Annotated in this window: 62 protein-coding genes (1 of these 62 running past the window's edge); 19 read left to right on the plus strand and 43 right to left on the minus strand. The window is 35.6% G+C overall.

From position 1 onward, the window contains the following. Positions 1 to 394: 394 nt before the first annotated feature. The 8 genes from PXD56_RS00005 to PXD56_RS00040 form a co-directional block, all read right to left on the minus strand. Positions 395 to 967, minus strand: a complete 573-nt coding sequence (locus PXD56_RS00005; protein ID WP_276491309.1) for a uracil-DNA glycosylase family protein — start codon at positions 965 to 967, stop codon at positions 395 to 397. A gap of 52 nt (positions 968 to 1,019) precedes the next feature. After that, positions 1,020 to 1,364: a HopJ type III effector protein gene (locus PXD56_RS00010; RefSeq protein ID WP_276491310.1), complete on the minus strand. Its 345-nt coding sequence runs from the start codon at positions 1,362 to 1,364 to the stop codon at positions 1,020 to 1,022. A 32-nt stretch (positions 1,365 to 1,396) separates the two neighbouring features. Next, positions 1,397 to 2,368 carry a transporter gene (locus tag PXD56_RS00015; RefSeq protein ID WP_276491311.1) on the minus strand — a complete coding sequence of 324 codons (972 nt, stop codon included), beginning with the start codon at positions 2,366 to 2,368 and terminating at the stop codon, positions 1,397 to 1,399. Between the two features lie 3 nt (positions 2,369 to 2,371). After that, positions 2,372 to 3,412 (minus strand): cytochrome-c peroxidase, encoded by a 1,041-nt coding sequence (locus PXD56_RS00020; RefSeq protein WP_276491312.1) that lies wholly within the window; start codon positions 3,410 to 3,412, stop codon positions 2,372 to 2,374. Between the two features lie 50 nt (positions 3,413 to 3,462). Beyond that, positions 3,463 to 4,266: an MbnP family protein gene (locus PXD56_RS00025; RefSeq protein ID WP_276491313.1), complete on the minus strand. Its 804-nt coding sequence runs from the start codon at positions 4,264 to 4,266 to the stop codon at positions 3,463 to 3,465. Between the two features lie 231 nt (positions 4,267 to 4,497). Then, a complete protein-coding gene (locus PXD56_RS00030) occupies positions 4,498 to 4,869 on the minus strand; it encodes a hypothetical protein (RefSeq protein WP_276491314.1) in 372 nt (123 codons plus the stop codon). 93 nt (positions 4,870 to 4,962) lie between these two features. Continuing rightward, complete coding sequence (gene rsmI, locus PXD56_RS00035) at positions 4,963 to 5,634, minus strand: 16S rRNA (cytidine(1402)-2'-O)-methyltransferase (RefSeq protein WP_276491315.1); 672 nt, start codon at positions 5,632 to 5,634, stop codon at positions 4,963 to 4,965. Between the two features lie 118 nt (positions 5,635 to 5,752). Next, positions 5,753 to 6,445, minus strand: a complete 693-nt coding sequence (locus tag PXD56_RS00040; protein ID WP_276491316.1) for a hypothetical protein — start codon at positions 6,443 to 6,445, stop codon at positions 5,753 to 5,755. 104 nt (positions 6,446 to 6,549) lie between these two features. Here PXD56_RS00040 and PXD56_RS00045 point away from each other — a divergent pair, with 104 nt between their 5' ends. From PXD56_RS00045 to arfB, 7 genes are all read left to right on the plus strand, one after another. After that, a complete protein-coding gene (locus PXD56_RS00045; RefSeq protein ID WP_276491317.1) occupies positions 6,550 to 7,194 on the plus strand; it encodes a thymidine kinase in 645 nt (214 codons plus the stop codon). Further along, a complete protein-coding gene (alr, locus tag PXD56_RS00050; RefSeq protein ID WP_276491318.1) occupies positions 7,187 to 8,293 on the plus strand; it encodes an alanine racemase in 1,107 nt (368 codons plus the stop codon). The genes PXD56_RS00045 and alr overlap by 8 nt, the downstream gene beginning before the upstream one ends. Before the next feature lie 85 nt (positions 8,294 to 8,378). Continuing rightward, the gene (mscL, locus tag PXD56_RS00055; protein WP_276491319.1) at positions 8,379 to 8,780 is read left to right on the plus strand and encodes a large conductance mechanosensitive channel protein MscL; all 402 of its coding nucleotides are present in this window, start codon (positions 8,379 to 8,381) and stop codon (positions 8,778 to 8,780) included. Between the two features lie 240 nt (positions 8,781 to 9,020). Further along, on the plus strand, positions 9,021 to 10,010 hold the full coding sequence (locus PXD56_RS00060; protein WP_276491320.1) for an aspartate-semialdehyde dehydrogenase: 990 nt from the start codon (positions 9,021 to 9,023) through the stop codon (positions 10,008 to 10,010). Positions 10,011 to 10,096: 86 nt separating this feature from the next. After that, positions 10,097 to 12,253, plus strand: a complete 2,157-nt coding sequence (locus tag PXD56_RS00065) for a prolyl oligopeptidase family serine peptidase (protein ID WP_276491321.1) — start codon at positions 10,097 to 10,099, stop codon at positions 12,251 to 12,253. Positions 12,254 to 12,338: 85 nt separating this feature from the next. Next, on the plus strand, positions 12,339 to 13,328 hold the full coding sequence (locus tag PXD56_RS00070; RefSeq protein WP_276491322.1) for an ABC transporter ATP-binding protein: 990 nt from the start codon (positions 12,339 to 12,341) through the stop codon (positions 13,326 to 13,328). Between the two features lie 86 nt (positions 13,329 to 13,414). Next, positions 13,415 to 13,816, plus strand: coding sequence for an alternative ribosome rescue aminoacyl-tRNA hydrolase ArfB (gene arfB / locus PXD56_RS00075; protein ID WP_276491323.1), 402 nt, complete (start codon positions 13,415 to 13,417; stop codon positions 13,814 to 13,816). Between the two features lie 13 nt (positions 13,817 to 13,829). On the opposite strand, the gene PXD56_RS00080 is transcribed toward arfB, so the two are convergent. The 10 genes from PXD56_RS00080 to pdxA form a co-directional block, all read right to left on the minus strand. Further along, a complete protein-coding gene (locus tag PXD56_RS00080; RefSeq protein ID WP_276491324.1) occupies positions 13,830 to 15,158 on the minus strand; it encodes a GntP family permease in 1,329 nt (442 codons plus the stop codon). A gap of 83 nt (positions 15,159 to 15,241) precedes the next feature. Continuing rightward, on the minus strand, positions 15,242 to 15,712 hold the full coding sequence (locus tag PXD56_RS00085; protein ID WP_338088427.1) for a 3-oxoacyl-ACP synthase: 471 nt from the start codon (positions 15,710 to 15,712) through the stop codon (positions 15,242 to 15,244). Next, positions 15,699 to 16,310, minus strand: a complete 612-nt coding sequence (locus PXD56_RS00090; RefSeq protein ID WP_276491325.1) for a hypothetical protein — start codon at positions 16,308 to 16,310, stop codon at positions 15,699 to 15,701. Before PXD56_RS00090 ends, PXD56_RS00085 begins: the two co-directional genes overlap by 14 nt. A 171-nt stretch (positions 16,311 to 16,481) precedes the next feature. After that, positions 16,482 to 17,597, minus strand: coding sequence for an NAD(P)/FAD-dependent oxidoreductase (locus PXD56_RS00095; protein WP_276491326.1), 1,116 nt, complete (start codon positions 17,595 to 17,597; stop codon positions 16,482 to 16,484). Between the two features lie 88 nt (positions 17,598 to 17,685). Beyond that, positions 17,686 to 19,038 (minus strand): acetyl-CoA carboxylase biotin carboxylase subunit, encoded by a 1,353-nt coding sequence (gene accC / locus PXD56_RS00100; RefSeq protein ID WP_276491327.1) that lies wholly within the window; start codon positions 19,036 to 19,038, stop codon positions 17,686 to 17,688. A gap of 83 nt (positions 19,039 to 19,121) precedes the next feature. Next, entirely contained in the window at positions 19,122 to 19,613 is a 492-nt protein-coding gene (gene accB, locus PXD56_RS00105) for an acetyl-CoA carboxylase biotin carboxyl carrier protein (protein WP_276491328.1), read from the minus strand. A 33-nt stretch (positions 19,614 to 19,646) separates the two neighbouring features. Beyond that, complete coding sequence (locus PXD56_RS00110) at positions 19,647 to 20,639, minus strand: beta-ketoacyl-ACP synthase III (protein ID WP_276491329.1); 993 nt, start codon at positions 20,637 to 20,639, stop codon at positions 19,647 to 19,649. Between the two features lie 233 nt (positions 20,640 to 20,872). Then, entirely contained in the window at positions 20,873 to 21,070 is a 198-nt protein-coding gene (gene rpmF, locus PXD56_RS00115; protein ID WP_027065618.1) for a 50S ribosomal protein L32, read from the minus strand. Between the two features lie 7 nt (positions 21,071 to 21,077). Next, positions 21,078 to 21,608 (minus strand): YceD family protein, encoded by a 531-nt coding sequence (locus PXD56_RS00120; protein ID WP_276491330.1) that lies wholly within the window; start codon positions 21,606 to 21,608, stop codon positions 21,078 to 21,080. 122 nt (positions 21,609 to 21,730) lie between these two features. Then, positions 21,731 to 22,783, minus strand: coding sequence for a 4-hydroxythreonine-4-phosphate dehydrogenase PdxA (gene pdxA, locus PXD56_RS00125; protein WP_276491331.1), 1,053 nt, complete (start codon positions 22,781 to 22,783; stop codon positions 21,731 to 21,733). 137 nt (positions 22,784 to 22,920) lie between these two features. On the opposite strand from pdxA, the gene PXD56_RS00130 reads away from it, so the two are divergent. Continuing rightward, positions 22,921 to 23,505 (plus strand): riboflavin synthase, encoded by a 585-nt coding sequence (locus tag PXD56_RS00130; protein ID WP_276491332.1) that lies wholly within the window; start codon positions 22,921 to 22,923, stop codon positions 23,503 to 23,505. A 4-nt stretch (positions 23,506 to 23,509) separates the two neighbouring features. Here PXD56_RS00130 and PXD56_RS00135 read toward each other — a convergent pair whose 3' ends face one another. Then, complete coding sequence (locus tag PXD56_RS00135; protein WP_276491333.1) at positions 23,510 to 24,598, minus strand: acyltransferase family protein; 1,089 nt, start codon at positions 24,596 to 24,598, stop codon at positions 23,510 to 23,512. 9 nt (positions 24,599 to 24,607) lie between these two features. Further along, positions 24,608 to 26,416 (minus strand): sodium:solute symporter family protein, encoded by a 1,809-nt coding sequence (locus PXD56_RS00140; protein WP_276491334.1) that lies wholly within the window; start codon positions 26,414 to 26,416, stop codon positions 24,608 to 24,610. A gap of 75 nt (positions 26,417 to 26,491) precedes the next feature. On the opposite strand from PXD56_RS00140, the gene PXD56_RS00145 reads away from it, so the two are divergent. The 4 genes from PXD56_RS00145 (at position 26,492) to PXD56_RS00160 (ending at position 30,456) form a co-directional block, all read left to right on the plus strand. After that, positions 26,492 to 27,247, plus strand: coding sequence for a sulfite exporter TauE/SafE family protein (locus PXD56_RS00145; RefSeq protein ID WP_276491335.1), 756 nt, complete (start codon positions 26,492 to 26,494; stop codon positions 27,245 to 27,247). Between the two features lie 67 nt (positions 27,248 to 27,314). Beyond that, on the plus strand, positions 27,315 to 28,064 hold the full coding sequence (locus PXD56_RS00150; RefSeq protein WP_276491336.1) for a hypothetical protein: 750 nt from the start codon (positions 27,315 to 27,317) through the stop codon (positions 28,062 to 28,064). A gap of 128 nt (positions 28,065 to 28,192) precedes the next feature. Then, on the plus strand, positions 28,193 to 28,780 hold the full coding sequence (locus tag PXD56_RS00155) for an SUKH-4 family immunity protein (RefSeq protein WP_276491337.1): 588 nt from the start codon (positions 28,193 to 28,195) through the stop codon (positions 28,778 to 28,780). A gap of 152 nt (positions 28,781 to 28,932) precedes the next feature. Then, the gene (locus PXD56_RS00160; protein WP_276491338.1) at positions 28,933 to 30,456 is read left to right on the plus strand and encodes a GH3 family acyl-acid amido synthetase; all 1,524 of its coding nucleotides are present in this window, start codon (positions 28,933 to 28,935) and stop codon (positions 30,454 to 30,456) included. A 4-nt stretch (positions 30,457 to 30,460) separates the two neighbouring features. Here PXD56_RS00160 and PXD56_RS00165 read toward each other — a convergent pair whose 3' ends face one another. Next, complete coding sequence (locus tag PXD56_RS00165; RefSeq protein ID WP_420828433.1) at positions 30,461 to 31,090, minus strand: hypothetical protein; 630 nt, start codon at positions 31,088 to 31,090, stop codon at positions 30,461 to 30,463. Next, positions 31,090 to 32,517, minus strand: coding sequence for a cardiolipin synthase (gene cls, locus PXD56_RS00170; RefSeq protein ID WP_276491339.1), 1,428 nt, complete (start codon positions 32,515 to 32,517; stop codon positions 31,090 to 31,092). Before cls ends, PXD56_RS00165 begins: the two co-directional genes overlap by 1 nt. 130 nt (positions 32,518 to 32,647) lie before the next feature. On the opposite strand from cls, the gene PXD56_RS00175 reads away from it, so the two are divergent. Both PXD56_RS00175 and PXD56_RS00180 read left to right on the plus strand, forming a co-directional pair. Further along, complete coding sequence (locus PXD56_RS00175; protein ID WP_276491340.1) at positions 32,648 to 33,058, plus strand: arsenate reductase family protein; 411 nt, start codon at positions 32,648 to 32,650, stop codon at positions 33,056 to 33,058. Positions 33,059 to 33,134: 76 nt separating this feature from the next. Further along, a complete protein-coding gene (locus tag PXD56_RS00180; protein ID WP_276491341.1) occupies positions 33,135 to 34,688 on the plus strand; it encodes an AsmA family protein in 1,554 nt (517 codons plus the stop codon). A 70-nt stretch (positions 34,689 to 34,758) separates the two neighbouring features. Here PXD56_RS00180 and PXD56_RS00185 read toward each other — a convergent pair whose 3' ends face one another. The 4 genes from PXD56_RS00185 to PXD56_RS00200 form a co-directional block, all read right to left on the minus strand. After that, positions 34,759 to 34,941: a hypothetical protein gene (locus tag PXD56_RS00185; protein WP_276491342.1), complete on the minus strand. Its 183-nt coding sequence runs from the start codon at positions 34,939 to 34,941 to the stop codon at positions 34,759 to 34,761. A gap of 238 nt (positions 34,942 to 35,179) precedes the next feature. After that, entirely contained in the window at positions 35,180 to 35,914 is a 735-nt protein-coding gene (locus PXD56_RS00190; protein ID WP_338088428.1) for an SOS response-associated peptidase, read from the minus strand. Between the two features lie 120 nt (positions 35,915 to 36,034). Continuing rightward, complete coding sequence (locus tag PXD56_RS00195) at positions 36,035 to 36,484, minus strand: ferritin-like domain-containing protein (protein ID WP_276491344.1); 450 nt, start codon at positions 36,482 to 36,484, stop codon at positions 36,035 to 36,037. Positions 36,485 to 36,537: 53 nt separating this feature from the next. Beyond that, on the minus strand, positions 36,538 to 36,780 hold the full coding sequence (locus PXD56_RS00200) for a hypothetical protein (protein WP_276491345.1): 243 nt from the start codon (positions 36,778 to 36,780) through the stop codon (positions 36,538 to 36,540). A 267-nt stretch (positions 36,781 to 37,047) separates the two neighbouring features. Here PXD56_RS00200 and PXD56_RS00205 point away from each other — a divergent pair, with 267 nt between their 5' ends. Beyond that, positions 37,048 to 37,260 (plus strand): hypervirulence associated TUDOR domain-containing protein, encoded by a 213-nt coding sequence (locus tag PXD56_RS00205; RefSeq protein ID WP_276491346.1) that lies wholly within the window; start codon positions 37,048 to 37,050, stop codon positions 37,258 to 37,260. Positions 37,261 to 37,285: 25 nt separating this feature from the next. Here the strand turns inward: PXD56_RS00205 and PXD56_RS00210 are convergent, their stop codons facing one another. After that, complete coding sequence (locus PXD56_RS00210; RefSeq protein WP_276491347.1) at positions 37,286 to 38,362, minus strand: DNA topoisomerase IB; 1,077 nt, start codon at positions 38,360 to 38,362, stop codon at positions 37,286 to 37,288. 254 nt (positions 38,363 to 38,616) lie between these two features. Here PXD56_RS00210 and PXD56_RS00215 point away from each other — a divergent pair, with 254 nt between their 5' ends. Then, complete coding sequence (locus PXD56_RS00215; RefSeq protein WP_276491348.1) at positions 38,617 to 39,219, plus strand: DUF2652 domain-containing protein; 603 nt, start codon at positions 38,617 to 38,619, stop codon at positions 39,217 to 39,219. Positions 39,220 to 39,294: 75 nt separating this feature from the next. Here PXD56_RS00215 and PXD56_RS00220 read toward each other — a convergent pair whose 3' ends face one another. The 3 genes from PXD56_RS00220 to PXD56_RS00230 are packed head-to-tail and all read right to left on the minus strand — an operon-like array spanning position 39,295 to position 40,176. Next, on the minus strand, positions 39,295 to 39,489 hold the full coding sequence (locus PXD56_RS00220; RefSeq protein WP_276491349.1) for a hypothetical protein: 195 nt from the start codon (positions 39,487 to 39,489) through the stop codon (positions 39,295 to 39,297). A gap of 6 nt (positions 39,490 to 39,495) precedes the next feature. Further along, the gene (locus tag PXD56_RS00225; protein ID WP_276491350.1) at positions 39,496 to 39,843 is read right to left on the minus strand and encodes a hypothetical protein; all 348 of its coding nucleotides are present in this window, start codon (positions 39,841 to 39,843) and stop codon (positions 39,496 to 39,498) included. Continuing rightward, on the minus strand, positions 39,844 to 40,176 hold the full coding sequence (locus PXD56_RS00230) for a YtxH domain-containing protein (RefSeq protein ID WP_276491351.1): 333 nt from the start codon (positions 40,174 to 40,176) through the stop codon (positions 39,844 to 39,846). Positions 40,177 to 40,372: 196 nt separating this feature from the next. On the opposite strand from PXD56_RS00230, the gene PXD56_RS00235 reads away from it, so the two are divergent. From PXD56_RS00235 to PXD56_RS00245, 3 genes are all read left to right on the plus strand, one after another. Then, positions 40,373 to 41,734, plus strand: a complete 1,362-nt coding sequence (locus PXD56_RS00235) for an NAD-dependent succinate-semialdehyde dehydrogenase (protein WP_276491352.1) — start codon at positions 40,373 to 40,375, stop codon at positions 41,732 to 41,734. Positions 41,735 to 41,737: 3 nt separating this feature from the next. Then, complete coding sequence (locus PXD56_RS00240) at positions 41,738 to 41,899, plus strand: hypothetical protein (RefSeq protein ID WP_276491353.1); 162 nt, start codon at positions 41,738 to 41,740, stop codon at positions 41,897 to 41,899. A 126-nt stretch (positions 41,900 to 42,025) separates the two neighbouring features. Beyond that, positions 42,026 to 43,237 (plus strand): Pycsar system effector family protein, encoded by a 1,212-nt coding sequence (locus PXD56_RS00245; RefSeq protein ID WP_276491354.1) that lies wholly within the window; start codon positions 42,026 to 42,028, stop codon positions 43,235 to 43,237. A gap of 19 nt (positions 43,238 to 43,256) precedes the next feature. Here PXD56_RS00245 and PXD56_RS00250 read toward each other — a convergent pair whose 3' ends face one another. From PXD56_RS00250 to PXD56_RS00310, 13 genes are all read right to left on the minus strand, one after another. Next, positions 43,257 to 43,382, minus strand: coding sequence for a hypothetical protein (locus tag PXD56_RS00250; RefSeq protein ID WP_276491355.1), 126 nt, complete (start codon positions 43,380 to 43,382; stop codon positions 43,257 to 43,259). Between the two features lie 139 nt (positions 43,383 to 43,521). After that, complete coding sequence (locus PXD56_RS00255) at positions 43,522 to 44,958, minus strand: rubredoxin (RefSeq protein ID WP_276491356.1); 1,437 nt, start codon at positions 44,956 to 44,958, stop codon at positions 43,522 to 43,524. An 11-nt stretch (positions 44,959 to 44,969) separates the two neighbouring features. Further along, positions 44,970 to 48,500: a nitrate reductase gene (locus PXD56_RS00260; RefSeq protein WP_276491357.1), complete on the minus strand. Its 3,531-nt coding sequence runs from the start codon at positions 48,498 to 48,500 to the stop codon at positions 44,970 to 44,972. Positions 48,501 to 48,722: 222 nt separating this feature from the next. Beyond that, the gene (locus PXD56_RS00265) at positions 48,723 to 49,187 is read right to left on the minus strand and encodes a hypothetical protein (RefSeq protein WP_276491358.1); all 465 of its coding nucleotides are present in this window, start codon (positions 49,185 to 49,187) and stop codon (positions 48,723 to 48,725) included. A 128-nt stretch (positions 49,188 to 49,315) separates the two neighbouring features. Continuing rightward, on the minus strand, positions 49,316 to 49,768 hold the full coding sequence (locus PXD56_RS00270) for a hypothetical protein (RefSeq protein ID WP_276491359.1): 453 nt from the start codon (positions 49,766 to 49,768) through the stop codon (positions 49,316 to 49,318). A 34-nt stretch (positions 49,769 to 49,802) separates the two neighbouring features. Further along, positions 49,803 to 50,498: a response regulator transcription factor gene (locus tag PXD56_RS00275; protein ID WP_276491360.1), complete on the minus strand. Its 696-nt coding sequence runs from the start codon at positions 50,496 to 50,498 to the stop codon at positions 49,803 to 49,805. Positions 50,499 to 50,588: 90 nt separating this feature from the next. Further along, positions 50,589 to 51,869 carry an alginate export family protein gene (locus PXD56_RS00280; protein WP_276491361.1) on the minus strand — a complete coding sequence of 427 codons (1,281 nt, stop codon included), beginning with the start codon at positions 51,867 to 51,869 and terminating at the stop codon, positions 50,589 to 50,591. 35 nt (positions 51,870 to 51,904) lie between these two features. Next, entirely contained in the window at positions 51,905 to 52,729 is an 825-nt protein-coding gene (locus tag PXD56_RS00285; RefSeq protein WP_276491362.1) for an ABC transporter ATP-binding protein, read from the minus strand. Positions 52,730 to 52,740: 11 nt separating this feature from the next. Further along, positions 52,741 to 53,580, minus strand: coding sequence for an ABC transporter ATP-binding protein (locus PXD56_RS00290; RefSeq protein WP_276491363.1), 840 nt, complete (start codon positions 53,578 to 53,580; stop codon positions 52,741 to 52,743). Between the two features lie 19 nt (positions 53,581 to 53,599). Next, entirely contained in the window at positions 53,600 to 54,700 is a 1,101-nt protein-coding gene (locus tag PXD56_RS00295; RefSeq protein WP_276491364.1) for an ABC transporter permease, read from the minus strand. A 33-nt stretch (positions 54,701 to 54,733) separates the two neighbouring features. Next, a complete protein-coding gene (locus PXD56_RS00300) occupies positions 54,734 to 56,122 on the minus strand; it encodes a CmpA/NrtA family ABC transporter substrate-binding protein (protein ID WP_276491365.1) in 1,389 nt (462 codons plus the stop codon). A gap of 268 nt (positions 56,123 to 56,390) precedes the next feature. Further along, entirely contained in the window at positions 56,391 to 57,107 is a 717-nt protein-coding gene (locus tag PXD56_RS00305; RefSeq protein WP_276491366.1) for a cytochrome c3 family protein, read from the minus strand. A 3-nt stretch (positions 57,108 to 57,110) separates the two neighbouring features. Then, positions 57,111 to 57,671 carry the 3' portion of a 2Fe-2S iron-sulfur cluster-binding protein gene (locus PXD56_RS00310; protein ID WP_276491367.1) on the minus strand. Its footprint extends 468 nt past the window's final position, so only the last 561 of its 1,029 coding nucleotides appear in the window; its start codon lies beyond the right edge, outside the window — the gene reads right to left on this strand; its stop codon occupies positions 57,111 to 57,113.

The following is a 57,671-nucleotide window of genomic DNA, read 5'->3' on the forward strand; positions in this document are numbered from 1 at the left end:
TTAGCAATTAGCAATTAGCAATTAGCAATTAGCAATTAGCAATTAGCAATTAGCAATTAGCAATTAGCAATTAGCAAAAATTAAATTTTTTGACATTTAAAACCTAGTTGCTAGGGTAAACAATTTTATACGCACAACTGCTGTCAGTTCGAGTGGTTTTTAATTCAATTTTTTCATTGAATTAAAAAATGTATCGAGAACCATTTGGGACGCGAAAGCTTCTCGATACAAATTTTATCGTGCCTCTAAAATTCACTCGAAGTGACAATAAAAACACTTATTACAAAATCCCTTTCTTATTATTTCGAGTCAAGATGTATCCTAATAATTAACATCAAACAAAACCCATCTCTAAAAAAGAATAGATTGCTTAGTGCCTCGCAATGACGAATAATTATTTCAAAATATCAGCAACCAATTCCTGCAACTCCCCAACAACATCTTCTTCGAACCACGGGTTTTTACTTCGCCAAAAACGATTTACGGGCGATGGGTGTGGTAAAAGAAAAAACTTTGGCAAGTATTCTTTGTAATGCAATACATTTTCGGTCAGGTTCTTTTTGGCTTGCTTGCCTAAATATTGGTCTTGAGAATATTTACCAATTAGTAGAATGAGTTTTACATTTTTAAATTGCTCCCATACTTGAGAATGCCACAAGGGAGCACATTCCTTTCTAGGTGGTAGATCTCCCGTTCTACCCTTACCAGGATAACAAAATCCCATAGGCAATACCGCAAAATTATCTGGATTATAAAATACTTCTTCATCTACCCCCAACCATTCACGAAGTTTTCTACCACTTGGGTCGTCCCATGCCTTATTCTCTACATGGGCTTTTCTACCTGGTGCCTGACTTACCAATATAATTTTAGAATTAACTGTACCTGCAATAATAGGTCTGGGTTCTAAAGGCAGATGCGCCTTACAAACCGTACATCCCCTTATTTCAGTTAATAATTCTTGCATGATTCATAGTTAACCTATCCCGATACGAATAGAAATCAAATGGTAAATAGTTCTAAAGCAACTTTAATGCTTCACCTTCAAATGACAAGCCTTCAAAACCAGTTTCTATAAAGTTTCTAATATTCTGATGAGAAGTGCCTTTTAGGTCCAGTAACACCTCATCAAAATAATATTGACCGAAACATGTTAAAGTTTCCTCTTTTGTAAGCCCTTCTTTAATAGCAAAAGAAAATAATTTACACGAACCGGAATTCTGCCCAACTTCATTGCTTACGCTACCATTTGTATATGCCGTAGGCGTAAAACTGTACTTAGAATCTATTACCCCCATGGTGTCTGAAAAGGAAACATCTTTTGGTGCGGTCGTTAATTTTTTCTTGAATTCTGCTAATGTCATCACTTACTATTGGTCTTAAATTGGGTTATTTCTTAAATATTGATATTCAAATATAACGAAACCCTATTCTTAACCTCAACTTTACCCGCATTCAAATTTTGAGAAATTGGTAACATACTTGAAACACCCAAGGCGTATCTATTGTAATTTGCCTCTATACCAATACGCGCAAAATACACTTCGCCTCCGGTATCTGGAACGGCTAAATTAAACTCTTTATTTTCTTCAAAATATTCTGCACCAAGACCTACTTGAGGTGTTAAAGAAACTGAGTTTGACAGGTAATACGTTTTGTAAGTATTCAATGCCGCATTCCATTGATTACCGAACAGATAATTTTTACTGTTCTCCGTTTTTATAGTGTAATTCAAAATTGCAGAGAGCCCCCAATTTCTATAGGTAATTCCATAATTGGTTGCCAAAATATAGTCCCAACTACCGGTTCCCAACTGAAAACTAGGGTTGACACTACCTTCTATATTGGCAGCATCAAAGCTACCTGTTGGTAATTTTATTCCGCCACCAACTTGCAAGGCATGTTCTGGTTTAATAGAAATGATGCTATCAGGTGTTTGGCGTAGTACATTGTAATATGCCAAAACTGTAGCATCGCCAATACCGTTAATGGTCTGCTCAGTATTATCTGCAAATGTTCTGTTATGTGAATGGTAAGGTAACAAGGCATTTATCAAAACTCGTTTCCCCACAGGAAATTTTCCCCATACCTGTACAGTATTAAAGTTTTCGTTTATCCATGGAGAATTATCAAAAATACCATCTCTTGAGCGGTACTTCTGACCTATGTATCTTAGCCCAAAAAAGTTATTGTTCAGTCCGGTTCCAAAACCCATACTACCTCCATTCCCCCCGCATCCGCAGGTATCACAGAAGTATTCATATGCTGTATTTTTCCAAATACATTCAGATGTCGCTTCTGGTAAATCATTTGCTTGGGCAGTAAATAAGCCACCAAGCAAAAACATATATATTATAATCTTGTTCATATTTTAATATTCTGAAAATCGTTCGTCATTAATAAAAGTATCATCCGTCAAAATTTCAAAAAAAGCTAACAAGCCTTCCTTTTCTTCATCGTTCAATGCAATGCCCAATCCGTCGTCTGTTCGCAAAGAATCATCTAACGTTTCTGATTCAACCATGCCATTGGTATAAAAATTCAGTACAGACTCTAAACTACCAAACCTACCATCATGCATATAAGGTGCGGTCAATGAAACGTTTCTTAAACTAGGTACTTTAAACTTGTAATTATCACTTTCACTACCACTAACTTCTGCTCTACCAACATCATTTAATTGTACGTTTGGCGGTAAGCCATTGTTTCGAAAACTACCGTCTGTAAACAAATCTGTGGCATGACAAGAGGCGCATTTTTGCTGAAAAACCTGTAAACCATACAGCTCGGTTTCCGTTAATTCCCCACCTTCTTCATTACGTACATACTTATCGTATTTAGAATTTGAAGAAATCATCATCACCATAAACTGAGATATAGCTTTCAAAAAATTCTCGGCATTTACGCCACCCTCATCAAAAGCCATTTCAAATTCTCTTTGATATTCGCTATCTGCAATAATCTTATTGATGACACCTGTCATCGTTTCTCCCATTTCTACTTCATTTGTAATGGGGATTATTGGAAAGAGGTCTAAATGTGACGTAGCACCATCCCAAGCAAACTCATTAAAGAATGCCATATTGGATATAGATGGCGTATTTCTAGTACCTTCTAAATCATTTACACCATGACTAAACTGGTGCCCGTGATGGGTGAACGCTGAACTCTGCTCGTGACAAAAGCCGCAAGAGATAAAACCGCTAGAGGAAAGTTTGCCATCGTAAAATAATTTCTTACCCAGTTCAAACCCTAATTGCGTTGGCGGATTTGCTTCTATGTCATAAGCCAATTCAGGAAAATTCTCTGGAACGTTTACCGTTAAAAAAGTATTCTCAATAGCTACATAGTCGTCATCTTCATTGCAAGACACCAAAAACATGCACAGCAATACCCAAAATAGATATTTCATCTGTTATATTTTTAAAAGTAGGGTCACCCAAAAGGGCGACCCTTATTAATTTAGTGTGAATCTCCCGTACCGTTATGTACGTGGTCAACAGTGAACATGCTTGCCGTATTTAAAGCTACAAGTGGCGATTTCTCTTCACTCACCATAATTACGGATTGCTCTGATAAAGACAGCTTGTTTTCTCCATCTAAAATGGCACCGGCATCTGCTACTAGATGAATAATAGGTGACATTTCATCACTTACTAAAGCGTCTGTTCCCAAGCTTAATGTAACCTCTTTATAATTATCCAAGCTAGAACCGTGGCTACCCATATGCACCTTAAAGTCTGTTGCTTCGGTTACCGTATCAGAAGTAAAGGTTCCCTCAAAATTTAAAAACTTATAGCCCGCTTGCCATGACCACATCATGTTCGTTTCTTCTGCGACAATTAAAAAATCTCCTTGTCCTTCAGCTCCTTGAAGGTATTTTTCCTGATCTACACCTACTCCAAAAGTTACAGATACGTAAGTACCTGCCGGTATGTTCTCCAATACTACCTCTGTATTACCCGTTTCTTCACTGGTAACAAAATAACTGTCATCTTTCTCATAGGTAAAAACTTCTCCCATATCATTTGTTAACCTAAAATTGCTGACAATGTAATTAAGCCTATTTATGGTCAGTGTTTCGTTTTGAGAATTAGTGTAACTTGAGGTTGCTAGTAACAAATCATCTGAACCAACACTGTTATCGAACTCTAGGGTTACACTATTCTCACCCATTAGTTCATCTGTAGTATCATCATCACTGCTACAGCTAGCGAATGCACTTAAAATAAGGGTTCCAATAAAAAGTCTGTTTATAAATTTCATCTGTTAATTTTATTATTATCCAGATGTAATCACCTTTATATATTCTGAGTCCAACCCAAAACATAATGGCTCATTACATCTTTGTTTACGTAATGGATTTACCTAATGACTATGCATTAGGTTTGATTTTAAAATAATTGATTATGTCCACGACTACAGATTTTGTGACGTGGTATGGATATACAACAGTATACACCTTTTAAAAAAAGGCATAGGTATGTTAAGTTGTATTTAAGATAAGAAGTTTGGCGGATGAAAAACAGCCGATATATACTGTTGCTCGTTTAAATTAGGATGCATTGAAACCACTCTTGTTTCAACGATGGTACTTTGAAAATCACAATTAAGAATGCTTACAAAACCAATAGGATATTCACGAAGATCTGCTGAAGGAATATCTTGATGATCTTCTTTTTGCTGCTTTTTTATTAATTGAGACAAATAACATTTTCCATCGCAATTAAGCATTGGTTTGTCTTTGTTGATACACAAAACCTCAGCAATGTAATCTTGATTAATTACATACTCCAATACAGGCAACACCGGTTTTACCATAGCAGTGAGGTATAGCAATATAAATGTGTATGTTAGATATTTTTTCATTAAAACCGAACCAAAGATAATTCTGAATTTGAAATATTCTTATTTATTTCATGGAATTAACACAAAACCTAGACTTCAACAGTTTTGCAAAACTTACCTATTCCCACCAACAATAATAACAATTTCCCCTTTTGGTGGTTTTTCGGTAAAGTGCTTTAGTACTTCCTCTGCAGTTCCACGAACAGTTTCTTCGTAGAGTTTTGTCAGCTCTCGGGAAACGGAAACGGGTCTTTCTGCGCCAAAATATTCCACAAAGTTGCCCAAGGTCTTTAACAGCTTATGCGGAGATTCATAAAAAATAATGGTACGTGGTTCTTCTGCCAATAATTTTAATCTTGTCTGCCTACCTTTCTTTACAGGTAAAAATCCTTCAAAAACAAATTTATCATTTGGCAATCCGCTATTGACCAATGCAGGCACAAAAGCTGTTGCTCCAGGTAAACACTCTACCTCAACCCCTGCTTCAACACAGGCACGTGTTAACAAAAATCCTGGGTCAGAAATTGCCGGTGTACCTGCATCTGATATTAATGCGATGTTCTCGCCTCCTTTTAACTTACCTACCAAAAAATCTACCATATTATGCTCGTTGTGCATATGGTGACTTTTCATTTGAGTACCTATCTCAAAATGGTGTAATAATTTTCCGCTGGTACGTGTGTCTTCTGCCAGAATTAAATCTACCTCCTTTAAAATCCTGATAGCCCTTAAGGTCATATCTTCTAGGTTACCGATCGGTGTAGGTACTAAATAAAGCTTTCCCATGTATTAAAAGTAAAAAGCCTTACCGCAGACCCGCAAGGCATAGTAATGAAAATTAATCTCGATTATCGAATAAAAAACCCAACACAAGTGCTGGGTTCATAACACATATATTTTATTATTAAGAGAATCTACGCGACACCAATTCTATAAACCGTTCTTCATATGATTCTTTGCCCACCCAATTATTATAATCTGGCTTCACCATATTCTTAATGAATGAAATGGAACGCTCTTCCGTATCGATCGTGTTCAATTGAGATAGTACACGGTTATAATCTTCCATGTTGTCATTGAATAAATGCTTAACGAATGCTAAGCGATCATTTAAATCTACTTTTACATTACTCTTTGCTAAACGGTCATTTAATGATTTAGGTGTAGAATCTACTTGTTGTAAGTCTTCTTTTCTTGGCGTAAAGAGTTCCTTGTCATTTTTCATTAAATCTGGTTTTGACATAAAATCTGCCAAAACATCCTCTAACTGATCATTATCGGGCATTTCAGAAACAAACCCTTTAATGGTATCCATACCTGGGTACTTAATTATATCTTCTTCATGCGGATTGCTCTCTGGCACTCCTGTATTTCCTCTCATTACAGCATTCGCCATTTCTTCGAATTTTGCCGCAATAGCATTTTTAGAAACATCAACTTCCATATCATTGAGTTCAACTTCAATAAACTTAAGTACAGCGAGTTTCTCATATAGGTTTTTAGAAACCTCATACAATTTTGTCACATCATCTAAATTATCGGCAGTTAAAATTTCTGTAGATAACTTTCTCAATTCCAGTTTCAACTTACTTTTCATCTCACAATTTTTATGGTAAAGACTTAAATAGCGGGTTTTTTAAATACCTTTATCATTCTTAAACAATAAACGAAAAACCGATTATTTTCGTCTAAAATTACAAAATGTTTCTTGAAAACACAGTTAATCATAAAGAACAATTCGGTTGGATAGAAGTCATTGCCGGGTCAATGTTTTCTGGAAAGACAGAAGAATTGATTCGCAGACTTAAGCGAGCACAGTTTGCCAAATTAAAGGTTGAAATATTTAAACCAATGGTTGACACTCGTTATGACGATGAAATGGTAGTATCTCATGATGCCAACGAAATTCGTTCTACACCCGTACCGGCAGCTGCCAACATTCGTATTCTAGCGGACACTTGCGATGTCATCGGTATTGACGAAGCACAATTCTTTGATGATGAAATAGTTACCGTATGTAATGATTTGGCCAATAAAGGTGTAAGGGTTATCGTAGCAGGACTAGATATGGACTTTAAAGGAAAACCCTTTGGTCCCATGCCCGCTCTTATGGCAACCGCAGAGTATGTTACCAAAGTACATGCCATTTGTACCCGTACGGGCAATCTTGCCAATTACAGTTATAGAAAATCTAGCAATGACAACCTAGTTATGCTTGGTGAAGTAAATGAATATGAACCTTTAAGTAGAGGTGCATATTACAAGGCTATGCTAAAAGAAAAGGTAAAGACAATGGATGTAAAATCTGAAGAGGTCAATACCCTTAAAAAGAAGCAAAATGGCTAAGGCAGAAGAGACCGTTTTAGAAATTAATCTAAAGGCACTTGGTCATAATTATAGGTATTTACGCTCTAAAATAAAGCCCGAAACTAAATTTATGGCAGTTGTAAAGGCGTATGCCTACGGCAGTGACTCTATTGCTATTGCTAAATACCTACAAGATTTGGGCGCCGATTATTTTGCAGTAGCTTATGTAAATGAAGGGGTCACGCTTAGAGAAGGTGGAATTACCACTCCTATTTTAGTACTACACCCACAGAAAGTTCATTTTAAAACGCTCATTGAAAATAACCTTGAGCCAAGTATTTACTCTGCTACTATTTTATCAGATTTTATTACTACCGCCAAAGAATTGGGTAAGGCAGATTATCCTATTCATTTAAAATTTAATACGGGGCTTAATAGACTCGGTTTTTCTGCGGATGAACTACTGGAAATCGCTACACGTATTCAACAACAAAATACTGTAAAGGTAATTGCGCTTTTATCGCATTTGGCAGCGACAGAAGATGCAAATGAAACCGATTTCACAAATCTTCAATTAGAACGGTTCGATGCAATTTGCAAAAAAGCAGATACATTATTTAAAACCGAAACCTTAAAGCATGTTTTAAATACTTCGGGCATTATTAATTATAGTCATGCCCAATATGATATGGTTAGAAGCGGAATAGGACTTTATGGCTATGGCAACGAACCACATGTAGATGCTGAACTACATCCTGTGATGACACTTAAAACGATTATTTCTCAAAAGCATACTATAAATGCAGGTGAATCTGTTGGTTACAATCGTAAATACACATCTGATCATAAAACCGTAACCGCTACGTTACCTTTGGGTCATGCAGATGGTATTGGACGAGAATATGGCCATGGAAAAACATACGTTAGTATACATGGAAAACTAGCCCCAATTATTGGTAATGTCTGTATGGACATGATTATGGTAGATGTCACAAATATTGACTGTGAAGAAGGAGATGAAGTGGAAATTTTTGGAAATAATATTTCTGCAAACGAATTTGCTGAAACTGCCCAAACCATCACTTATGAAATACTTACGGGTCTTTCACAGAGAATTAAGCGAGTTTTAACAAATTGATTTTGTTAACATATATTTAAGGAATCGTTTTTTTTAGTAAATTGCGGTACTTTATAATTTAACCATTAATAAAAATTAGGTAAACATGTTAAAAGAATTCAAAAATTTTATTTTGACGGGTAACGTCATCGATTTTGCTGTAGCAGTTATTTTAGCTGGAGCAGTAGGATTAGTAGTAAACGGATTTGTTGCTGATATCATCATGCCAATCGTAGGTCACTTCGCAGGTGGAGTTGATTTCGCTGATTTGAAAATCGTATTGGATGAAGCTGTTGTTGGTGCAGATGGCGCTATTGCTAAGCCAGAAAATGCTATCCGTTGGGGTGCATGGGTAAATGCTATCGTAAACCTTCTTATCGTTGGATTCGTAATGTTTATCATTGTTAAAGCTTACAACAAAACTAAAACTCCTCCAGCTCCAGCTGCTCCAGCAGGACCAACTGCAGAAGAGTTATTAGCAGAAATTAGAGATGCTTTAAAGAAGTAATCTTTAAAATACTCCCTTATTATTAGGGAACCGTTGCACTGCAACTTACATTAATTAAAACCGTCAACTTTGTTACGCTAACATTGTTGACGGTTCTTTTTTTACTTCACATTCCAATATTGTCCTAATAGACCATTGTTATATTTTAAACAATTTGTTATATTTTGATTATTCTTTTCTTTTTTGCTTGCGTACGTACCAGTATTACCTATTTTTGCGGCTTAATATAATTGTTTACAAATGAAAGTAGCTGTAATTGGTGCCACAGGCATGGTTGGCGATGTAATGTTGAAAGTATTGGCAGAACGTAATTTTCCGTTGACGGAATTATTACTTGTTGCCTCTGAACGTTCTGTTGGCAAAAAGATGACCTTTAAAGGAGAAGAACATACGGTTATTGGCTTAGCAGATGCGGTAGCCGCAAGACCAAATATTGCCATATTCTCTGCAGGTGGAGACACCTCGTTAGAATGGGCTCCTAAATTTGCAGAAGTAGGAACTACGGTAGTAGATAATTCTTCAGCTTGGAGAATGGATCCTACCAAAAAATTGGTTGTTCCAGAGATCAATGCTCATGAGCTTACGGCCGAAGATAAAATCATTGCAAACCCCAACTGCTCTACCATTCAACTCGTAATGGCATTACACCCTTTACATAACAAATACAAAATGAAACGTGTTGTTGTTTCTACCTACCAGTCGGTTTCCGGTACTGGGGTAAAAGCAGTAAAACAACTAGAAAATGAAATTGCCGGTGTACCAGGCGAAATGGCTTATCCTTACCCAATTGGCAGAAACGCATTACCACATTGTGATGTTTTCATGGAAAATGGATATACCAAAGAAGAAATGAAATTGGCTCGCGAACCACAGAAAATTCTTGATGACCGCACTTTCTCAATTAGCGCAACAGCGGTTCGTATACCTACTGCCGGTGGGCATTCAGAATCTGTAAACGTAGAGTTCGAAAATGACTTTGAACTTAACGAAGTACGTCGTTTGTTGAACGAAATGCCTGGCGTTACCGTTCAAGACAATCCAGATACGAACACCTACCCTATGCCAATATATGCCCATGATAAAGATGAGGTTTTTGTAGGTCGTATACGTAGAGATGAAACGCAAAGAAATACCTTGAACATGTGGATCGTGGCAGATAACCTTAGAAAAGGAGCAGCAACCAACGCAGTACAAATTTCAGAATATCTAGTAGAACAAGGCTTAGTTTAATTTATACCCTTTACAACGTTAAAACCTTCAAAACTTGACTGTTTTGAAGGTTTTTTTATGGTATTTTAGTAAAAACTAAACTATTCATGAAAAGCATTATCCCTGCGCTATTGGCCATTGCGCTACTTTCTTCCTGTAAAAACGAATCTAAACCTGAACCCATTATTGTGAATTACCCTGTTACCGCAAAAGTTGATACCGTAGATACTTATTTTGACACTGAAGTTAATGACCCTTATCGTTGGTTAGAAGATGATAGAAGCCCCGAAACCGAAGCCTGGGTAAAAGAACAGAACAAAACAACATTCGGTTATTTAGAAAATATTCCATTTAGAGCCGACTTAAAAAATCGATTGGAAAAATTATGGAATTATGAGAAACTTGGTTCCCCTTTTAAAAAAGGAGATTACACCTATTTCTATAAAAATAATGGTCTTCAAAATCAGTATGTAATATATAGGGCAAAGAAAGATGAAGAGCCAGAGGTATTTTTAGATCCTAATACCTTTTCTGAAGATGGTACTACTTCATTAGCAGGCTTAAGTTTTACCAAAGATGGCTCATTGGCCGCTTATCTTATTTCAGAAAGTGGTAGCGATTGGAGAAAAGCAATTATTCTAGACGCTATAAACAATGAAATTGTAGAAGACACCTTAGTTGACATCAAATTTAGTGGCCTTTCCTGGAAAGGTAATGAAGGGTTTTATTACTCTAGTTATGATAAACCAAAGGGTAGTGAACTATCTGCCAAAACAGACCAACACAAAGTATACTATCATAAATTGGGTACTTCTCAAAAAGATGATAAACTCATATTTGGTGGTACAACAGCTGAAAAGCATAGATATATTGGCGCTTATGTTACTGAAGACAATAAGTACTTATTAATTAGTGCCTCTGTTTCCACTTCTGGTAATAAACTATTTATAAAAGATTTAGAAGACCCTAACGGATTGCTTATTCCTATGGTTGAAGATACTGACTCTGACAATTATGTAATTGACAATGTCGGCTCTAAACTTTACATAGAAACAAACAGAAATGCACCGAACAAGAAAATAGTTACCGTCGATGCCAAAAATCCTGAAGCTAAAAATTGGGTTGATTTTATTCCAGAAACAGAAAACGTTCTAAGTGCTGATTTTGGTGGTGGATACTTCTTTGCAGATTATATGGTAGATGCTGTCTCTAAAATTTTTCAGTACGACTATAATGGCAAACTGATACGTGAAGTAAACTTACCTGGTCTAGGGACAGCTAGCGGTTTTGGTGGTGAAAAAGAGGATAAAGAATTTTACTTCTCTTTTACAAATTACAACACACCGGGTTCTACATATAAATACGATGTTGAATCGGGCACCTATGAGTTGTATTGGAAACCAGAGATAGATTTTAATCCGGAAGACTATACTTCTGAACAAGTATTTTATGATTCAAAAGATGGTACTAAAATACCTATGATCATTACGTATAAAAAGGGAACGCAATTAAACGGTAAAAACCCGACAATTCTTTACGCCTATGGCGGATTCAATGTAAGCCTAACCCCTTCATTCAGTATCGGTAACGCCGTTTGGATGGAACAAGGCGGAGTTTACGCTGTACCTAATCTACGTGGTGGTGGTGAGTATGGTAAAAAATGGCATGATGCGGGTATTAAAACTAAAAAGCAAAATGTATTCGATGACTTTATTGCCGCTGCTGAATATTTAATAGCGAACAACTATACATCAAAAGAGTATTTGGCTATTCGCGGAGGTTCTAATGGCGGATTATTAGTTGGCGCCACAATGACACAAAGACCAGATTTAATGAAGGTAGCACTACCTGCAGTTGGTGTTATGGATATGTTGCGTTATCATACATTTACGGCTGGCGCAGGATGGGCTTATGATTATGGTACTGCAGAAGATAGCGATGAAATGTTTCAATATTTAAAAGGTTATTCTCCCGTACACAATGTAAAGGCAGGAACTTCCTACCCTGCAACTTTGGTAACAACGGGTGATCATGATGATAGAGTAGTACCTGCGCATAGTTTTAAATTTGCGGCAGAGCTTCAAGAAAAGCAAGTAGGTACTAACCCTACCTTAATACGTATTGAAACCAATGCCGGTCATGGTGCCGGTACTCCTGTAAGTAAAACTATTGAGCAATATGCAGACATTTTTGGCTTTACACTTTACAATATGGGCTATACGGAACTACCTAACAAAAGTGTTTTAAAAGAATTTAAGGAGTAATTACTATCTTAAATCAATAAATTATTGAAAAATCCGTTTCAAATTGGAACGGATTTTTCAATTTTACATTCCTAAGAACAAAAGCATGTTACGAGTAGAGAATCTATCATTTTCATATGATAAACTTCCAGTTTTAGAATCTATTAATCTACGTATTCAACGTGGAGAACATGTAGCTATTATTGGTGAAAGTGGGTGCGGCAAAAGTACCTTGCTCAAACTAATGTATGGTTTAATGGATTTAGAACAAGGCGAAATATTCTGGGAAGATGAGCAAATTTTAGGTCCTGCATTTCACCTAGTACCAGGTATGCCCTTCATGAAATACCTATCTCAAGATTTCGACTTAATGCCGTTCATTACAGTTTCTGAAAATATAAGTCAGTACCTATCCGTTTTTTATCCTGACGAATTAAAGGAGCGAACCCAAGAGCTATTAGAGATGATTGAGCTCACCGAATTTGCCGATAAAAAAGTTAAAACCTTGAGCGGTGGCCAACAACAACGCGTTGCCCTAGCTAGAGTATTGGCGCAAAAGCCAGAAGTGCTTCTTTTAGACGAACCTTTTAGTCATATTGACAACTTTCTTAAAAACAGTTTACGTAGAAACATTTTCAATTACCTAAAAGAAAATCTTATTACTACCATTGTTGCTACCCATGATGTGCACGATGTTTTACCTTTTGCCGATCGTGCTGTAGTTTTACGTGATAAGGAAATTAAAGCTAGGGCAAGACCTATGGAGCTTTATAAAAACCCTAAAAACTTGTATGTAGCTTCTCTATTTGGTGAAGCCAGCATGATTTCTATTGATGTACTTAAAACATATGCGAATACTAAAAGAAAGATTATAGTGTATGCACATGAATTTAGGGTTTCTCCTTCACAAGGGTTTCATGTTACCGTGGAAAAAGCATACCCTATGGGCAGTCATTACCTAACAGAAAGTAAAAGTGACGATAACGAAACCATCTTCTTCAATGCAGATAAACTATACCCAAAAGGAAAAGAGGTATTCTTAAACGTAGCCATTGAAACTATCAATCAACGTATACAGGAGGCAGCTGCCAATTAATATAATATTTATAAACAGATGTCTATCGCTATTTCTCCATAAATGAAGGAGGATTCCATTTTGTTTACATTTGCTAAAACCTTGTTGTGAACAAAGAACAAATACGTAGCGACTTACAATTTAAAGCCATTAGAAGTAGTGGACCAGGCGGTCAGCATGCCAATAAAGTATCCTCTAAAGTTGAATTATCATTTCATATTGAAGCTTCAGCGGGACTAACGGAACGCCAGAAAAAAAGAATGCTACTAAAATTAGGAAACAAACTGAGTAAAGAAGGTCTGCTTATTTTACAGTGCGATGAATCTCGCAGTCAACATAAAAACAAAGAATTGGTTGTTAAGCGATTCTTTAAACTTCTTGAAAAATCATTGGTAGTACAGAAAGCCCGAAAGAAAAGTAAACCTACCAGATCATCTATTGAAAAAAGATTGAAGAGCAAGAAAATTTCATCCTTGAAAAAACAAAACCGGAGTAAGCCAGACTACTAATAGTTATACCCCTTTATGCGAAGATGGAATAGAATACAAATACAGTTATGGCACCTGTAAGACCAAGAACTCCTGTACCTAAACCAAAAAGGCGATATCCAGTCTTTACATTCATACCACTCATTTGCGTTACCACCCAAAAGAAACTATCGTTAGCATGAGAAATTACCGCAGAACCTGCCCCAATAACTACCACAACTAAAGCCTTCTGTATTTCGGTATCAAAACCTAAAGATGACATCATAGGCATAATAATAGATGCGGTTGTTACCAGTGCCACCGTTGAAGAACCTTGCGCAGTTTTCAACGCTGCCGCCAATACAAATGGCAAGAAAATACCCATGTTATAATCGGTCAAAGTTTGCCCTAGAATCTCTGCGATGCCTGAGTTCTGTAGTATTTTACCAAAAATTCCGCCAGCTCCGGTAATCAATAATATGGAAGCTGCATCTTTTATTGCCTTACCTACCCAACCCGCAGAAGAAAGCATATCATAATTCAACTTTTTTGGCAAGAGTAGACATAAGAACACCCCAATTAATAATGATATAACCGGCTCACCTACAAAATTGATGAAATTTAATAATCCGTTTTCTTGTCCGATATCCATAGAGTTTAGAACGGACTTCAAGACAATTAGAAAAATAGGAACTAGAATAGGTATAGAGGCTTTTAAGGCACTAGGCGAATCCTTAATTTCTTGTTCTGCTTCTAGTGCATCTTCAACATCTGGTGCTATCATCGTTTTTGATGCATATTTTTTAGCGAATATGATACCGACAATTAAAGCCACGATACTTGTTGGAAAGCCAAAAGCGATGACCAAACCTAAATCTGCTCCAAGAATACCTGCGGCAGCTATAGGACCGGGAGTTGGCGGCACCATGGTATGCGACGCCATTAAGCCCAAACCTAAAGCTATTGCCGGACCAGCAATTGATATTTTCGCTTTCTTGGAAAGACTTTTATTTAAGGGATGCAATAACATAAATCCGCTATCTGCAAAGACAGGTATAGACACGATATAACCAATAATACCCATTGCCGTTGTCACCCGTTTCTTTCCTATTAAGCCTAATACCTTCTCTGCAATGGCAAATGCGCCACCTGTATGCTCTAAAAACGCACCGATGATCACCCCAAGCACTATAATCAATCCTATTTTACCAAGTGTACCGCCAAAACCATCATTGATAGATACAATGATATCGGCATAAGGCATGCCGGCAAATACACCATATAAGATTGAAATCATGAACAAGGCAAGAAAAGCGTGAATCTTAAGCTTTGTCGTCAATATAATTATGGCAATGACCGCGAGAAGTAAGTAGAATATTTCCATGATTGATATTTGTTGTTATCTAGATCACTCCATAAGTACTCAAATATCATCAAGGATGCAAATAAAATAAATTTAACAGAACATTATTTAATACTATTTATAGTTATCTCCTTACCATTAAAACTAAAAACATCGCCTACTGATTTTCCAAAAACTAACTTTCCAATGGGTGTTGCGGCAGAAATGCAGTAGACCGACTTAGGCTTACTTTTAAACTCCCCTGCCGATATAGCTATGTAATAGATGAAGGCATCTGTAACAACCAAGCTACCTAAACCTACCGTTGGGGCATTTCTGTCTTTTGGTACTTTTGAAAGTAGCTGTTGGGTTTTTTCAAGTTCTGCCAACTGTTGACCTAGTTTTTCTCGCTCTAGCTGAATCATGGCACGACCGGTTTCATGCTTATCGCCAGCACTACTCTTTGTCTCTGAGGTTAATGCAAGCTCCAATTCTTTTATTTGATTCTGTATTCTTGTCAACCTATCGTTCACAAAAAGTACACAAAAGTCGTAAGCCTCTTTTTTTAAAATATCAAGTGATTCAATTTCCTTCAATGTGATATAGATCTGCCAGTTTATAAATTAAGTAATTTACAATTTGAGTATCACTTTCCCCTCCATTAATCATGTTTTGAATCTCAATTTCATGTTCAGCTTTAAAATAGTCTAAATCACCAGAGCGATCATCACTAAAAATATTCCAAGATTTTAATCCGCTTAACATCGCCTTATGTGCTTCGTATCGGTTGGTAACTGCTTGTATCTTTTTCTTATCTACCTTTTCGGTTGCGCCACTATCATTTAGCAACTGATAATCTGCCGTAATCTGTGCATCTGCTTTTTCCGCTTCGGTAATGATTTTAAAATAAGCTCTAGACACTAAAGATTCATACTTAGAATGGAATCCAGATTCCATATTGTTATCATCGGCTAAAGCCGTCTCAGAATCCGCACTAGCGTACAAATCATCTTTGGCATAGGTGTTATCGGTTATTAGCGATTGCTTCCAAGCCTCACTCTTAAGATATTCTTTCCAAACTTTTGCATATTCTCGCTGATAATGGGTTTTAGATAAACCACAACTATTAAGACCTATTATTGCTGCTGCGGCTATAAGAGTAACCGAAGTAATTCTTCTAATCAATGTTTTCATATAGTATACATGCTATTACACATCATCTTAAAAAATCACTGTTCTAAGGTGAATTTTTAAGTGCATTTTAGGTAATAGATAATCTGAGGGGATATACAATTTAGAAATAAAAACAAGAGTAAGCCCATCTTTACAATAAGAATTTAAAAATTAAGATAAACGGTAGATGCTTCAACCAACTAAACCGGCTAGATTTTTGCCAATTGTGCTACCAATAGCAATACCCATACCGCCCAAACGAACACCGCATACCACATTATCAGATACTTGCTTTACAATGGGTTTCTTCAGTTGACCCACACCCATTATGCCACTCCAGCTATAATCTATTTCAAAAGGCTGCTCTGGTAAAATAACTGTTTCCAATAATTCTTTTAGTTTGTTTTCCACTAAAACGGTATTGCCAAATTCAGCTGTTTCTTCCGTTTTAAAATCCAAATTACGACCACCACCCAACAGAATTCGATTATCAATATTGCGGAAATAATAATAACCTTCTTCTAGATGGAATGTACCTTTTATATGAAGATTTTTAATAGGTTTTGTAATCAATACCTGAGCTCTTGCAGGTTTAACATCTTCTGATAGTAATTGAGCAGCAAAGCCATTTGTTGCTATCAATAGTTTCTTTGTTACAAATTGCAATTCATCGGTTTTGACCGTTACTTCTGTACCTGTATCTTCAAAAGATTGTGCTTGTGTTGAATTTAAAATGGTAATACCGTCTTGCTGTGCTAATTGCACTAGGGAACGCATCATCTTACCAGTATCTATTTGCCCTTCAAAAACCTGAGAAATATAGTTTTTGTTTATTCCTTTGAAATTAAACCTGTCTGGCACAACCTTAAATGCATCGTTTTTAAAAACAGGTTGCAGTAGTTCATTTACAAATTTCAATTCACTAAAACATCTCTCATAGAGCTCTACATCTTGATTCAAGAACAATTCATGCCCTCCATTGTTCTGATACTCGATTACATTATCGCCCAAAAGAGTACGAAGCGATTGTATCCCATTAAACCGATCTTGTACCAATTGCAAAACCTCTTGTTCTGAATGTGTTTTTAGGTCGGATAAGATTTCAGAAATACTACCAAAACAAGCAAACCCTGCATTTTTAGTGCTGGCGCCTTGCGGAAGTTTTCCTTTTTCCAACACAAGAATTCGTGCCTTCGGATGCTTTCTCCTTAATTCTAAAACACAATTTAAACCAACAATACCACTACCAACAATAGTAAAATCGATATTAGAAAACCACGATTTTCGTTCCCAGTAACTTAAATTCATAGATGTATTTTAATTGGATTATAAGATAGAAAAACCAATCTAAAATAAGGACATAAAAAAACTCCAACATTGCTGTTGGAGTTCGTTATTAATTTTCTGGTTGAGGATCCATTTCCCAATCATCCATAAATGCTGTTGTATAATTACCAGCCAAATAATCTGGATGGTCCATCAACTGCCTGTGGAAAGGAATAGTCGTTTTTATTCCCTCAATTACGAATTCATCTAAAGCTCGCTTCATTTTGTTGATTGCCTCTTCCCTTGTTTGGGCGGTAGTAATCAACTTAGCGATCATAGAATCATAATTTGGAGGAATACTGTACCCACTATAAACGTGCGTATCCATACGTACCCCATGACCACCTGGTGTGTGTAAAGTTGTAATCTTACCTGGCGATGGTCTAAAGTTGTTATAAGGATCTTCCGCATTAATTCTACACTCAATAGAATGTAATTTTGGAAGGTAGTTTTTACCTGAAATAGGCACACCTGCGGCTACAAGTATTTGCTCACGAATTAAATCATAATCAATAACCTGCTCTGTAATTGGGTGCTCTACCTGAATACGGGTATTCATTTCCATAAAATAGAACTTACGGTGCTTATCTACTAAAAATTCTATGGTACCTGCACCTTCGTATTTTATGTATTCTGCAGCTTTAACCGCAGCTTCACCCATTTGCTCTCTTAACTTATCTGTCATGAAAGGTGACGGAGTCTCCTCTGTCAACTTTTGGTGACGACGTTGTACAGAACAATCTCTTTCTGATAAGTGACATGCTTTACCGAATTGATCACCAACAATTTGAATTTCAATATGACGTGGCTCCTCAATTAGCTTTTCCATATACATACCGCCATTACCAAAAGCAGCGGTTGCTTCATTTACGGCGCTATCAAAAAGTTCTTCCATTTTGTCTTCCGAGAATACGGCACGCATACCTTTACCACCACCACCGGCAGTAGCTTTGATCATTACCGGATAGCCCATTTTCTTAGCTATCTTCTTGGCATCCGCAACATCTTTCAATAGACCTTCTGAACCAGGTACACAAGGTACACCAGCTTCTTTCATGGTTTCTTTGGCCGTAGCCTTATCACCCATTTTGTCTATTTGATCACCAGAGGCACCAATGAATTTTATATCATGCTCTGCACAAATACGCGAGAACTTTGAATTTTCTGAAAGAAAACCATAGCCTGGGTGAATAGCATCTGCATTTGTAATCTCTGCAGCCGCAATTATATTTGGGATCTTTAAATAGGATTCGCTACTAGCAGCAGGACCAATACATACAGCTTCATCTGCAAAACGCACATGTAAACTTTCTTCATCTGCCTTACTATATACAGCTACCGTTTTAATACCCATTTCTTTACAGGTACGGATAACACGCAACGCGATTTCTCCCCTATTGGCAATCAGTATTTTTTTAAACATCTTTTAAATTTTAAGTTCTAGGTTCTACAACATTCTTACATACCGTATAAAACGGCATCTAACAATTACTACTCAAAATTTAGTTAAGAAGGATCTACCAAAAATAATGGTTGATCAAACTCTACCGGAGAAGAATCATCTACCAAAATCTTAACGATCTTACCTGATACTTCTGATTCTATGTCGTTGAACAATTTCATTGCTTCAATAACACAAAGTACATCTCCTGTACCAATAGTTTGCCCTACCTCAACAAAAACAGGTTTATCCGGAGAAGGCTTTCTATAGAAAGTTCCAATAATAGGAGACTTTATAGTAATGTACTTATCATCTTCAGCCTCAGCAGCAGGTGCTGCAGGTGCAGCCGCTTCAGTTGCCGCCGCAGGTGCTGCTGCTACTGGAGCCTGTACCGCTGGCTGAGCCATAGGCATAGTATGTACATAAGTAGGTTCAGAATTACCAGTTAAGCTTCCAGTACGAATGGTGATTTTAATATCATCCGTTTCCAGTTTTACCTCGCTAGCGCCAGACTTGGCAACAAACTTGATAAGGCTTTGAATTTCTTTAATATCCATATTTTCTAAGTTATAATTGGTAGTTGTTGTTAGTTAATAAGCCCATTTAAGGTAAATGGAACCCCAAGTAAAGCCGCCACCAAAGGCTGCAAATACAAGGTTATCTCCTTTTTTAAGCTGTTTTTCGTAATCGAACAATAATAGTGGTAACGTTGCCGAAGTGGTATTACCGTAGCGCTGAATATTCATTAACACTTTAGAATCATCTACACCCATTCTTTTTGCCGTAGCGTCTATAATACGCTTATTGGCCTGATGTGGTACCAACCAGTCAACATCTGACTCGGTAAGATCATTTCTATCCATAATCTTCGCCGCTACATCTGCCATGTTGGATACGGCAAATTTGAATACCGTTTTTCCTTCTTGAAAAATAAAATGTTTTTTATTGGTAACACTCTCTATAGTAGCCGGCATTAAAGAACCGCCACCTTCCATGCCCAAATATTGTCTACCGCTACCGTCTGCCCTTAAATACTCATCTTGAAAGCCAAGACCTTCAGTATTTGGTTCAAAAAGAACTGCACCGGCACCATCTCCAAAAATGATACATGTTGTACGGTCTGTATAATCAATAATAGATGACATTTTATCCGCACCTATAAGTAGTACTTTTTTATATCTACCGGTTTCTATATGACCGGCAGCCGATGACATGCCAAAAAGAAAACTTGAACATGCCGCTAATAAATCATAGGCAAAAGCATTGACCGCTCCTATCTCTGAAGCAACGAAAGCTGCCGTAGAAGCAACCATACTATCCGGTGTTGCCGTTGCAACTATTACAAGGTCTATTTCAGAAGCTTTTAGCCCCTTCTTTTCCATGAGGTCCTGTGCCGCTTTAATGGCTAAATACGACGTACCTTCTCCCTCTTCCTTCTTTAGTACCCTTCTTTCCTTAATCCCTGTTCTGGTAGTGATCCATTCGTCATTGGTTTCAACCAAATCCTCAAGCATTTTGTTGGTCATTACAAACTGGGGAACGTAGCCTCCTACCGCGGTAATAGCTGCTGTAATTTTGGTCATACTTTATTTGCTTTCTTGTAAAAAACTTAAAAAACCTGTCAAAAGTCATGAAAATTAGTGATTTTCAACGACTTTTTGGGTAAAGTTATCGGGTTTTTGAAAAATTGCAATTAATAGCCACACCTGTGTTATTCTTTAATTTATCTGAGTAACAAGGTCCTAAAATACAAATTGGGCTAAAAAAAACTCCCTACTTCAAATGAAGTGGGAGCATAGTATAATGTAAAAAGGTCTTAAGCTTCTGCTTCTTCAGTTTTGTCAACCAAAACTTGACCTCTATAATGTAATTTTCCTTCATGCCAGTGAGCTCTGTGAAATAGGTGAGTCTCGCCAGTTGTAGAATCGGTAGCCAATGTTGGTGCTACTGCTTTATAATGTGTTCTTCTTTTGTCTCTCCTTGTTTTGGAAATTTTTCTTTTAGGATGTGCCATTTAAACCTTATTTATCCGTTAATAACTTCTTTAATTCATCCCATCTGGGATCGTTTTCTTCTTTATCTGATCTTTTCTCTTTTGGTTGAAGCTCCTTTAACCTGTCTAACACTTCAGATTCTAAAGTGCCATCTTCAATACCAGGATGAATTCTTTTTTGCGGAACTGCCAATACTAGCATTTCATACACGTATTGCGCAATATTCAATTGGTGTTCGTTATGAGGAAGAATCAATATTTCATCATTCTCGTCATTATACTCTTCACCAAACTTTACCACTAAATGTAAATCGCCGCTTACAGCTTGATCATACGGTTCACTGGTAATGTCACAATCAACATTCACTGTTCCAGATGCTTCCATATCAACCTCCATCATTGTACTTGTTTTATGAAGTACTACATCTAAATTGATGTTGGTAGCATTGAACTCATCATATCCAAAAGAATCAAAGAACGTATTGTCAATCTGGTAATTAAAGTTGTGTTTTCCTTGCTTCAATCCTGAGAAAGGAATATTGAACTCCTTTTGCTTCATCACGTACACACTTAAATTAACACTAATCGCCCACAAAAGGCGGGTGCAAAGATACTATAATTTTGATAAAAGACAATAGTTATCAACTATTTATCTTTATAACTTTTTAATCGGACTAAATTTTAACGTTCTCTCTTTAAACGTTGCTTTTTTAATACGTCTTTGGTCAGCTCTTCATACTCGGTTCTGTTCTTAAAAATCTTCAGTGCCATGAAGACCGCTTCTTTGAACGAACTCTCGTCTGCCACGCCTTTTCCTGCTATTTCATAGGCAGTTCCATGATCTGGCGATGTTCTCACCTTACTTAACCCTGCCGTAAAATTTACTCCTTGACCAAATGATATTGTTTTAAACGGAATTAGACCTTGATCATGGTATGCCGCCAAAATTGCATCGAACTTTTTATAACCGTCTGAGCCAAAAAAGCTATCTGCGGAGTACGGACCATATACTAAATGACCCATATTTGCCATTTCTTTTATAACCGGCTTCATTACCTCATCGTCTTCTTTACCAATTACGCCATTATCTCCACTATGTGGATTTATACCCAACAACGCTATTTTTGGTTTGCGAATACCAAAATCCATCTTCAATGATTTTTCAATGGTATTGATCTTATCGCGTATCAGTCTTGGTATTATAGCTGCAGAAACATCTTTTACCGCTACATGATCTGTTAACAAACCAACCTTTAAGGTATCTGTTACCATAAACATTAAACTTTCACCATCTAGCTCTTGAGCTAAAAAGTCTGTATGCCCCGGGAATTTAAATTCGTCTGACTGAATATTATTCTTATTGATCGGTGCCGTTACCAATACATCTATATCTCCTTTCTTCAATGCATCTACCGCTGCTCGTAAAGATTTTATAGCATATTCACCACCGGCTTTAGTCGCTTGTCCAAAATCTACTCTAGGCACCTCTTTCCAAACATTTACAATATTGACCTTATTATCTATTGCTTTTGACGCATCTGGTATACCGTTGAAAACAACATTAAGTTTCAACTGCTTCATTTGAAAGGAAACTGTTTTATTTGAAGCAAAAATAACAGGAGTACAGAAGTCTAACATTCTGCTGTCTTGGAATGTCTTTAATGCAACTTCACATCCTATTCCGTTTAAGTCTCCTATTGAGATGCCTAACCTTATTTTCCTATTTTCCTCCATGATAATCTGTACCTTTGTAACCCCACTTAAAACCTTAAACTTGGTTTTCACTTTCCAAAAGGAGAAGCATAGTGGTCGTCCTAATTTAAATATTGGGACACATATTAAAGGACAAAATTACTTAAATTAAACGACACATGTTTACGGGAATTATTGAAACATTAGGTAAGGTTACTTCTCTTGAAGCTAAAGGCGGAAACTTAGATATCACCATAGAATCTAGCTTAACCCCTGAACTTAAAATAGATCAAAGTGTGGCGCATAACGGTGTTTGCCTTACGGTTGTAAGTCTTACCGATACTACTTACACGGTAACCGCTATTGCAGAAACACTGAATAAAACCAACTTAAACACGCTTAAAGCCAATGATGTTGTAAACTTGGAACGTGCCATGATCTTAGGGTCTCGTTTAGACGGACATATTGTGCAAGGTCATGTAGATCAAACAGGCCAGTGTACAAGTGTAAAGGAAGATAATGGAAGTTGGATTTTCTCATTTACCTATGATGCCGCAACCGGTAACCCTACTATTGAGAAAGGTTCTATTACTATTGACGGTACAAGTTTAACTGTAGTAAATTCTAGTAAGAACACTTTTGAAGTAGCGATTATACCTTACACCTATGAACATACAAGATTTAACACTTACAAACCAGGTACTATTGTAAATCTGGAGTTTGATGTTATTGGGAAGTATGTTGCTAAATTGATGGCGAAATAAGCCGCTACACCTTTATAAATATCTTTTTCTGATATAGAATATAGCCAACCAAGCTATAAAACAACACTACACTTAATCCGTATAATAAAGATGATGTTTCTAGTGCCAAAAAATCATGGACATATACTTTTTGGAACAACCACCCGTGTAATGAGGTGTTGCCAATTTGTATTTGACCCATTACCTTACTTATAAAACTAGATAAAAAATAAATAACGATTGCATTTGCTCCTGCATATCTAAACACAGACCCGAACTCTATTTTCTTTATGTCTGTCAAATAATAAATCAAGGCTAAAATAAGATTTGCCCAACCTGCGGTTACTAAAACGAAACTACTTGTCCATAGTGCTTTGTTGATGGGAAAGAATATATCCCAAATGTGACCAATGATTAAAAGACTACCTCCTAAACCCATTAAAATGGTGGCTTTCTTTTCTTGTTTACTGGTTAAAATGAGACCTGTAAAAACTCCTAATAAGGAGCTTGCAATAGAAGGCATAGTACTTAATAATCCTTCTGGGTCATAATCTGCTTTGTAATTATGAGAACCAAAAACTTTTACATCTATCCAATTGGCTAGATTATTTGGTGCCCGTTCTAATGTAGATGTCACACCTTCCACAGGAACAAATGTCATCAACAACCAATAGCCTATTAATAATATCGCTGTCACCCAAATCAACTGTTTCCAATTCAAGTTGATGAACAAAATTGCTGCGAAGAAGAATACCACGCCTATTCGTTGCAATACCCCAGGAAAACGAATATCACTGAAACTTTTAAAGAACGGAAAATGAATAAGAAATGCTCCTAAGAAAAGACCCAAGGCAATTAACTTCAATGCTCTAATGGCTATCTTTTTATAGGCAGCTACATCTACAGTTCTATTTTTATAAGAGAATGCAATTGATGTACCCACTATAAATAAGAAGAACGGAAAAACTAAATCGGTAGGTGTATAGCCATGCCAATCGGCATGCAAGAAAGGGGCATACACATTAGACCAAGTTCCCGGTGTATTTACCAAGACCATTAACAGTATGGTTGCTCCCCTAAAAATATCGACCGATAAAATCCTTTCCTTTTTCATATCTCGCCATTATAGTATGTTTCTTTTCATTTTATTCCATGTCATTATCAATAATATTGCAGAAAATATAGCAACGCCACTTAAAATTAAAGCATCTGAAGTACGACCATAAATCCAATAACCGGTAGCAAACATCATAGAATACACCAAAATCACTCCTAAAACCATTGCTGTTAGTCCTGAAGGAACACTCCACTTTTCTCCCGTATTTATTTCAATATCATCTTGCTTAGCATCTTGAACCACCTTTTTCCATCCAGGACCACCAGGTTGAATCTTAATGTAAAATGAACGTAGTACTTCATTTGATTCCGGTTTAGTTACAAATGTGGCTATTAACCATATAATTGTGGTAACAACCATTACAAAAGGAACCTCACCCCAACTAGGAAATATCCCAGTATCTGCAGCAAATAGCATAGACCCTAAAAATGTTGTTTTTAATAAAATTGATAAAATTCCTGAAGCAAACATTGCTGAAATTTCAGTCCATGCATTTATTCTCCACCAAAACCATCTTAAGATAAAAATCAAACCTGTTCCTGAACCAAATAAAATTAACAGCTTAAAAATTTCTTCTGCATTCTTCATTTTTAAAGCCAAAAACGCACTTAATACCATTAATAATACCGTTGATAACCGACCAACCATAACCATTTGCTTCTCAGTAGCTTTTGGATTTATCTGTTGCTTATAAAAATCAAAAACCAAATAAGAAGACCCCCAATTTAACTGAGTAGAAATAGTACTCATATACGCAGCAACTAAAGAGGCTAATACAACTCCAAGTAATCCGCTAGGAAGTTTGGTTAACATAGCAGAATACGCCAAGTCATTACCAAGTTTATCTTCTGGAACATTGGGAAATGCCTCTGCGATACTAGCAATATCCGGATACACCACTAATGAAGCTAAAGCTACCAATATCCACGGCCATGGACGTAAAGCATAATGCATTATATTAAAGAAAAAAGTAGCTCCAATTGCATGGTTTTCATCTTTTGCCGCCAACATACGTTGCGCAATGTAACCACCACCTCCAGGTTCTCCTCCAGGGTACCATGAACTCCACCATTGTATAGCTAAAGGAATTACTAATAGGGTAATTAATAAATCAGTATCATTAAAATCAGGTAAAATATTCATTTTGGAGATAACTAATTCATTTGATAGCATTGCTTCCAACCCGCCAACTTCAGGAATATTAACCAAGTAATACGCAGCTCCGATAGCACCTGCCATAGCCACAAAAAACAGCAAGAAATCTGTATAAACAACACCCTTAAAGCCACCCAAAGCACTAAAAGCCACAGTAATTAATCCAGCTCCTATGATTGTTTCTTCTGGTTCCAAACCAAGCATAATTCCACCAATTTTTATAGCTGCCAAATTAACGGCCGACATCGTAATTACATTAAATATTACTCCCAAATAAACAGCTCTAAATTTTCTAAGAAAGCTTGCCGGTTTACCACCATAACGTAACTCATAAAACTCTAAATCTGTTTTAACATTAGACTTACGCCAAAGTTTAGCATAAATAAAAACAGTTAACATACCTGTTAAAAGCATACACCACCAACCCCAGTTTCCAGAAACACCTTGTGTCCTTACCAAATCAGTTACCAAATTGGGTGTATCTGTTGAAAATGTGGTTGCCACCATTGAAAGCCCTAAAAGCCACCATGGCATTGTACGACCCGATAGAAAAAACTCTGATGAATTTTTACCTGATGTTTTTGATACATAAAACCCTATGCCTAAGACAAGGGAAAAGAAAACTATAATAAAAGTATAGTCTAACGTACTGAGTTCCATAAGTTGGTTTTAGGTTGATTGTTAAAGATATATTATTTTAGGACATTTTAATATCTAATACGCTAAACGTACCACGTGCTTCTATCAATAACTACTGAAATTACCCCAACCGCATGGATCTTGGCGTCTATTGCAACTTTTATCATAGGATTATCTAAAGCTGGCATTAAAGGGATTGCCGTTTTAAACGTAACGATAATGGCTTTGGCATTTGGCGCAAGACAGTCAACAGGCATGGTAGTACCGCTTCTTGTTCTTGCGGATATTTTTGCCGTAATCTATTACAATCGATATACACAGTGGAAGTATGTTTTTAAAGTACTACCATGGATGCTTTTTGGCTTGCTCATTGGTGTTTTTATTGGAAATGAATTACCCGAGAAGTTTTTTAAAATAGGCATGGCAATCATAATTATCATTACCGTAGCCATGATGTTTTATTGGGATCGTAAAAAAGACAAAAACGTGCCTTCTCACTGGACGTTTGCCGGAGCTATTGGTACTATTGCGGGTATTACCACCATGGTAGGAAATTTAGCCGGAGCATTCTCTAACATTTACTTTTTAGCCATGCGGTTGCCCAAAAATCAATTTATTGGTACTGCTGCTTGGTTATTTTTGATTGTGAATATCATTAAACTTCCCTTTCACTTTTTCGTTTGGAAAACTATTACACTAGAATCACTAACTCTAAACCTGATGCTTTTACCTGGTATACTCTTAGGTTTCTTTGTAGGCATTCGCTTTATAAAGCATATTAAAGAAGCATTTTTTAGAAAAATGATATTGGTTTTAACCGCTGTTGGTGCTGTGCTGATTATGCTTAGTTAGTGTTGTATCTTTAGGTTTGAGTTATTTTGGTGTGAAAATCAATTTTAAAGACCTTTTTCGATACTAGATGAAAAATTACATTTTAATACTTTCGATTTTTTCTGTCCTAAATATATTCGGTCAAGATCCGATGACTACAAGTTTAGTTGAAAGTATTATTGATCATGATTTCCCGAAAGACTTTGAGTACTACTTATTATTTAAAGAAGGTTTAGAAGATCCTATTATTAAAGATTCGCTTCAAAAATTTCAAATACGAGAATTAAAATTGTTAGACAATAATTTTCCATTAGACTTGATATATAGATCAAATGAGGAAACAATAGATTGGACAAACTACTCTTTAAAAAATGTCAAATATCTGTCAAGAGATAAGTATAAAAGATTTTCTCCACCTCTAGGAAAGAGTATCATTTTTGTAAAATATAATATTAAATCCGGGAAATACGATAGTATTTTAAGTAATAAAAAACTCCATACTATAGTAGTAAAGAAAAAAATGCTTTGGAATAAAAATAAGATTTGGAAAAATAAAAAGCTTAACCAAGAACTGGTCAAAGCTTGGGAAATTGACGAGAAAATTAATGATGAAGAGAATATATACTTCCAAATTTCTAAACCTATATTTTCAAAAGACCATAAATATGCTAAAATTTCAATTTTGGAAAACCAGCGATGTAAAGGTGAAGGTTACACCGAACTTTATAGATACCACAATGAAACTTGGGAAATGCTATTGAGATACAATTTTGTGTCATCTAAGGTTTGGATATCGCATGCAAAATGTGGCAATATTCGAATAGTAGGAACAGAATAGATTACGAAAGAAACAAATTCAATTAATAGAATTATTTTGGTGTAAATTTCTGCGGGAGTTGTGCTTATTTTGCTTAGTTAAAGATTGTATTTTTAAGTTTAGTTTAATTATTCTCAATACGCTTGTAAATGAAACCAGAAGAGTTTAAAAAATTATGGACTTCTAATGAAGAAAAGCTTAACCCTATTAGTATAAATAGGTTAAATGGGCTTGGATTGAGTGATGCCTCTATCCAATTTCTAAACACTGCTGGACTTCCACAAAGTGCTGCTCCATTCCTTAGTTTCGTTACAGATTCAGATGATTTATACCAGGGAATTCATAAACTGACAAAAATTTATGAGTTCTTAGAGCCTGAATTTGATAAGTACATAGTTATTGGAAGTTGCAGTGACGGAGACCCCATTGTCGTAAATACTGAATTAGAGGATCGAATAGAATTTCTTGATCATGAAGATTATTTCTCCTCTAAACCTTTCAACTCAAATTTTAGCTCAATGACCGACTCCTTAATTGCTTACAGCAAATTCATTGAAAGAGTTCAAAATGAAAACGGAGAAGACGCATATATGAATTCTAATTTTTCTGACGAACAATTTGAAGCCCTAAAATCGGAACTATTATTAGCAGATTCTAAAATTATAAAACAAAACGGATTTTGGTCGGAGCAATTAGAAATGGAATTGGAAATAAGAAAAGATTTTCAAAATGAATAAGCTTTCTAGAAATTCATATAAAATGAAATTCCAAATTTCAATATTGTCTCTAAACACCTCAACCCAATAAAGTCCACATATTTCAGATTAGGGTTAATCTTTACCCCACGTAACCAGTAATTTAGCGATACTAACCTAAAATACCGTTACACATGAATATCATAGGAAATTTTATAAAAGGTGTCATCGATATTACCGACAAAATTACTGGTGATGATAACCCAATTGAAGATCAAAAAGCTGTTCTTCAAAACCTTTTAGAAACCGCAAAAGAGACTTCTTTTGGTAAAGCCTATGAATTTGAACGTATTCTAGAAAATGATAATCCTCAACAAGCATTTCGTGATACGGTGCCATATTTCGACTACAATCAAATTAATGAAAAATGGTGGCATAAATTACATGAAGACCAAACCGATGTTACATGGCCTGGCAGTCCAGATTATTTTGCATTGAGTTCTGGTACTACGGGCAAGACAAGCAAACGTATACCGGTTACCGATGCTATGATAGATGCTATTAGACAAGCAGGTATTAAGCAGGTATTGGCAATATCAAATTTTGACCTTCCGGCAGATTTCTTTGAAACGGGTATTCTAATGCTGGGCAGTTCTACAGATTTGGTTGAAAATGATGACCATTTAGAAGGTGAGATCAGCGGTATTAGCGCCAGTAACATTCCGTCTTGGTTTAGCGGTTACTACAAACCCGGAAAAGAAATAGCAAAAATTGATGACTGGGACGAGCGTGTTGCAAAAATTGCCGAAAAAGCTGCCGATTGGGATATTGGTGCTCTTAGTGGAATTCCCTCTTGGATCGAGTTAATGCTGAAAGAGGTCATCAAAAAACATAACTTGAATAATATTCATGAAATATGGCCCAACCTTCAGGTGTACACTTCTGGCGGAGTGGCATTTGGTCCCTATGAAAAGAGTTTTAATGCTTTAATGGGGAAACCTGTTACAGTAATTGATACCTATTTGGCATCTGAGGGGTTTATCGCTTTTCAAGCTAGACCAGAAACCGATGCCATGAAATTGGTAACCGATAACGGAATCTACTTTGAGTTTGTTCCCTTTAATCCTGATTATATTTTAGAAGATGGTTCTCTTTCTCAAGATGCTCCTTCACTAACATTATCTGAGGTTGAAACGGGTCAGAACTACGTACTTATTATTAGCACGGTGAGTGGCGCATGGCGATATTTAATTGGTGATACTATTGAGTTTACCGATGTAGAACGTGCCGAAATTAAAATTACTGGGCGTACAAAATTCTTCTTAAATACTGTCGGCTCTCAGTTATCTGTCAATAAACTGGATGATGCACTACAAGACATCATGGAGACTTTTGATATTGAAATACCTGAATACACGCTTTGTGCAAAGAAGTATGAAGACGGATTTTATCATACGTGGTATTTAGGAACCAATGCTACCCAAGACCCAAAAGAAATAGCTAACAAGCTAGATGAATCTTTAAAAGCTTCCAATAAAAATTATAAGGTTGCAAGGTCTAAAGCTCTAAAAGGAGTGAAGGTTTTTACTATTAATCCTGATGTGTTTTACGATTGGAACGATAGTAACAAAAAGAAAGGCGGACAAGTAAAAATGGAACGAGTAATGAAAGAAGAAAAGTTTGCCGAATGGGAAGCTTTTGTAAATAAGCACAATTAAGCCCCTATTTACCTTGACTTAACGCATCTCTTTCTTCAACCAATAACATAATTTCTTCTGGAGATAAGTACAGGTTTTTAATACGGTCTACATATGCTTGTGTTAACCCTGCCTCTTTTAAAATAAATTCTTTGGTGGCAAGAATATAGGTTTCCATACCATGTGTAACGGCAAAAGAATCTGCACGGCGTTCAGCCTCTCGTATATAATTTTCTGAGGTAATGTATTTAAATCCAAAACCAATTAAATTTAACCCTCCACGTTGCTGGTAGTCCATCACATGACCTAGTTCATGACCCAACCACCCAATCATAATTTCTGAAGGTATATCTTTTGTGTAATACACAGAATCTGCAATCTTTATCCTTTCACTTATCAAAATAAAATAGGACCTATTTTTTTTAGATTTAAAGACACTCCAAAATGATGGTTGTGCCTGCATGGTAGACTTCTTTATATCCTTCTTAAACTTGAATTCAATCTTGGTATTGGAAAGTTCAGGATAATGAGAAAGCGCAATTTTTGCTTCTTCCGTTATTTCTTCAGGAATTATATGTTGTGCAGATGCAACCATAGGGTAACTTAGTAGTATTAAGATTAAATAATTTATTTTGATTTTATATATAAATTTCATCACAATAGCGGACTAAAGAATTTGGCGAGACCTTCTAAAAATTTACTGAACGGTGATCTCTTTCTAAACTTTTCTAAATCTACTTTTGCATCGTCTGTACAATGTCTTGTAAAGAGCTTTTCTATATGCGATGCTTTTTCTTTGTCATACAAAATAGCATTGGTTTCAAAGTTGTGCTCAAAACTTCGATAATCAAAATTACCTGAACCTACAGAGACTACTTCGCCATCTATAATTATTACCTTACTATGAGAAAAATCTGGTCTCAAGTAAATATTGGCACCAACCTCCAACAAAGCTTCAAATGTGGAAAACATACTGTATTGAGCTAGTAATGAATCTGATATTTTAGGTGTTAACAAGGTTACCTCAACTCCGCTTAAAGCTGCAATTCTAATAGCTTCCAATACCGGTTCTCCAGGAATAAAATAAGGATTGGCTATACAAATACTCTTAGTTGCTATATTGATCATAGCCAGATATTGCTGCATAATAGCCGGGAACTTAGAATCTGGACCACTGGAGATTATTTGTGCTACCGTATTGCCCATAGGTTCTACTTTTGGAAAGTACTTATCTTGTAACAGCAATTCTTCCTTTCCCGCAAAATGATAGTCTTTCACAAAAACCCGTTGTAGACTGTTGACCGCAGGACCTTCAATTTTAAGATGTAAGTCTTGCCAAACACCTAGTTCAGATACAGGTTTCATGTATTTATCTGATACATTGAATCCGCCTGTGAAACCAACTTTACCGTCTATTATGATAATTTTTCTATGATTTCTATAATTAAGGGTAAACAACAGATTACCGAACCGGATGGGCATTGTAGAATAGGCTTTAACCCCTAAATCTTTAAAACGTTTTACCCTTTTGCCACGCATAGAATTGCTACCAAAAGAATCATACAACATTCTAATTTCTACCCCTTCTTTTACTTTTTTAGCAAATAGGTCATGAAACTTGTTTAGCAACATGCCTTCCTCTAAAATATAATATTGAAGATGTATAAAATCTTTAGCTTCTTCTATTGCTTTAAATATGGCTCCGAATGCTTCTTCCCCATCATTTAATAAGGTAATTTTATTACCGTCATATGGTGCGAAAAAACTGTTTTTTCTAATAAGCGTCGCAAGTTTATCATGCTTATAATCATCAAACTCATGCACACTTTGTTCGCCGCCCTCTAGTTCTTTATGGGTTTCCGAATACAATCTTCTTTTTTCGGTCTGCTTTAACTTAAAGAGTTTAAATTTTCTTCTGTTAATACCAAATAGGTAATATAGTAGTGGTCCTAAAAAGGGAAATATAATAACAGACAAAGACCAACTAATCATCTTAGTTGCCTTAGATCCATTAAAAATTATATTGACAATACTCCACAGAGTCACTGCTATATAAGCAAGCCAAAAAATTGTATTTACCACCTTATTTGTTGTTTATCATCAATATACCATAAATAAACCCACCCTTTGGCTTAAAAACCTAATCAAGATACTTTTAGTAGTAAACGAGTTAATTACTCCCTCTAGTTGTGAGTACTTTTAAAAAAAAGTGATGGGAGTAATTGCTATGGATAAAAAACAGATAACATTATATTACAGTTCGGAAAACTCAATAGGTAAACAGTTAAATGCTTACGTAACGTCTTCTGGTAAAGAACATTTAACAATAGACATTTCTAAAACAAATGTAACCGGTACCCAATGGGCAGAATTAGCCGATGGTCTCAACAAAAACATTTCCGACCTGGTCAACACAGACCACCCAGATTTTAAGGATGCCTATGGTGAAGACACGGTTAATCTTGATGATGACGGTTGGTTGAAAATTTTGAACAAGAACCCTAGCTTTCTAAAGAATGCCATAGTAATCAAAGGAAAAGAATTCATTGAACTTACAAGTGCATCAGACTTTAAGCAATACATGGATCCTGATAGTGCAGGTATAGAAAAGCCGTATAAATAAAAGCCTTATGACCCTATAAGGTTTACTTCTGTGCATAGGGTGTCTATACCTCAAATTACTTTCTAACTATTACCTTATGTCAAAGATTTTAAAATGGATTCTGCTATTATTTATTATCTGCATTGGCGGCTATATGCTTGCCGAATGGAAGATGAAGAAAGAGGTTATTAGTTTTCTAGAACGAAAAGTACCTAACCATGTAGACTTTTCATACGATGACCTTACTATTAGTCTACTACATGGAGATATCTCCTTTACAGACGTTGCCGTTGTAAGTTTTGGGAAACAAACCTCTTCATGTGAGATAAAGGTCAATGCAGATGAGCTTTCTATAAAAGGCTTTAGTTATTGGCAAATTCTATTTCAGAATTCTATCTTCATTAAAAACCTAACACTTAGCAAACCTCATCTCAACTTTAAAACGTGCCCTGACAACACAGGTAATGACGATGCCAACAAAAGCAACCCTATTAATTTATTGAAAGAAATATTTGTTGAAGAACTTATATTTGAATCTGGTGTTGTTGAAATTTGGGATGATGACGAAGCGATAAAATTAATTGCAATAGATGAAATTAATCTCTCCCTAAAAAATGTAGTTACAGACCCAGATATCATTAAAAAATATGTTCCTTTCACCTTTGGTTCTTACCATATTGATATTCTAAATTTTAATGCTCCATTAGGTGAATTTGAAAGGTTAAAAATGAAATCTATGGTAGTCAATAACTCCACTATTGACATCAATAATATTTCTCTTGCAACTATTTACTCTAAGTCAGAATTAAGTAAAAAAATAAGGTATGAAAGAGACCATATTGATTTGTTTATTCCGTTGTTAAAAGTTGACAATCATAATTATTTGGCAACAAACGATTCTCTTCATATTAATTTTAAAGAACTACTTCTATCTGAACCTAATTTAGAAATATATAGGGATAAATCTAGATTAGAAAATTTTAGAAATAAACCACTTTATGGCAAATTATTACAAAAACTGCCCTTTAAAGTCGCAATTGACTCTGTTTTCATTGAAAAAGGAGCAATTGTGTACGAGGAAGATATTCCAAATGATGCATCTGCCGGAGCTTTAAGTTTTGAAAATTTAAACGTTGCCATTAGTAACCTCTCTAATATTGAAAGTGAAGATCCTTTAAAAATTAATCTAGATTCCAATCTAATGGGTGCCGGTAAATTTCATCTAGATTGGCAGTTCAATGTGTATGACCCAAGAAGTACTTTTCTTATTTCTGGCGGACTATCAAATTTCAACACAGCCAACTTAAATGAATTTCTAGTACCTAATCTTAGGACAAAGACAACAGGTACCATAGACCAACTCTATTTTACCATTTCTGGAGATGAATATACTTCTACCGGTGATATAAAAATGAGCTACGAAGATTTTAAATTTCAAGTCTTGAACAAAGAGCGAAACGGCGTTAAAAAAATTCTTTCTTTTATTGGAAATCTATTTGTCAACGATGGCTCTAAAACAGATGCTGACGGGTATAGGTACGGCGACATTTCTGCAGAACGAGTAAGGCACAAATCATTTTTTAATTACTTATGGATCAATCTGCAAGATGGTTTATTAAGCGTGCTAACGGGTAACGGTAAGAAAGATTGAAAATACTTTACAAATAAAAAAGCCAGGTAGCGAACTACCTGGCTTTTCTTTTCATAGCAATATTATATTTCTAGTTGTCATCAGTAGCATCATCTACCGCGTCTTCAACTTCGTCAGCTCCATCTTCGATTTCATCTCCAACATCATCTATTCCTTCTTCAATTTTCTCTCCTGTAGTTTTTTCTTCTCTACAGCTAGTTGCAATGCTCATTGTGGCAAATGCAAATACTATCATTAATAACGATTTCTTCATAATATAGATTTTAATAATTAGGTTAATATTTTAATTTTCAGGAATTAAGGTCTGCCACTTATTACGTAGCTTATCTAACCTGACGTTACAAAAATGAGGTTTTTAACAGAGAGTGGTTTGTTGTAAAAATGAGATTATTGACTCATCTACCCAATATATAGTTTCACCCTAATGACTTCAATATATTGAAACTAGACAGGTATTAAATACCTTTTTCTAAGAGGACATAATGCTATTTTTAACGTTCTGGATATTCATAGGGCGTTAACATGCTATCATATGAAATATCTTGATTAAAAAGATTTCTGGCAATTGGTCTTATTTCTAAATCTGTACTATGTGGCGGCTGTATTATTTCATTTATACGGTTCAGTTCTGTATCAGCAGAAAACCAATCGTATTTATCTTCCCGATCAATTAGCACAGGCATATAATCCACTAAATTCTGGTAACGAACTACTTCGTTCTCAAGTGGTCCTGTTAATAGAGAACAGGTCATAAACCCGTCTTCTAATGTAGTATATATACCAGCCAGATATAGAAGTTTATCATTCTTGCTGCTTATATGGTAGGGGTAAATTTCTCCGTTCTTAAGTAGGGACGTAAAAAAACCTGTTACGGGTATTATACACCTTCTATTCTTAAAAGAATCATCATACCACATGTCCATTTCCAATTTATCTCCAGGTATGGTCAGGGTATTGGTCAATCTTTGAAATTGCTCCCAATCATCATTAAAACTACTGGGCAACAAACCCCAAATTGCCAAATTGACCTCATTAGGCTCTTTCATGGTGATTATAGGTATAGAAACCTCTGTTAAGCCACTAATAACTACTTGTGGGCTATATAAATCTGGATACTTGAACAAAGCATTTACCTCTTGTTCTATCTCCTTCATTTTTGCTGTATTTGAAATTTTAAAATACATATCAATCTTTTGCTTTAAACATAAAGTTCGGCAAATAACCATAGTCCTCTTATTGCAGAAACTTAAAAATATAACGCATTAAAAAAGAGCAATTTTCCTAATATTTAGCACAAAAAAAAGAGGCTATAAATAGCCTCTTTTTTAATTCATATAACAATGATATTATCTAATGTCTTCCAACATTTTAATATTTGAAAGTCCGTTTTCAATAGCCTCTTTTTGACTTCTTAAAATGGATGCAGTAGTTGATGGTAATGAAGTGTCTTCTAAAACATCATCATACTCTTCAATGGCAGCTTTTTCTCCTCTAATTGCCTCCTCTAACATAGCCTCTGCATTATCTAAAGCAAATAAAGCTTTTACATCCATCCATGCTCTATGAGCCTTACCGGTCATGCTATCTCCTTTATCGATTTCTTGACCAAATGTCTTAATTTCTGATTTTAGTTCATGACCAAAATCGTAACGTTGCTTTGCCTTTGTTTCAAAAAACGATCTTAACGGCATATTCTCCGTATTCTCTGCTGCCTTCTTAAATCCTTTTTCGGCATCATATGTTTTTTCTAAAAGTTCGTTTAATTTATTTCCTACTTCTTCTGTGTATGTACTCATTTTATATTTTATTTTAATGATGTGATTTTTTTATTTAGAGATGACAATCACAATTACATCTTATAAAACTTATTTCTATTTTTAAAATCTTGCAATTTTCTTTTTAGTTCGTCTACATCATTTAGTTTAGATTTATTTGAATACATAAGCACATGCTCCATATCAATTTCAAACATGGCATCTTCATCATCTTTGGCCAGTTCATTTAATGTACTATCAACCAAATAATCCCGTACCATTAAACCTATAAAACCTAAACCCATCATTATTGAAATACCTGCAATTAAATCTAACATCTGTATTGTTTTGATGTCAAATATAAAGGTGATCATCGGTTCTTATTGCCTTGAAAAAAAGTAGCATTAACTCCTTTGAATTGGGTTAATAATCAGGTGTATAGGATTAAAAATAAACTTGTCATTCTACACAATAATCTCACAGTTTTTAGAACTTGCAGTATCAAATTAGTTCTCACGTTTGTGCACATTTATATAGGTAGTTTCCATCACTTGTTCTCAAAACACTAGAAGTGATGGAAAGCACAAACAATAATTAAATACATTATGATTAGAAAAGGTACAGCTGTAAAATGGTCATGGGGCAATGGCACTGCCAAAGGTAAAGTTGAAGAAACATATACTTCAAAAACGACAAAGACAATTAAAGGAAATGAAGTTACCAGAAATGGTAGTGATGATGATAAAGCGCTTTACATTAAACAAGATGATGGTGATCATGTTTTAAAAAGCGAAAGCGAAGTGGAACGTGCCGATTAAGTCTTTATTTTTTGAACCCAAACGATTAATTCTTTTTAGACAGACTCTTTAGCGGATTAAAGTCGGCTATTAAGTCGATCAGTACTTTTTCTGCAGCAGTTTGGTATTCCGTAGCTTTTGTAGCTTCCACCTTTTTAAACGTTTTATCCAGTTCATTTTTTTCATACTTACTTACTACAAATGGATGTACGTAATACTTCTTACATACATTTCTAGTATTACCTAAAGCCTTTGCCGTATCATCAAATGCTTTTATGGTATTCTTCTTTATTTCACTTTCAACTATGGTAGGTTCATTTTCTAAAAGCGATTCAAAAAAAATCAACGTACCTGACCAGGTTCTAAAATCTTTTGCAGTAAACAGGTCTCCACTAATCTCTTGTAAATATTCATTGACCATACCACTATCAACACTTGTTTTAGTGCCGTCTTCATCAAAGAATTGAAAAAGGTCCCATCCTGGAATCTCTTCGCATTGCAATACCAATTTTCGCAATTTTCTATTGTTAAGAGTAATGTTATGCTTTTTACCTTTCTTACCGGTAAATTCAAATTTTAATTTATTCTTACTTGTTTTTAAATGTCTTGTTCTTAAAGTAGACAAACCGTAAGTTTTGTTTCTTTTTGCATACTGCCTGTTACCAATACGAATGTGGGTTTCTTCCATTAACCTAACAATTAAGGCCAGTACCTTTTCTTTGGGCCAACCATCTAACTGCAAATCTTCATCGACCTTTTTACGAATAGTAGGTAAGGCTTCACCAAAATGGGCCATTCTTAAAAACTTTGTACGGTTTCTTACCCTTAACCATAAATCATGATAACGGTATTGTAACCTATGCTTTAAATCATACCCAACAGCTTGTAAATGAGCATTGGCTATAGGTGCAATTTTCACCTCTTGCCATGCTGGGGGAATCACTAGTTTTTTTATTCTGGTTAATTCAGATTTCTTATGAAGTGGTTTGTTTTTTAGTAGATATTGAAATTTATCTTTTTCCTTAATTCTCTTTATCGCTAAAGCATCTCTATTCACATATTTTAAGTGCATATGCGCAGCTACATCATGTGGCTCACTTGCCAATAATTCTGAATAGTTCATATATAGATCTTTATCAATTTTTCTCTCTGCTGAAAACAGAAATTTTAGTGCATGCTTTTAATATACAGCATCATTCAAAGCTAAGAAAAGAACCGCCCAGCTAGGTGTTCAATACATTTCTTTTGTAATCTAAAAACGTCATAATTGGTTTACAGCATAGCTTTTAAAAACGTATTGTGGTAGTATTTTAGTGAAACGGATTCTTTATAATAGTCAAAGTTATCTACCTTACCATAAATAAACATCCATAGCTTATGAAAGGAGAACCTATGTTACTATGTATACCGGACATAAGCGGATTTACAGAATTTATGAGCGAAACAGATTTTGAACTGAGCTCAAAAATTATTCCTGCGCTTTTAAATCAAATCATCTACACCAATAAAATAGGACTTAAAATTTCTGAGATAGAGGGTGATGCCGTACTCTTCTTTAAAACAGGAGAAATGCCTAGTTTAGAAAATCTTATTGACCAGTGCAGAAGTTTTTACACGGAGTTTTATAAAGAGCTAGATACACTCAGAAAAAAGTATAAAACAAATAAAGACGCAGCGTCTATACCAGATATACTTGGTCTAAAAATCATTTTACACTACGGCAAAGAAATTGCTTTGACCAAAGTTGGCAATAGCATTAAGCTTTTTGGTGAAGACCTCATCATCGCTCATAAACTATTGAAGAACAAAATTAAAATAAGCGAATATCTACTTTTAACGGACGGTCTAACAAATTACTATAAAGAGAATAATCTAGATGCACAGTTTGATTGGGGTTCTTTAAAACAAAATGCTACGGAATATGATCACGTTGGTGAAATAAACTACTCTTATATTGACTTAAAACCGTTGGTAGAATAATTAACCACATTTCATTTTAGCACATAAAAAAACCACCTTTTAAAAGGTGGTTTTATATTATATTTTTTTTTAATTCTACTTAACAACTTTACGTACCAAATAGAGCATACCAAATTTCTTTGCAGCAGATAGCGCAGTGGACAACCAATTATAGGGACTCAAATCTTCCTGTACATCTTGCCTTATTCCCTTAAGTTCTTCCAGTGCAATTTCACGCTCAAGTTTTAAGCGTTTTAAATTAAATTCTACCTCCTCAAAATTTTTGTACATATCTATTTAATTAAAGAATTTATCTGACAGCTTTTTTACCAACATGTTATCTATCTTACCTCTAAATATATAAGCTACTATAAACAATACTATAAATAGGGCTCCGGCCACTAGACAAGCACTTACCATACTCTCTAAAATATTAGCTAAGAAGACAACACCGGCAACTGTAATAAATATAAGTGCCAAGAATGCAAGACCACCAATAATTGCCATCTTTAGCAACATACCAGTCGTCATTGTTAATTGTTGAAACACTTTTAGCCTATAATATTCTTGGGTTTTTTTATAGTAAACCTCCCCTACATCAATAGCCTTGTTAGACGTCTCGTTAAGTGAATCAATTACTCCCATTTATACTGTTTTCTGCAGTTTCTTATTCTTCGTTTTTAACTCTGCCAATTTCGTCTCTAAAGTAGAGATTACATCTTCTGTCTTATAGCTTAGGTCTGATACTAAAGATTCAACTCTAGTGTCTAACGTTTGTTTTTCGTCGGTCATTTTAGACGCAACTCTGTTCTTTAAATCAACTGCACTGTCTGCAAAATTATCTCTTGTTGCAGCCGCTTGATCAGCAATTAGTCTTCTAGTATTCTCACCCTTGTCAGGTGCATAAAGAATTCCTAAGGCCGCGCCAATGGCAGAACCTGCAATAATTGCCAATAATGTATTTCCACTATTATTCATGTTTTATTTTTTTAAGGTTAAACGTTTCTTTTAATAAATGACAATAATTGCTTATCGTCTTCAACAAAGGTTATATTTAATAGCGCAATTGCTTAACTCTAAACCTTTTAATATTAACTATAACAATCGCTTAAAAGGGTCAAGAATTAAATGAAACGAATTAACAGAGAAACCTTCTTACCTATACATTTGTACTATGGAAAATTATAAAATCACAAACCCTTATAATGGTGCCGTTGTAAATACATATACTAAGGACACCTACGCAGATATTGAAGCAAAATTGAAAAAAGCCCTGACCATTGAAGACTCTTGGGCAAATATGGAAATTGAAGATAGGTGCACATTACTCACCAACGTTGCAGAACTGCTAATAGAACGTAAAGAGGAATATGCTGAACTGATGACCCAAGAAATGGGAAAACCCTATGCACAGGGTATTTCTGAAATTGAAAAATGTGCTTGGGCGTGTGATTTCTATGCACATAATGCCGAAGACCTTTTGGCTGATGAAGTAATAGATACCGATGCGGATGAAAGTTTTATAAGTCATGACCCTTTAGGATGCATTCTTGCGGTAATGCCTTGGAACTATCCTTTTTGGCAAGTAATCCGTTTTGCAGCGCCTACTTTAACAGCAGGAAATACTGCCCTTTTAAAACACGCGCAAAATGTTACGGGATGCTCTTTGGCAATAGAACAATTGTTTTTGGATGCAGGTTACCCTGAAGGATGTTTTCAAAGTTTAAAAGCCGGACATGAAGAAATAGAAAAGCTAATTGCAGACGATGGTATAAAAGCGGTAACATTAACGGGAAGTGAAAAAGCCGGAAAATCTATTGCAGGTACCGCAGGTAAAAACTTAAAAAAATCTGTTCTTGAACTTGGCGGAAACAACGCTTGCATTGTTTGGGAAGATGCAGATTTAGATCAGTACATTGATACAATGGTAACTGCACGTATGCAGAACACCGGTCAAAGTTGTATTGCCGCCAAACGCTTTATAGTTTGTGAAGATATATATGATTCTTTTTTAGAGAAATTTACTGCAAAAGTAAAGTCGCTTAAAGGTGGCGACCCTATGAACGAAGAAACATTTATAGGTGTTATGGCTCGTGAAGATTTAGCCGAAGAACTACAAAAGCAAGTGAACGATTCTATAAAACAAGGCGCAAATGTTGTTTTAGGAAACATGCGAAACGGAGCCTACTTTTCACCCACCATACTAACGGAAGTAACTACAGATATGCCGGTATTCAAAGAGGAAACTTTTGGACCCGTTGCTGCAATTACCAAAGCAAAAAATAGGGAAGAGGCTATTGCTTTAGCTGCAAATTCTAGATTAGGACTAGGTAGTATGTTATTCACAGAAGATATAGATGCCGCAATGAACACAATTTCAAACATACCTGATGGTGCATTTTTTATAAACGATATGGTAAAATCTGATCCTAGACTTCCTTTCGGTGGCACAAAAGCATCCGGTTACGGCAGGGAACTATCAAGAGAGGGAATATTAGAATTTGTAAACAAGAAAACAGTATACATTAAAAAATAAAATATGACAGACGAAACAAAATTTGTAAAAGAACCGGAAGAAGATACACAGGAATACATCCTTCAGAAAAATAAGAAAACAAAATTAGGAGTTACCATATTGGTGGCCTTCCTAGTAATTCTAGTTATTGGAATCATTGTTTCAAATGTATTCTTCTCAAATTAAGTACAAAACCTAAAGCATTTATATAATGCTTTACTTGATTTTCTAACTGAATTTAAGAAGGTTTCAAACTGACTAATTAACTGAAGCCATTTATTTTGTACTTTTCTAAAGTATTTTAAAACAACCATGTCCACATTCGTTTCTAAAGCTGAAGTATATGCCACTGATAAACTAACACATGATATTAACCCTAAATTTCTATATCATAATCTTAGGCATACTCAGCGTGTAGTTGACAGTACTAAAGAGCTTATTGAAGGCGAACATATAAGCGATGCTGAGAGCGAGATACTTTTAGTCGCCGCTTGGTTTCATGACCTTGGGTATACCGTTTCTTATAATAATCATGAAGAGAATAGCTGTAAACTAGCTAAAGACTTCTTAGCAAAACATAATAGTCAAAAAGCATTTATAGACAATGTTTGTACCCTTATCATGGCTACCAAAAAGAACCATGAGCCTAAAAATGAATTAGAGAAAATAATACGTGATGCAGATTCTTCTCATTTTCACGTGAAAAACTTTATGGCTACCACAGAACTTCTGAGAGAAGAGCTTTCTTTGGTACAAAAGCAACGTAATTCGCCTGCAGAGTGGCGAGAAGAAAATATAACTCTCTTACGCACAAAACATCGTTTTTATACGGACTACGCCATCAATAATTGGCAAAAAGGAAAAGACAAGAATATTAAAAGACTCATTAAGGCCAGAAAAAAGAATAATGAGCTTATTAAAAAAGAAAGTTTAAAAGCTAAATATAAAGGAGAATTACCTGATAGGGGAATACAAACCTTGTACAGGGTAACGCTTCAAAATCACTTAAAACTTAGCGATATTGCCGACACCAAAGCGAATATCCTACTTTCGGTAAACGCTATAATTATTTCAATGGCACTAGCAAATTTGGTTCCTAAACTGGATAATCCTTCAAACGATTACCTTTTTTACCCTACTTTTCTATTTATTATTTTCAGTGTAATCTCTATGGTGATGTCTATCATAGCTACAAAACCGAATATTACTACCGGGCAGTTTACCGAAGAAGAAGTGACCACAAAAAAAGTTAACTTATTGTTCTTTGGTAATTTTCATAAAATGAAGTTGGAGCAGTACAATTGGGCTATGAACGAGCTTATAAAAGATAAAGATTACATCTACAGTTCATTAACTAAGGATCTTTATTTTCTAGGTATTGTATTGGAAAGAAAGTATAGAATTCTACGGTGGACTTATACCGTTTTTATGGTTGGTATGATTATTTCTGTAATTGTATTTGGTATTGCACTTAAGTTTTATGGTCCAGAAAGAGTTTTAGAACTCCCCGTAATGCAGCCTTGATTTAATACCTAACAATATTCTACAATTCAAAGGTCATTAGAAGTATACATAGCAATATGCCTATTGCAGCAATAACTATGGTTAGTTTTAATGCTTTTGCCAAAATTGGCTCTTTACTTTGGTTATCTATATTTACTCTGGTCATGAGTGTTGGCTTATTTAAGATTATAGTACAAATTTAGATCCATAGGCATTAGCGCTTTAACTTCATAAACCAATTTTTTATCTCTTTTGCTATTTCTTAATGTGTTAACATTATGCATAGTATGCATTATTTACGCCATTTAGCTCATTTGTATCATCGCTTCTTTAAACCTAGACTTTGGTGCTGAGCATACGGGACATTCATAATTATCATCAATATCTTGAAATTTTGTACCCGCAGCTATGTTTAATTCTTCGTCACCAAAAGACTCGTCATATACAGTAAGGCAATCTTGACACTGAAACAAAGATTGGGTAGCATCTACAATTTCAACACTAGCCTTTTCTACGTTATCATCCACGCGACCTAATTGGTCAAAATACATTTTACTTAACTCCATCAATAAACCTGGTAATTCAATCTTGTCTATGTCTTGAGCATAAGTAATGTAGTTTTGACTATTGGGATCAAAATGTTCAAAGTGTAAAACATTATACGTAGGGCGAACTTCAAATTCTTTAACGATAGTGGGCAAACTGTTCTTTTCAATTATCACCGAGGCAAAGTGCGAACGTTTACCCACTTCATTACTAATACCAAAGGTGAGGCCATAGGTGCTAATATCATTTTGATCAAAACTTCTTACCAAATATTTTTTTAGCTCCAAGGCCTCACCGTCATCAATGGGCACATGCCAATTCATCTCTAGTTGAGAGTGCCTTACATTGATACCTTTTTTACCTAGAAAACGTTCAAGTTCTGGTCTACTAGATTTTTTTATTCCTTTTACCACAAATGATTTCCATGGGGTAATACATATTTTACCTATACTGTTGTCCAAGCAAAAGCCACAGAACTCTTTTAAGAAAGACAGGTCATATTTGTTGTTTCTCCAGTACAAACCCAACCAGTATAAATCTGACCCTAACCGGTTCATACCTTCGTAGTAAGGAAAGGTTTGGAAAGGAACCTTTAATTCCTTTTCCATAGTCTTGTTATTGGTCTCCAAATTTTTATTCATGATGAAGAACAGCTCATCTATATCTGAGATGTCTTCATATATTTCTTCAATCTGTTTAGAGATAGAATTGATATCCCAACTATAAATAAGCACAGGGTAAAACGCCGATGATTTCCAATGCGGCAATTTTATATTCAAGTACCAATAATCTTCTTGATCAGATGCTATGAAGTTGAGGTTACCACTAAAAATGGGCACTAAGCGTTGTTTTGGATCTGTAATATTGATTTTGAGCTTGGGCAAAAAATCAAATCCTTCTAAAATATAGAGATAGGTAGAACCCTTTAACCAATGGGTCATATCAAAAATATCTGCCGATACATAGGAGCTAACAATATTCTGAAATGAACGATTGGCAATGATATCTGTATTGAATTTAGAGATACTTTCTAGCTGTTCTTCTTTTGCATCCTTCAGGGGAAATAGAATATCTTGCCGTGAGCCAAAATTGACACTTGTTAGTCCGGCAGCTTCTAACATGGTAATAATATCTTTCAATTCACCGGGAGATGTTACACCTCCTTTAATTAGTATTCTATGCAGATCATCATTCATATCGTGCTCTTTTAGTTTGCCAATACCAGCTGTTTCTTTAATAAATCTTTTATTTCGGGCTTACAACTACCACACCCCAAACCTGCCCCGGTTTCTGAACATAATTTGTTGAAATCAGAGCAGCCGCCATTGATAGCATCAATAACATTGCCTTCACCAACTTGACTACATGAGCAGACCAATTTCCCCTTTAACGGCACAGATGTGGATGCTCCACGCAATAATTCGTCTCGTTTTTCAGAGAGTTCTATTTCTTCTTCTATCAACCTTTTAAACTCTGCAAACTCATTTTTATCGCCCATTAAAATGGCACCTTTAAGCGTATCGTCTTTTACAATACATTTCTTGTAGAAACGCTTGCTAACATCCATAAGGATAATTTCTTCATATGAAGAATCGCCAATTGGTGAGTTGACCATGCCAATGCTGCAGAGATCTAAATTTTCGAACTTTAAAATATTCATTAAAACAGACCCGTTGTAAATACTGCTGAAATCGCCAAGAATAAAATTTGCCGCAATATCAGCTTGTTGTTCAGCTGCCGAGGTAATTCCGAACAACGAATTTTTGTATTCCGCTATTTCCCCGAGTGCAAAAATAGAAGGGTCGCTACTTTGTAAGTATGAATTTACAACGACTCCTCTACGGGTATGAACCCCTGTCTGTTTTGCCAGTTCTATATTTGGTCTAGTGCCTATGGCATATACAATTGCATTACACTGAATGGTACGTCCTGTTTTCAGGTTTACCAAAAGGCTATGTTTTTGTTCTTTATCTTCAAAAACGGTACTTACTTCATTATCAAAATATAGATTAATACCGCGTTCCATAACATCTTCTGCCAACAAACGACTAGCCACGCTATCTAATTGGCGCTCCATTAATCTGGGCGCTCGCTGAATAATACTGATGTTGATATTTATTTTCTTCAAAGCAGCCGCAAGCTCCAACCCTAGAAGTCCGCCACCTACAATAACCACATTCTGATCTTTTGCCTGCAAGCCCGTTTCTAATAGATATTTTCTAAGTTTATCAGCATCGCCTCTTTCACGCATGGTAAAACGGCCCGGTAATTTTATTTGTACATCACTTGGTATAAAGGCTCTACTACCGGTGGCCATAATCAGCAAATCATAATTATGCTTTTCTCCTTTAGAATCTATTACTGTTTTGTCATCTGCATTTACATTATTGATACCAACACCCGGGTGCAACGTAACATCTAACTTTTGTAATTCGCCATCTTTCAGCTTTTCCAAAGCTTCCCACGAGAGTTCATCACTCACATATTCCGGTAACAAGACACGATTATAAAATGGGTCTTTTTCCTTTGAAAATACATGAAGCTCATCTAGGCTATTCTTCTCTCTATATGATTGAATAAAACGATAGGCTGCGGCACCAGCACCTATGACCACAACCTTTTGCTTTTCTTTCACGAACTTGGTTACCTCAACGGCACAGTACTTAAAATCTGGTTCTTTGGACACTGGATCTACCAAATCATTGGTCAGGTTATTTGCTCTACCAAAATCATTGTTCAAAACCTTGCCCCAGTGCATAGGTAAGAAAACAACAGATTCACGAATATCATAATTAAGCTGAACCTTTACCTGTACTTGACCTCTTCTACTTTTTACAACCGCAATATCTCCTTCCCTAATCTTTCTTAGATAAGCATCTACCGCATTCATTTCTAAATACGGTTGGGGAATATGGGTCAATAACCTTTTCACCTTACCTGTTTTAGTACGGGTATGCCATTGATCACGTACCCTACCAGAATTTAATATCAGCGGATAATCACTATTTGTTTCTTCAGATTTGTTGTACAATGTACTAGGCGCATTAAAATGTGCCTTTTTATCGTCGGTCAAGAATTTACGGTCTGTAAATAACCTTGGTGTTCCTTTGTGTGTTTTATGTGGTACAGGCCATTGAAAACTACCTTCATTTATCAACCTTTCATAAGACAGCCCAGAGATATCTATATCTGTGCCTTTTGTCAATAAACAGTGTTCATCATAAACCTCACTACTATTATTGTAATCAAAGCCGCTATAACCCATTGCTTGTGCAAAACGCCAAATAATTTCAGCATCTGGCAGTGCTTCACCGGGAGCATCTATCACTTTAGGTAAATAACTAATTCGTCTTTCTGAATTGGTCATGGTACCTTCCTTCTCTAACCAACCCGCAGCAGGCAGTAATAAATCTGCAAATTTGGTAGTCTCTGAGTTATGGGATATGTCTTGAACGACAACAAACTTTGCCTTTTTTAAAGCTCTTTCTACTTTGTTAGAATTAGGCATACTTACCGCTGGGTTGGTGCATACGATCCAAACTGCTTTTAGCTTTCCTTCATCAAGGGCATCGAACATTTCTGTTGCTGTGTACCCTGGTTCGGCTTGAATTTCTCCGCCTCCCCAAAAGTCCGACACTTCTTTTCTATGTAAAGGGTTACCTAAATTTTTATGTGCCGCCAACAAACTTGCCATGCCACCTACTTCTCTACCGCCCATGGCATTTGGCTGACCGGTTAATGAAAATGGTCCTGATCCTGGTTTACCTATTTGACCTGTTAATAAGGATAGGTTTAATAGCGATACATTTTTGGCTACACCAATAACACTTTGGTTCAGCCCCATGGTCCACATACTTATGAACTTTTTGGCATTACCAATATATTCTGCCGCCTTACGAATATCAGCAATAGGAATACCGCATTTTTTTGCCGCTTCTTTAAGCGATAGGCTATACGCCATTTCTTTACAAGCTTCAAAATTGGCAGTGTGCTTTTTAATGAAAGCTGTATCTATTTTTCTTTTCTCTATTAACCTACGGGCAATAGCATTGAATAGAATTACATCTGTACCCGGTAATATTTGCAAATGTAAATCTGCACCGGCACAAGTCTGTGTTTTACGAGGATCTACTACAATTATTTTTACCTGCGGATTCTCTTCTTTATGCTTCTCCAACCTTCTATATAAAATAGGATGGCACCATGCCGGGTTTGCTCCTGCAATTAAAAAACAATCTGCCAGTTCTATATCTTCATATGAAATGGGAACGGAGTCTTCACCCAAGGTTTTCTTGTACCCTACCACGGCAGAACTCATACATAGCCTAGAATTGGTATCTATATTATTTGTACCAATAAATCCTTTTGTCAATTTATTGATGAGGTAGTACTCTTCCGTTAAGCACTGACCAGATACATAAAACCCTACACTATCTGGACCGTGTTTAGCAATAATACTTTTAAAAACTGCAGCGGCACGCTCAAAAGCGGCATCCCAAGAAACACGTTGCAATGGGTGATTTCTGCTCCATTTCATTTCAGGATATAGAATTCTATCTGTAGTATCTTGAGCTACGTAGTTGAGATTACGCCCTTTGGTACAAAGCATACCTTTATTAGATGGATAATCTGGATTACCATCTACCGAAATAGTTCCTTTTGTATCAACATCTACAAGTATACCGCAGCCTACACCGCAATAGGAACATATTGTTTTATGAGTTTTATTACTATTCATTTTATCAATGATAAAGAATGGTTCAGAAGTATACTGCAAATTATAAAAAGTACGTATAAATACGTACTTTTTTATCGTAAATGTTTTAGATTAAATCGCTTGATTCGCAATTTTGTTAAGGTAACACTGAGAATTAATCAATAAATAGGAAAGTGAGGTGGTGAAATGTTAAAGTGAAATGTTGACTGGGTGAACTTTAAAGAGAATGCTTTTAGGCGGAATTTATTTCTTTTTCCAATCTCTTACTTTTACTCCTTTACTATACTTGACTTGAGATACCGAAAATCCTTTTTCACTTATTTCATCATTTCTCAATTCAGACTCTTCCATAGTACTTTTGCTATTAAATTCAATATACGCATCAAGTTTAAGCGATTCAGAATTCCAGAAGAAAAAATAGCTATTCAACTTCGTGTGAACAATATTTAAATATGTGCTGATTGCATTACTTTTTGAAAGATTTTTCATTGCAAGGTCCCACGTCTTAAATTCATCTTTTGTAAATTTCGAAGGATTTATGTCCCTTGCAATATTCAATCTAAAGGTGTAAAGATTTTGTAATTCTGTTCTTGGTTTGGAAAATCCTTTCTGAAATAAAACTTCATCATATTGCATATCCAAAGCACACTGTTTTATTTTATCATCAGGATATGTCTTTAATTTAGCAAGGACTTCAGTAAATGTCATGTGTTTCAAAACATTATTTAATATAACCAAACAAGGCTATAAATCAAATTATGCCTCTGTGATTTTTATAAAGGCCATTAAGGTTTTTTACTTGCATGTAGGCATTAAAATAAAGCCTATTATTTAGTTTACTGAGTTACGAGGATGGTATAAAGTCCATTTTCCTCATTCAATTCAAATTCAGCGTTTTCAATGCTAATGTCATTATACCTCGTGAACTCACAGCAATCTTCAGAAGTTCTTTCCGCGTCAACGATTAAATTTAAAATATCAATGCCAGATACATTTATTAAAACATCTACCTTTTCGGTCTCCCAGCCTATTGAGTTCAATTGAATCAGGTTAAGATTATTCTCATCAATAAAATCAAATTCTAAATTAGAGTTGTCGGTAAGGTTTATAACACTAATTTCATTGGAATTAAAGGTCTCGTTTGTAAAAAGATTTTCCATGGTCGTTTTGTCAACCAATTCAAAGCTGAACCCATTTGGTGGTGTAAAACAATCTTTATCTCCACAATCATCACAAGATTGCAAAATCATAACGAACGTAACAAGGGCTATTATGATGCTCTTTTTCATTTAATGTATTTTCTTACAATATGGTAAAAAATACTTAAATCAGATTATGCTTCTGTGACTTTTTAGAAAGGTCTATGAGGTTTTTTACATCCATCTTACGCATTAAATTAAAACGATGTGTTTCTATAGTACGTTTGCTATTTTGAAGTTTCTCTGAAATCTGCTGATTAGTCAACCCTGATAACACCAATTCTAACACTTTTAATTCTTTATTGGTCAGGTCAAAGACATTGTCACCTGTTTTACGTGGAGCTTCTTCTTTAACAACCTCTTTTTTAGCACCCAATAAGTTATTTACAAGAACATTACTTATGTCTCCGCTAAAATATTTACCGCCTTCTCTTACCGTATGTATTGCCTTTATAAATTCTGACTTATCGGTATCTTTCAATAAATACCCATTGGCACCTGAACTTATTGATTTTAAGATATATTCTTCAGAATCATGCATAGAGAGTATAATGGTCTTTACCTCTGATTTACTCTTGGTAAGTTCTGCAACGGCATCTATACCGTTCATTACAGGCATTCTAATATCGATAATTAAAATATCTGGAGATACTTTACCTACCAATTCAATAGCTTCTTCACCATTTGCAGCTTCACCAATTACTTCCAAATCAGATTCAGATTCCAATAAAGAACGGATTCCGTCCCTTACCAAAGCGTGATCATCTGCCAATACTATCCTCGTTGTTTCACTCAAAATATAGGTAATTATACGTAACATGCTAAATTACGTAATATTTTAAAAATAAAAATACGGTCTATACAACCATAGCTGTACAGACCGTTTAATTAACTACTTACTTCTATAAAACTATTCTTTCTTAGTATTCAAAAATTTAGGTTTGATCGTTAACTGTACCCAAGCCCAATTTTGACTGCTTGCCGCTAGGTCTTCTGTAATTCCTTTTAACTCATACATACCATCTGCAGCGAACATTTGAGAATACCCAATTGCCAAACCATAACCATTGAATTTTTTGGCAAAAACCAAATCTATTTCTGTACCCAATGATTTTTCACCGCTTGCCAACTCTTGCTCTCCGCTAAAGTTCAATACCTTAACCAATAAACTAGATTGCTTTCCTAAATCGAATTTAGCACTTGCGTGAATATCAAAAAGACCTATTGAATTTGCATGGTTACCTACGTAGAAATAATCCATGAATCCGTTGAACTTATGATTGGTACCGTATAGTGGAAAAAATGCCTCTGTTTTGTCCGTAGTATCAGCTTTGTTACCGCTGATCACTTCTGTACCTACGCCTAAAGACACTTTATCACTTGCCTTGTAACCTAACTCTAAACCTAATAAATAAGCACTACTTTTTACTTCGTTTTGTCTTTCCCCAGTCTGTAAAAATAAGTTGGCGTTCGCATTAAATTTTCCTTGTTTCAAATTCAAGTGTGTACCTATTGTTTGTAGATTGCTTACACCATCTGCAGCATCGGTATCATCGAAATTTTGAAAGCCATTATTTAATGCCAACAAACTTGCTGAAAAACCATCCCACTGTTGTTTAGCATATAAATACTGCATGGTCTTGTAGGTAAAAAAACCAGATGTATTATAGGCTGTACCTACTGATTGAAACCCTGTTGGATTATCAAAATCTTGACTGAAAGCCAAACCTATATCCAAAATAAATTTATCTTTTTTGTACTTTAAAAGTCCCGCATCATGGTTTCTACCTTGTTGCGCCCAGTCTAGACCACCGAATATTCTTTGATCGTCATAAGATATAACCTGGCGCCCTAATTTTGTAGACCAACCTTTGCCTAAATTTATATTTGCCCAAGCTTCAAATACAGCAAAAGAATCATTTTGATCATCTGGTAAAATTTGTCTGTTTTCTCCCCAAACCATAACATCTTGTATACTTAGGTAAAACTGATACGCCTCAGATTCATACTTTGCATTTAAACGTGCACGTGTAGAAATAGCGAAACCAGGATCGGCAGCATCAGCTATTAAACTACCAAAACCATTTCTATATTCCGTTCTTGGTCTAAACTGCCCGTCTAATGTAAATTGTGCAAATATTGCATTCGCCGATAAAAAGAACAGCGCGATGATTACATATTGTTTTTTCATAATCTTTAATTTTTAATGTTTGAGTTTGTGATTGGTTAGTGTTCTAAGAAGTCTATTAAATGTTTTCTGTATGTGTAATAATCATCGTTCTCCAAAACTGATTTTCTAGTACGTGGTCTTTCAAAATCTATGGAAAGAATATCCCCTATTTTAGCTTTTGGTCCACTGGTCATCATCACCACACGATCTGCCAAAAAGATGGCTTCATCTACATCATGTGTAATCATGACCGCAGTAATTTTTTCTTTGTTCCAAATTTCTATGAGAATATCCTGTAGTTCTCCCCTGGTCAAAGAATCTAGCATTCCAAAAGGCTCATCTAACAACAATACCTTGGGTTTAATTGCAAATGCTCTGGCAATACCTACACGCTGCTGCATACCTTGAGATAATTCTGATGCTTTTTTGTGAAAGGCATCTTCTAGACCTACTTTATGTAAATAGTATTTGGCAATGTCTTGACGTTGCCCTTTTGTTGCATGCGGAAAAACTTGATTTACCCCTAGCAATACATTCTGCAAAGCCGTCATCCAAGGCATTAAACTTGGAGATTGAAAAATAACCCCTCTATCTGGTCCCGGGCCTTTTACCGGATTTCCCAGTACTGAAATATTACCGCCAGAGATAGGGTTTAGCCCTGCAATCATAGAAAGCATGGTTGTTTTACCACAACCTGAGTGCCCTATTATGGTTACAAATTCTTCTTTTAGAATCTGCAGGTTCAAATCTTCAAGTACCACATAATCTCCCTTTGGCGTTGGATATACTTTCTTTAGTTTAGCTAGATCCAGCATAACTTTTGATGGATAGACAATGCCATTTTCTGAATATACTTCGTTAGATTGTTGTGTTGTGTTCATTTGCTATTTCTTTAGGCTACAAAGCTTTTAGGCGTTAGCTCCGGTAATTTATATTCTACGTCAGAAACTGTTTTTCTTTCATCACCGATATCCATTAAATATTCTATAATGGCATTTCTGGTTTTCTTGTATTCAGGGTTATCGTTCATTGCCGTTTTATCCCTTGGTCTTTCAATGTTAATTTTAAACTCCGGACCTAACGTTGCATTTGGTCCCGGCTTTAAAGGAATAATTCTATCTGCCATGTAAATACCTTCATCCACATCATTGGTGATCAATAATGCGGTACGTTTGTCTTTACTCCAGATATTCAAAATTTCATCTTGTAGATTTCCACGGGTCAAAGCATCTAAAGCTCCTAAAGGTTCATCCATAATGATCATTTCTGGATTCATGGCCAACGCACGGGCAACCGCTACTCTTTGACGCATACCACCAGATAATTCTTTAGGTCTTTTATTGATTGCCGGACTAAGACTTACCATGGCTACATACTCTTTTACCCTTTCCATCAGCACTTTTTTACTGTCTTTTGGAAAAGCCTCTTTTACGGCCATGTAAATATTTTGCCCTACGGTCAACCACGGTAAAAGTGAATAGTTTTGAAATATTACACCGCGTTCATGACTGGTATCTGTAACCGGAACTCCTTTAAAAAGAACTTCTCCGCTAGTAGGCTGTAATAACCCGTTTATAAGATTGACCAAAGTGGTTTTTCCACTACCGGTAAAGCCTACAATAGCTACGAACTCTCCTTCATCCATAGTAAGGTTGATATTAGAAAGTACTTCTGTACTATTCTCTCCCTCACCATAGGTTTTGTATATATTATTTAGTTCTAAGTATGCCATGTTCTATCTTTTGAAAGCGTTATGCCATTTCGTTTTTATTGAAGGAAACCATATTCTGTACGGCAAGCATTAGTCTATCTAATAAGAAACCAATGATACCGATGACGAACATTGCCACAATAATTTTTGCGTTTGAGTCATTGGCACCGTTTTGAAACTCTTCCCATACAAAAAGACCTAAACCTTGACTTTGAGCTAAAAGTTCAATAGCGATCAATACCATCCACGCTACAGAAAGTGTAATACGTAGTCCTGTAAAAATCAGCGGTAATGAAGAGGGCAAAATCACCTTGAATACTTTTTGAAAAGTGCCCAGCTTTAATACTTTGGCAACATTGATATAATCTTTATCTACAGATGCAACACCCATTGCTGTATTGACCAACGTGGCCCACATGGCACAAAAACCAACACTTATAAATGAGATTACAAAAGCATTATCTGAACTGTCACCGATGTACAAGGTTTTTACGATCATAAAAACCAATAAGTACCATACTACTGGGGATACTGGTTTAAAAATTTGAATGAACCAATTGAAGGCACTACGTAATGACGGACTAAGACCTATAATAATCCCGATAGGCACTGCAATCAATAATGCCAAAAGAAAGCCGGCAAATACTGTTTTAATACTTGTTAAAACGATATCGATAAATGAAGCTCTACCTGTATAAACAATTGGGTCTTTACCTGCAGCAATCATTTTTTCATTGGTAGCGGCCATTTTCTCAGCAAAAGCAGCTTTGTCAGCGCTAATTACATGGTGATCCGCTACTAAAGATTTTAAAGATGCCCATACTTGAGATGGAGAAGGCAATGTATTTGGCTGGCAACTACTATCACCAGATGCAATACATGCACGTTCTGCAGCTGCAGCTTCTTCGCCTCTTTCCGTCAATGCTTTTTCAATCTTATAATCTGCCTCTTTATTATATAAGGCTTTGGAACCCATGTGCCATAACCCTAAAAACAATAATATGGATAGTAGTGTTATACCAGTATTTTTTAAGGATTTCATAATACCATCCTTTTTTATACTTGGTGTAAGTTTAGCAAGTATCTGCTTAAAATTTGTAGACATACTCTTTTCCTTTTTTAAGACCATTTCCTGTTCCATAATATCTAGTTTAGGGTCAATGAATTGCTTTAATTATTTCTTGTCTTTATTACCAATAGAGAAACTGTTGATATACCCAATTGGGTCTTTGGCATCATAGCTTGTGCCATCTATGAAATCTGCCGTTGCTGCTTTGTAACCATCTGTATCTGGCACATCTGCTGCAGGAATTTGACCTTCTGCCACTAATAGATCTGCCGCTTTTTTCCAGATATCTGGACGGTAGATATCTTTAATTGTAGATGCATACCAATCTGTTGATTTCGCTTCTGGAATTTGTCCCCATCTACGCATTTGAGTTAAGAACCAAATACCGTCAGAATAGAATGGATATGTTGCGTTGTACTTATAGAATACATTAAAATCTGGCATTTCACGCTTGTCTCCCTTTTCAAATTCAAAGGTTCCTGTCATAGAATTAGCCAGTACTTCTTTTGGCGCACCTACGTATTGAGACATAGATAATATTTCTACCGCTTCAGCTCTATTTGTTGGTTCATCTAACCATTTACCAGCTCTGATCAATGCTTTGGTTACCGCTATTGCGGTATTAGGATTTTGCTCCACAAATTGCTTTGTCATTACAAATACTTTTTCCGGATTATTTTTCCAGATGTCATAGTTTGTAGTAACCGGCACACCAATACCTTTAAAAACCGCTTGTTGGTTCCAAGGCTCTCCTACACAGTATCCGTAAATAGTACCAGACTCTAATGTAGCCGGCATTTGTGGCGGAGGCGTAACAGAAAGTAAAACTTCTGCATCTATCTGACCTTGTACATTATCTGCAGTATACATACCTGGGTGAATACCCGCTGCAGCTAACCAATAACGCAATTCGTAATTGTGAGTAGATACCGGGAAAACCATTCCCATTTTAAAAGGTTTCCCTTCATTTTTATAAGATGTAATTACCGGCTTTAAAGCATCTGCCTTAATTGGGTGAATTGGCTTACCATCTGAATCTGCCGGTACATTTGGCTTCATTTTAGACCAAACATCATTAGATACTGTAATGCCGTTTCCATTTAGATCCATTGAAAACGGAGTAACCAATTCTGCTTGTCTACCAAAACCTGCTCCTGCTGCAATTGGCTGACCTGCCAACATATGTGATCCGTCTAATTGTCCGTCAATTACACGGTCTAAAACATTTTTCCAGTTAGATTGTGCTTCTACCGAAACAAAAAGTCCCTCATCTTCAAAAAAGCCTTTTTCTTTTGCAATGGCCAACGGTGCCATATCTGTAAGCTTTATAAACCCAAATGTTAATTGTGGCTTTTCAATATCTAGCATTTTAGTTTTTGATGCTACAGCTTCTTCTGTAGTAGTAGTTGTCTTTTTAGCGTCTTTACCGCCACAAGACATAAGCACTGTCGCTATTGATGCGAGTAATGTTGCTCTGTTAAAAATGGTTTTCATATTAGTGTGTTTTAAAATTTAACTACGTATTAATACTTATTTAAAGCAAATGTATACGTAATGAGTTATACCTGTAATGTTTTAGCACATAAACAAGTATCTTTTTACGCCATGTTATAAACTATTAAAACGCAGTTTTATTAATATAAAATCTTGTTAATCAGTACTCCATATTTAATAAGTAGTTCATACGTAAAAAAAAGTATTATTACGTAGGTTATAAAAAGAGAAGAATGTATATAAGGCGTGAAATAAGTATGTATTCAACCTATTTATTTTGAAGAGTTTTAATCCACTCTGGTTCAGAAAGACCTAAATATTTTTTATCGGTGCCATATGGATCTTTACCACCATCTAAATAGATTTGTATTGTTTTCAGCGGAATGGTGTCATTCAATTTTGTAGGTACATCATATCTATGATTTCCATGAAAATCATGACATTGAATACAAGTAAACCACTGTTCTTTTGCAATTAATTCTGAATGTGGAACATCTACAGGGTCATCTTCAACTTCTAAATCTTGATGACAATTCATACAGTAATTAATTGCTTCTACACTTACACGCTCTCCATTATGTTCTGAATGGCAAGTAATACAGGTTGTTGCATCTATATTTTTAATTGCCTTTTTAAAGCGAGGCTCCGAAAATCTATATGTTGGGTGCCTATCATTAGGGCGGTCATGACATTCTAAGCAATTTTTAACGGTAACATCTTGTGAGCCAAAATCAACATTTTTTTCGCGCATACCAGCCGCATGAGAAATGTTGGATTGTATTTGTTGTACTAAATTTCCATTGGCATCTGCATGACAAGCTACACATGAAAGATCTTCATGGCCATTGTTCATAGGACCAAGTGAAATATATTCTTCCGATGATTTTAAAGAGAAAAAAACAATAATACCTACGCCTATAAGAATACCCACTAGGCCACCAACAAATTGTCTTTTTCGTAAAGGAGTTACCTTAAAAATACCCATAATTTATATTGAGATTACCACATTTTCACTTGCAGGATAGCTTACACAGGTTAATATTTTTCCTGCATCCACATCTTTCTGTTCTAAAAAATGACCTTCGGTCATACTTATATCTCCAGATACACAAGATGCTAAACATGTTGAACACATTCCAGACCTACAAGAGTAAGGCATCTCTATATTATTAGCCATTGCCGCCTGCAGTATGGTCGTATCATTCTCCATACTTAGTTCATGACTTTCACCTTTTAATTGAATTTTCACCTTGCTAAGCACTCCGTTTTTTAGTACTACTCTATCGGGCCTTTTAAATAACTCTTCCTTTATTTTTGTTGATGAAACACCATTTACAAATAAGATACTTTTTACAGCTTCCATAAAACCAAAGGGACCACAAATCATATATTGACCATTTTTAAAAGCCAAATTATATTTCTCTAAAACATCCATAACAATACCGTCGGTAATTAAACCATGATGATAATTATGTAATACCGGCATTTCTTTTGATATTAAAAATTCGATCTTAAACCTTTCTCCATATTCTTTTTGAAGCTTATCCAA

Source organism: Maribacter zhoushanensis, from assembly GCF_029350975.1.
In the GTDB taxonomy this organism is placed as follows: Bacteria; Bacteroidota; Bacteroidia; order Flavobacteriales; family Flavobacteriaceae; genus Maribacter; species Maribacter zhoushanensis.

Excerpts from the sequence above, each read along its gene's own strand:
- PXD56_RS00150 (WP_276491336.1), top strand. The coding sequence starts at position 27,315 with ATGAAAAATTACATTTTAATACTTTCGATTTTTTCTGTCCTAAATATA.
- pdxA (WP_276491331.1), bottom strand. The coding sequence starts at position 22,783 with ATGGAGGAAAATAGGAAAATAAGGTTAGGCATCTCAATAGGAGACTTA.
- PXD56_RS00250 (WP_276491355.1), bottom strand. The coding sequence starts at position 43,382 with ATGACCAGAGTAAATATAGATAACCAAAGTAAAGAGCCAATTTTGGCA.
- PXD56_RS00255 (WP_276491356.1), bottom strand. The coding sequence starts at position 44,958 with ATGAATGATGATCTGCATAGAATACTAATTAAAGGAGGTGTAACATCT.
- PXD56_RS00180 (WP_276491341.1), top strand. The coding sequence starts at position 33,135 with ATGTCAAAGATTTTAAAATGGATTCTGCTATTATTTATTATCTGCATT.
- PXD56_RS00265 (WP_276491358.1), bottom strand. The coding sequence starts at position 49,187 with ATGACATTTACTGAAGTCCTTGCTAAATTAAAGACATATCCTGATGAT.
- PXD56_RS00135 (WP_276491333.1), bottom strand. The coding sequence starts at position 24,598 with ATGAAAAAGGAAAGGATTTTATCGGTCGATATTTTTAGGGGAGCAACC.
- PXD56_RS00165 (WP_420828433.1), bottom strand. The coding sequence starts at position 31,090 with ATGAAATTTATATATAAAATCAAAATAAATTATTTAATCTTAATACTA.
- PXD56_RS00280 (WP_276491361.1), bottom strand. The coding sequence starts at position 51,869 with ATGAAAAAACAATATGTAATCATCGCGCTGTTCTTTTTATCGGCGAAT.
- PXD56_RS00040 (WP_276491316.1), bottom strand. The coding sequence starts at position 6,445 with ATGAAAAGTAAGTTGAAACTGGAATTGAGAAAGTTATCTACAGAAATT.
- PXD56_RS00195 (WP_276491344.1), bottom strand. The coding sequence starts at position 36,484 with ATGAGTACATACACAGAAGAAGTAGGAAATAAATTAAACGAACTTTTA.
- PXD56_RS00185 (WP_276491342.1), bottom strand. The coding sequence starts at position 34,941 with ATGAAGAAATCGTTATTAATGATAGTATTTGCATTTGCCACAATGAGC.
- PXD56_RS00275 (WP_276491360.1), bottom strand. The coding sequence starts at position 50,498 with ATGTTACGTATAATTACCTATATTTTGAGTGAAACAACGAGGATAGTA.
- PXD56_RS00025 (WP_276491313.1), bottom strand. The coding sequence starts at position 4,266 with ATGAAATTTATAAACAGACTTTTTATTGGAACCCTTATTTTAAGTGCA.
- rpmF (WP_027065618.1), bottom strand. The coding sequence starts at position 21,070 with ATGGCACATCCTAAAAGAAAAATTTCCAAAACAAGGAGAGACAAAAGA.
- PXD56_RS00190 (WP_338088428.1), bottom strand. The coding sequence starts at position 35,914 with ATGGTTATTTGCCGAACTTTATGTTTAAAGCAAAAGATTGATATGTAT.
- PXD56_RS00045 (WP_276491317.1), top strand. The coding sequence starts at position 6,550 with ATGTTTCTTGAAAACACAGTTAATCATAAAGAACAATTCGGTTGGATA.
- PXD56_RS00015 (WP_276491311.1), bottom strand. The coding sequence starts at position 2,368 with ATGAACAAGATTATAATATATATGTTTTTGCTTGGTGGCTTATTTACT.
- PXD56_RS00095 (WP_276491326.1), bottom strand. The coding sequence starts at position 17,597 with ATGAATTTAAGTTACTGGGAACGAAAATCGTGGTTTTCTAATATCGAT.
- rsmI (WP_276491315.1), bottom strand. The coding sequence starts at position 5,634 with ATGGGAAAGCTTTATTTAGTACCTACACCGATCGGTAACCTAGAAGAT.
- PXD56_RS00205 (WP_276491346.1), top strand. The coding sequence starts at position 37,048 with ATGATTAGAAAAGGTACAGCTGTAAAATGGTCATGGGGCAATGGCACT.
- PXD56_RS00285 (WP_276491362.1), bottom strand. The coding sequence starts at position 52,729 with ATGAACACAACACAACAATCTAACGAAGTATATTCAGAAAATGGCATT.
- PXD56_RS00060 (WP_276491320.1), top strand. The coding sequence starts at position 9,021 with ATGAAAGTAGCTGTAATTGGTGCCACAGGCATGGTTGGCGATGTAATG.
- PXD56_RS00070 (WP_276491322.1), top strand. The coding sequence starts at position 12,339 with ATGTTACGAGTAGAGAATCTATCATTTTCATATGATAAACTTCCAGTT.
- PXD56_RS00090 (WP_276491325.1), bottom strand. The coding sequence starts at position 16,310 with ATGAAAACATTGATTAGAAGAATTACTTCGGTTACTCTTATAGCCGCA.
- PXD56_RS00260 (WP_276491357.1), bottom strand. The coding sequence starts at position 48,500 with ATGAATAGTAATAAAACTCATAAAACAATATGTTCCTATTGCGGTGTA.
- accB (WP_276491328.1), bottom strand. The coding sequence starts at position 19,613 with ATGGATATTAAAGAAATTCAAAGCCTTATCAAGTTTGTTGCCAAGTCT.
- PXD56_RS00175 (WP_276491340.1), top strand. The coding sequence starts at position 32,648 with ATGGGAGTAATTGCTATGGATAAAAAACAGATAACATTATATTACAGT.
- PXD56_RS00295 (WP_276491364.1), bottom strand. The coding sequence starts at position 54,700 with ATGGAACAGGAAATGGTCTTAAAAAAGGAAAAGAGTATGTCTACAAAT.
- PXD56_RS00080 (WP_276491324.1), bottom strand. The coding sequence starts at position 15,158 with ATGGAAATATTCTACTTACTTCTCGCGGTCATTGCCATAATTATATTG.
- PXD56_RS00005 (WP_276491309.1), bottom strand. The coding sequence starts at position 967 with ATGCAAGAATTATTAACTGAAATAAGGGGATGTACGGTTTGTAAGGCG.
- accC (WP_276491327.1), bottom strand. The coding sequence starts at position 19,038 with ATGTTTAAAAAAATACTGATTGCCAATAGGGGAGAAATCGCGTTGCGT.
- PXD56_RS00305 (WP_276491366.1), bottom strand. The coding sequence starts at position 57,107 with ATGGGTATTTTTAAGGTAACTCCTTTACGAAAAAGACAATTTGTTGGT.
- PXD56_RS00065 (WP_276491321.1), top strand. The coding sequence starts at position 10,097 with ATGAAAAGCATTATCCCTGCGCTATTGGCCATTGCGCTACTTTCTTCC.
- PXD56_RS00200 (WP_276491345.1), bottom strand. The coding sequence starts at position 36,780 with ATGTTAGATTTAATTGCAGGTATTTCAATAATGATGGGTTTAGGTTTT.
- PXD56_RS00140 (WP_276491334.1), bottom strand. The coding sequence starts at position 26,416 with ATGGAACTCAGTACGTTAGACTATACTTTTATTATAGTTTTCTTTTCC.
- PXD56_RS00110 (WP_276491329.1), bottom strand. The coding sequence starts at position 20,639 with ATGACCAAAATTACAGCAGCTATTACCGCGGTAGGAGGCTACGTTCCC.
- PXD56_RS00020 (WP_276491312.1), bottom strand. The coding sequence starts at position 3,412 with ATGAAATATCTATTTTGGGTATTGCTGTGCATGTTTTTGGTGTCTTGC.
- PXD56_RS00220 (WP_276491349.1), bottom strand. The coding sequence starts at position 39,489 with ATGTACAAAAATTTTGAGGAGGTAGAATTTAATTTAAAACGCTTAAAA.
- PXD56_RS00120 (WP_276491330.1), bottom strand. The coding sequence starts at position 21,608 with ATGAAGCAAAAGGAGTTCAATATTCCTTTCTCAGGATTGAAGCAAGGA.
- PXD56_RS00235 (WP_276491352.1), top strand. The coding sequence starts at position 40,373 with ATGGAAAATTATAAAATCACAAACCCTTATAATGGTGCCGTTGTAAAT.
- PXD56_RS00300 (WP_276491365.1), bottom strand. The coding sequence starts at position 56,122 with ATGAAAACCATTTTTAACAGAGCAACATTACTCGCATCAATAGCGACA.
- PXD56_RS00270 (WP_276491359.1), bottom strand. The coding sequence starts at position 49,768 with ATGAAAAAGAGCATCATAATAGCCCTTGTTACGTTCGTTATGATTTTG.
- PXD56_RS00130 (WP_276491332.1), top strand. The coding sequence starts at position 22,921 with ATGTTTACGGGAATTATTGAAACATTAGGTAAGGTTACTTCTCTTGAA.
- PXD56_RS00010 (WP_276491310.1), bottom strand. The coding sequence starts at position 1,364 with ATGACATTAGCAGAATTCAAGAAAAAATTAACGACCGCACCAAAAGAT.
- alr (WP_276491318.1), top strand. The coding sequence starts at position 7,187 with ATGGCTAAGGCAGAAGAGACCGTTTTAGAAATTAATCTAAAGGCACTT.
- PXD56_RS00215 (WP_276491348.1), top strand. The coding sequence starts at position 38,617 with ATGAAAGGAGAACCTATGTTACTATGTATACCGGACATAAGCGGATTT.
- PXD56_RS00030 (WP_276491314.1), bottom strand. The coding sequence starts at position 4,869 with ATGAAAAAATATCTAACATACACATTTATATTGCTATACCTCACTGCT.
- mscL (WP_276491319.1), top strand. The coding sequence starts at position 8,379 with ATGTTAAAAGAATTCAAAAATTTTATTTTGACGGGTAACGTCATCGAT.
- PXD56_RS00225 (WP_276491350.1), bottom strand. The coding sequence starts at position 39,843 with ATGGGAGTAATTGATTCACTTAACGAGACGTCTAACAAGGCTATTGAT.
- PXD56_RS00245 (WP_276491354.1), top strand. The coding sequence starts at position 42,026 with ATGTCCACATTCGTTTCTAAAGCTGAAGTATATGCCACTGATAAACTA.
- PXD56_RS00290 (WP_276491363.1), bottom strand. The coding sequence starts at position 53,580 with ATGGCATACTTAGAACTAAATAATATATACAAAACCTATGGTGAGGGA.
- PXD56_RS00230 (WP_276491351.1), bottom strand. The coding sequence starts at position 40,176 with ATGAATAATAGTGGAAATACATTATTGGCAATTATTGCAGGTTCTGCC.
- PXD56_RS00240 (WP_276491353.1), top strand. The coding sequence starts at position 41,738 with ATGACAGACGAAACAAAATTTGTAAAAGAACCGGAAGAAGATACACAG.
- PXD56_RS00155 (WP_276491337.1), top strand. The coding sequence starts at position 28,193 with ATGAAACCAGAAGAGTTTAAAAAATTATGGACTTCTAATGAAGAAAAG.
- PXD56_RS00160 (WP_276491338.1), top strand. The coding sequence starts at position 28,933 with ATGAATATCATAGGAAATTTTATAAAAGGTGTCATCGATATTACCGAC.
- PXD56_RS00210 (WP_276491347.1), bottom strand. The coding sequence starts at position 38,362 with ATGAACTATTCAGAATTATTGGCAAGTGAGCCACATGATGTAGCTGCG.